This window comes from Lysinimonas soli, assembly GCF_042655435.1.
Classification (GTDB): domain Bacteria; phylum Actinomycetota; class Actinomycetes; order Actinomycetales; family Microbacteriaceae; genus Lysinimonas; species Lysinimonas soli.
On the sequence record NZ_JBHSMG010000006.1, the window covers coordinates 54,556 to 100,464 of the forward strand.

Genomic DNA, 45,909 nt, shown 5'->3' on the forward strand with positions numbered 1-45,909 from the left:
CGCGCTCGTGTTCAGCTACGCGGTCTTCTTCATCGGTGCCGTGTTCGCCGTGCTGGGAGCCTCCTTCGCCCAGGACTGCTCGTCGTGCAACACGGGGCCCGCGACCGGAGGCCTCGTCGGCCTCGCCGCGGCCCTCGCCTTCGTGGCTCTGATCGGCACGATCGCGACGATCGTGCTCCAGGTGTTCCGCCGGCGCACCTGGTGGGTGGCGGCGGCGACCCTGCTGGTGGTCATCGTCGGCTGGATCGTCGGTTTCGCGGTCTTCGCGAGCGCCCTCAGCGGTGCCTGAGCCGTTCGACGGGCACCTCGCCGACCGCTACGGCCCCGACGTGCTCGCCTCGGCGCGGGCGGCGGCCGCCGCGCGGGTGACCCCGACGGTGGATGCCACCCCCGACCTCGTCGTCGAACTGGCGGGCAGCGGCTCGGCGCCCGGCTTCGTCGGCGCCGTCATCCGGGTCGAGAAGGGCACCGTGGAGCTCGAGGACCGCCGCGGCGCACGCCGGGTCTTCCCGCTCGGCGCCGGGTTCCTGGTCGACGGCCGGCCGGTCGTGCTGCGTGCCCCCGCGGCCGCCGCACCGCGTCCGGGGGAGCTTCGCACGGCATCCGGCTCGGTGGCCCCGACCTCGACGCGGGCGCGGGTCGCCCGCGCCCACCGGATCTTCGTGGAGGGCCGTCACGACGCCGAACTGGTCGAGAAGGTCTGGGGTACCGATCTGCGCGTCGAGGGCGTCGTCGTCGAGTACCTGGAGGGCATCGACCACCTCGCCGAGGTGCTTCGCGAGGTGCAGCCCGGCCCGGAGCGCCGCATCGGGGTGCTGGTCGACCACCTGGTGCCCGGATCCAAGGAGAGCAGGATCGCCGCGCAGGTGACCGGACCGCACGTGCTGGTCGTCGGGCATCCCTTCGTCGACGTCTGGCAGGCGGTGAAGCCGGCGCGGCTCGGCCTCGAGGCCTGGCCGGTGATTCCGCGCGAGGTGGAGTGGAAGCACGGCGTCTGCGCGGCTCTGGGCTGGTCTCATGACGAGCAGGCGGACATCGCGGCGGCCTGGCAGCGCATCCTGGCGACGGTGCGCGACTACCGCGACCTCGAGCCGTCGGTGCTCGGACGGGTGGAGGAGCTCATCGACTTCGTGACCGACTGACCGCGTCGGCACAGAGGCTAGGCTTTGGCTGACGCTGTTTCGAAGGAGTGTGCCGTGATCAGTGACGTTCTCGCCGAGGCGACGGAGAAGATGAACCGCGCCGTCGAGGTCGCCAAGGAGGACTTCGCGACCGTCCGCACCGGCCGCGCCAATCCCGCGCTCTTCCAGAAGATCCTCGTGGAGTACTACGGCACGCCGACGCCGCTCGCGCAGCTGGCGAGCCTGCAGAACCCCGAGGCGCGCACCCTCATCGTGACGCCGTACGACAAGACCGCCCTCAAAGAGATCGAGAAGGCGATCGTGAGCTTCCCGAACCTGGGCGCGACGCCGACCAACGACGGCACCCTGATCCGGGTCACGATGCCCGAGCTCACCGAGGAGCGTCGCAAGGAGTACGTCAAGATCGTCCGCGCCAAGGGCGAGGACGCCAAGGTCGCGATCCGCAACGTGCGCCGCAAGGCGAAGGACGATCTCGACGCGCTCAGCAAGGAGGTCGGCGAAGACGACATCTCGCGCGCCGAGAAGGAGCTCGACGCCCTGACCAAGTCCCACGTCGACGGCATCGACGACGCCTTGAAGCGCAAAGAAGCCGAACTGCTCGAGGTCTGATGGCGACGCCAGACCCGCCCGTGCCGGATCAGCCGACGCCCGAGCGGCCCGCCGGCTCCTCGGCCCGCAAGCACCCGCCGACCCGCGCCGACTTCGAGGCGAGGGCGCAGGAGGCCCGGGCCGACATCGAGGCCCGCGTCGAGGCCACCCGCGCGCAGTTCGATGCGACGCAGCAGAAGATCCGGGCGCGCACGGGCCGCAACCTGCTCGCGGCGATCGCCATCGGGGTCGCGCTCGGCGCGGTGTTCGTGGTCAGCCTCATCATCCTGAAGTGGCTGTTCATCTTCTTCGGCGCCGCTCTGGTCGGGTTCACGGTCTTCGAGCTCGCCAGCGCGCTGCGGCAGGCCGGCCGGGACGTGCCGCGGGTCGCCTCGACCGTCGTCGGCGTCGCCGTGGTGCCGATCGCCTTCTTCTTCCACGCACAGGGGCTCTGGCTCGCCACGCTGGCCGCGGTGCTGCTCATCTCGCTCTGGCGCCTGGTCGAACTGGCGCTGCGTCCCAGCCATCGAACCGGAGCCACGGCCGTACTGCTGGACCTGGGCGCCGGAGCGTTCATCCAGATCTACGTCACCTTCATGGCCGGCTTCTACCTGGTGCTGACCGGATCGGACGGCGGCGAGTGGTGGACGCTGGCCTCGATCGTCATCGTCGTCGCCACCGACACGGGCGCCTACGCGAGCGGTCTGCGCTTCGGTCGTCACAAGCTCGCGCCGAACATCAGCCCCGGAAAGACCTGGGAGGGCTTCGCCGGATCGATCCTGGTCGCGATCGTCGCCGGGGTGCTGCTCGCCGTGCTCATGCTGCACCAGCCGTGGTGGGTCGGGGTCGTCATGGGCGTCCTGCTGGCTCTGGTGGGCACAGCGGGCGATCTGACCGAGTCGCTCATCAAGCGCGACATCGGCGTCAAAGACATCTCGAGCTTCCTGCCGGGGCACGGCGGATTCCTCGATCGCCTGGACTCGATCCTGCCCTCGGCCGCCGTGGCGTACGCGATCTTCCTGATCGGTACCCACTAGCGCGCCGCCGCTCCTGCGGCGCGTCCGCTCCGCGACACGAGCGTGGTCGTGTCGCTGTGCTGGGCCCACTAGCACGCCGCCGCTCCTGCGGCGCGTCCGCTCCGCGACACGAGCGTGGTCGTGTCGCTGTGCTGGGCCCACTAGCACGCCGCCGCGCGCCGGGTCGGCGGGGACTCAGCATCGCCTCCGGTACCATGGCCCCGTGAGTTCGACCTTCCCGCACACCCGCAAGTCGCGCCTCGGTTACGACGTCGACGAGGTCGAGGAGTTCCTCGAAGACGCCCGACGCGCCTACACGGCCGAACGCAGCGACGCGACCCTCGTGAGCGCCGACACGATCCGCGACACCGCCTTCACGATGCGCAAGGGCGGCTACTCGCCGACTCACGTGGATGCCGCCCTCGAGCGCCTCGAAGACGCCTTCGCGGCCCGGGAACGCGATCGCGCCCTCGCCCAGGCGGGCGACCAGGTCTGGTACGCGCAGGCCAGAAGCGGCGCACAGGCGGTGCTCGATCGCATCGTCCGGCCGCGTGGCAAGCGGTTCCGTCGCGTGTCGATCTTCACCGTCGGCTACTCCGTGCGCGAGGTCGACGCCCTGACCGACCGGGTCGCCCAGTACTTCCAGAGCGGCAAGCCGCTCAGCATCGACGACGTGCGCACCTCGGCCTTCCGGGGCCAGCGCGGCGGATACCTCGAGGCCCAGGTCGACATCCTGCTCGACGCGGTGACCCGCGTCATGCTGGCGGTCCGATAGCGCGCTCGCGCTCGGAGGAGCGGCATCCCCGCCGGTTCCTCGTCGGGCCCGGGTAGACTCGTGCAACTGTGAGCGGCTATCGGCGTCGGGGGACGCAATATCGGCCATCGGCCGGTACAGCGGCGACCCAACGTCACGTCCGGCGGCCGGGGTCGCTGTCGGTCTTCGCCGCCCTCGCCAGCCTGGGTCTCGTGCTGGTCACTCTGGCGTCGCCCCATGTGCCCAGCCAGGCGGAGACGCTCGCGTCCGCACCCCACCGCAGCACCCAGAGCTACGCGGTCGGGGAGGATCTCGTCGCCGCGGTCAGCCGGGACGGCTACCACATCACCAAGCTCCCGACCGCCCGGCCGGTTCCGGCGGCGGGGATACCCGATCCGGGGACGGCGCAGGCCATCGCCCTCGAGATGGTCACTGCGCGCGGCTGGCCGTCGACGGAGTTCGACTGCCTGGTACTGCTCTGGAATCGCGAATCGCACTGGAACGTGTACTCCTCGAACGCCTCGTCGGGGGCCTACGGGATCCCGCAGGCGGTGCCCGGGAGCAAGATGGCGAGCGTCGGCGCCGACTGGGCCACCAATCCGGCCACGCAGATCACCTGGGGTCTCGGCTACATCCAGGGGCGGTACGGCACCCCGTGTGGCGCCTGGAACCACAGCCAGAGCTCCGGCTGGTACTGAGCCCGCACGGCACCCGGGTCTGAGCCGCCGCTGAGGAGGCCGCCTCGCACCTCTGGATAACCTGGGGTGTGGACTACTCGCTCGTCGCCGTCGGTGGAGTGGTCGTCGTGGTCGCGGCGGCCGCGTTCTCGAAGCGCCTCGGCATCGCGGCGCCGCTGCTGCTCGTGGTGATCGGCATCGGCTACAGCTACATCCCCGGTGTGCCGCAGATCCACGTCGATCCGCATGTGATCCTGGCCGGCGTTCTGCCGCCGCTGCTCTACGGTGCGGCCGTCAACGTGCCGCTGGTCGACTTCCGGCGAAATTTCGGCAGCATCACGGGGCTGTCGGTGCTGCTCGTGCTCGTCAGCGCGCTGGTGACCGGCTTCGTGCTCTTCGTCATCCTCGAGCGGCTCGACCTCGGTGCGGCGATCGCGCTCGGCGCCGTCATCAGCCCGACGGATGTCGTGGCGGCGACCGCGATCGGCAAGCGTCTTGGCCTGCCTCCTCGCCTGCTGTCGATCCTCGAGGGCGAGGGGCTGGTCAACGACGCGACGGCGCTCGTGCTGCTCAAGAGCGCGGTCGCGGCCATCGGTCTCACCGCGTCGAGCGGATTCAGCCCGTGGGGCTCGGTCGGCAGCTTCGCCTACTCGGTCGTGGTCGCCCTCGTCGTGGGGATCGTCGTCGGCTTCGTGACCGTGCTGATCCGGCGCCGGCTCAACGACCCTGTGCTCGACACGGCGATCTCGTTCGCCGTTCCGTTCATCGCGTTCCTTCCCGCCGAGGAACTGAAGGCCTCCGGCGTCATCGCCGTCGTCGCGGCGGGACTCTACTCGGGGCACTACGGGCCGCGCTTCCTCAGCCCGCAGTCCCGGTTCTCGGAGCGGTTCAACTGGCGCACCATCCAGTTCGTGCTCGAGAACGGGGTGTTCCTGCTCATGGGGGCGCAGCTGGCCGGCATCGTCGCCGACGTGCACGTCGAGGAGCTGTCGGCCGACAAGGCGGTCTATCTCGGCCTGCTGCTGGCCGCGATCCTGATCGTGCTGCGCTTCGTCTTCGTCTGGCCGTTGCTGGCCGTCGTCCGGCAGGGCGAGGCCCGCCAGGAACTGCGCGTCTCGCAGCTGACACTGCTCGTGGACCGCCTGCAGGGCGCGGCGATGGGCACGGCGCGTTGGGCGCGGCAGGTGGCGCGGGGGAGAGCGTCCGGCGGTCCCGGTGGCGCGAGCGATGCGCCGGGACGGCGTAGCCAGGAGCGCGCCGAGAAGCGCCGAGCCGGCTTCGTCCGTCAGGTCGAGCGCCGGCGGAACGACGTCGCACAACTCAAGTCCGAAGGCTTGAGTTGGCGGGGCGGCGTCGTGCTCGGCTGGGCCGGGATGCGCGGCGTGGTGACCCTGGCGGCCGCGCAGTCGCTGCCCACCTCCACGCCGTACTACGAGCAGCTCGTGCTGATCGCCTTCACGGTGGCGATCGTGACCCTGCTCCTGCAGGGCGGAACGCTTCCGCTCGTGATCCGGCTCGTGAAGATCCGCGGGGCGGATCGGGTCGCCGACCGGCACGAACTCGCGACCCTGCTCGACGAGATGAGCGCGGCGGGTCTCGAGGTGCTCGAGAGCCCGGACTTCGAGTTGCCCGGCGGCGGTTCGGTCGATCCGGAGATCGTGGAACGGGTGCGCAACGACACCCTGCTGGCGACCCAGTCCGCCTGGGAGCGCGCGGAGCACGCCGACGCCGATGACGGCATCCTGAAATCGCCCCATCAGCAGTACCGCGCCCTGCGCCACGAGGTGCTGGCGGCCGAGCGCGCCGTGCTGCTCGACGCCCGCTCGCGCGGCGCGTACGCCTCGCGCATCATGGAGCGGGCGCAGAGCCTGCTCGATCAGGAGGAGTCGCGGCTCGAGCAGCTCGACAGCGGCGGTCGCACCGAGTGAGGCCGGCGGCTCGCGCATAAGCTGGGAGCATGCCCCGCTCGAATCGTCCGCGCTCGTCGCGGTACGAGCCCGAGGCGGAGCCCCTTGACCTGGAGCGCGCGCTCATGGGCCGGCTGCGCACCGAGGTCAAGCGCGACGGCCTCTGGAACGTGCAGCCGCAGGCTGCGAGCTCGGCGGTCAAGGTGTACCTGTGCCCGGGCTGCGGTCTCGAGATCACCCCCGGAACCGCGCACCTGGTCGCCTGGCGCGCCGACGGGATCATGGGCGAGGCCGACGACCTCGCCGGGCGTCGGCACTGGCACTCGCACTGCTGGAAGATCCGCACATGATCGAGATCGCCGGCGGCGTCGAGCTTCCCGCCCGTCGTGAGAGCGTGCGCCTGCAGACGACCGATGGCCTGACCCTGGTGGGGGAGCTCGCGCTTCCGCTGGAGCGGGAGCCGGTGGCGACCCTGGTCTGTCTGCACCCGCTGCCGACGCACGGCGGCTTCATGGATTCGCACGTCATCCGCAAGGCCGCCGCGCGCCTGCCCGCCCTCGCCGACCTCGCGGTGCTGCGTTTCAACTTCCGCGGCGTGAGCTCGCCGCACGGCACCTCGCAGGGCGAGTTCGGCCACGGCATCGAGGAGCGGTACGATCTGGCCGCCGCGATGGAGTTCGTGGCGCAGCGCGCCCTGCCGGACCCCTGGCTGCTTGGCTGGTCGTTCGGCACCGAGGTCGCGCTCAAGTGGGGGCTGTCGCATCCGATCGTGGGGGCGATCCTGCTCTCACCGCCGCTTCATCGGGCGACCGCCGACGAGCTGGCCGCGTGGGCCGGCAGCGGCAAGCGGCTGGTGGCGGTCATCCCCGAGCTTGACGACTACCTGCGCCCCGCCGAAGCGCGCGAACGCTTCGCCGCCGTTCCCGAGGCGGAGGTCGTCGCCGTCGAAGGCGGCAGGCACCTCTGGGTCGGCGAGAAGCAGACCCGCCGCGTGCTCACCGAGATCGTCGAGCGCCTCAATCCCGAGGCCTTGCCGCTACCCACCGAATGGAACGGACCCCTGTCATGAAGTCGATCACCCCCACCGAATTCGTCGCCCTGGGCGCCGGCGCCGTGCTCGTGGACGTCCGAGAGCCCGACGAAGTGGCGACGGTCCGGGTGCCGGGGGCCCTCGTGCTGCCGATGAGCACCCTCGACCAGCACCTCGACGAGCTGCCCGACGGCTCCTTCTACGTCATGTGCCACGCCGGCGGCCGCAGCGCGCGGGTCGTCACGGCGCTCGAGCAGCAGGGCTACGACGCCGTCAACGTGCTCGGCGGCATCACCCAGTGGGAGCAGGAGGGCCTGCCCGTCGAGCGGTAGCTCGCGGGTCGCCAGGGCGGCGGCTAGAGCTCGTTCTGACGCGGGACGACGACCTGCTTGATGATCAGGAGCACGGCCGCCGCCACGGGGATGGCCACGAGCGCCCCGAGCACCCCCAGCAGAGTTCCGCCGGCCAGGGCGGCGATCACGACGACGACCCCCGGCACGCGCACGGCGCGGTTCATGATGTTGGGGCTGAGCACGTAGGCCTCGACCTGCATGTAGATCACGTAGTAGATGATCGGCAGGATCACGGTCGGCCAGCCGTTGAACAGCAGCACCAGCAGGGAGATGATCACCGACCCGGTGATGGTGCCCACGAGTGGCACGAGTGAGAAGAGGAAGGCGATGAACGCCAGCAGGGCGTAGTACTTCACGTTCACCCCGAACAGCAGCAGCACCGAGAAGAAGATGAAGCTCAGGATGCCGTTGCACAGTCCCAGCGCGCCCTGGCCGATGACGTACCGGCCCACCGACTTGCTGATCTGCTCGGCGATGTCGATGAACTTGTCCCGCTTGGTGGCGGGGACGAGCTGGTACAGCCCGCGTTTGATGCTCGACAGGGAGGCCACGAAGTACAGGGTCAGGATCAGCACGATGATGACCCCGAAGACACCCGTGGCGATCGTGAAGACGGTCGAGAACAGCCCGCCGGTGATGTTGCCGATGTTCTTGGTTAGGAAGTCCTGCACCTGGGTCAGGGCGTCGGAGAACTTCAGCCAGGGGATGCTGCCATCCCACCACTTCTGGATCGTGTTGTCCCTTTGGATTGCCTTGATCACATCGGGAACGCTCGAGATCAGGTTGTTGACCTGATCGATGATCACGGGGATGACGGCGAGCACCAGGCCGGCGAAGACGGCGAGGATCGCGACGAGCACGGTCACGATGGCCGCCCAGCGCGGGAACTTGTGGCGCTGCAGGAACGACACGGCCGGGTCGATGCCGAGGGCGAGGAACAGCGCTGCGCCCACGTAGGTGAGGATCGTGGCGAGGGTGCCGACCCCCGTGCCGATGGCGACGGCGACCAGCACACCGAGCCCGCCGAACAGGCCGACACGGAACGCGTTCTGGATCTTCACCGGCTGCTCGGCCTTTCGTCGTGGGCTGCTCCGAGGTTAGCGGAGGCCTTCGGCGGCCGGCGGGTGTCAGCTGGCGTGTTCGTGCTCGCGGCTCTGCTCGTCGATGTCGTCCGGGTGCTCGGGGTCGGCCGGCTCGGACTCCTGGGCCGGGGCGTCGGTCACCACCGAGGTGGCTCCGGTCAGCACGGGCTCGTCGGGTGCCGCGGTCGGGAAGCCGTGCTCGGACGAGACGCGCTCCGCCGAATCGAGCACGCCGCGGAGGTTCGCGATGTACCCAGCCACGGACTCGCGCTCGACGCGGATCTGCTCGAGACGCTGCTCGGCATCCTTGACGAGGGCCGTCGCCTTCTTCTCGGCCTCTTTCACGAGCGCCTTGGCGCGCTGCTCGGCGTTGCCGAGCACCTCCTTGGCGGTCGCCCGCGCCTGCTCGGTGAGCGACTTGGCCTCGGCTTTCGACGAGGTCTCGAGCTTCTCGGCCTCGGCGCGCTTCTCGGCGGCCCGCGCCGTCGCCTCGCTGAGCTGGGCCGCCGCCTCGTCGAGGTACTTCTGAGTGGATGCCGCGGCCTCCTGGTGCTTCGCCACGTACTCCTTCTCGGCCTCGTCGCGGCGGGCGGTGAGCTCGACCTCGAGGTCGGCGCGCGCCTGGGCCGCCGCGGCAGCGAGGGTGGTGGACTGCGTGTCGGTCTCGTGCGCGATGCGGGCGCGGTGGTTCTCGAGCTCGTGGGCGACCTCTTCGCGCTGGCGTGCCAGGTCGCGATCGTGATCGGCGCGCTCCTTCTCGAGCGTCGAGAGGTGTGCCGCCTTCGCCTGGGCGAGTTCGTTGTCGTGCGCGGCGCGCTGGCCGGTCAGCTCGGCGGCGAGCGATTCGCGTGCGCCGGCCTGTTCGGCCTCCCACGCGGTCCGGGCGCCGGTGATCTCGGCTTGGAGTGACTCGGTCGCCTTGGCGATCTCGGCCTCGAGCGCGATGCGCTTGGACTCGACCTCGGAGTCGATCGCGGTGCGCTTGGCCGCGACCTCCTGATCGATCTCGGTGCGCTTCGAGGTGATCTCGGCCTCGAGGGCCGAGCGATCCCTCGACATCTCGGCCTCGAAGGCGGAGCGCTGCGTCGAGATCTCGGCCTCGAGCGCCGAGCGCTGCGTGGTGATCTCGGCCTCGACCGCCGCGCGCTGCGTGGCGATCTCGGCCTCGAGGGCGGCCCGCTGCGAGGCGAGCTCGGCAGCCAGTTCGGCCTTCGCGGTCTTCGTCGTGGCCTCGCGCTCCGACTTCCACGCGGCGACCTTGGCGGCGTGCTCCGCGGTGGCCTGCTTGGTCTTGGCGTCGAGTTCGGCGCGCCCCCGCTCGGTGTCGGCATCGAGGGCGGCGTTCGCGGCGGCGGTGTCGCTCTCGAGCTGAGCACGGGCGTCCGCCGTCTCGCGCTCCAGGTTGGTGCGACCCTCTTCGAGGTCGTGCTCGAGCTCGGCCCGCCGACGGGTGTTCTCGGCGTCGAACTCGGCTCGGCCGCGCTCGATGTCCCGCGCGAGCTGGGCCGCCGCTTCGCGGGCTTCGGCGACCTCGCGCTGGGCCACGATCTTGAGCTCGGCGATCTCGCGCTCGGCCTCGGCGCGCAGCGCGGCGACCTCGCGCTTGCCGCCCGAGCGTGCTTCGGCGAGCTCGGTGGCGACCGCCCCACGGATGGCGGCGGCCTCGCGCAGCGCGTCATTGGTGACGGCCTCGGCTTCGGCGGCGGCGCGGGCCACCACCGACTCCGCCTCGTCGCGGGCGCCGCTCGTGATCTGCTCGACGTGGGCCTGGGCCTCGGTGATGAGCTTTTCGGCGTGCTCCGCCGCTTCTTCGCGGGCCCGCTGCACCTCGGCGGTGACGCTGGCGCGCAGCTTCTCGGCGTCGATGTCGGCCTGGCTGATGAGGCGGGTCGACTGCTCTTCGGCGATCCGGAGCGTGTTCTCGAGCTTGGTCCCGAGGCCGGAGTAGGTCGGGCTGCCGACCTCGTCGAGCTCGGCCTGAAGATCCTCGGCCACGGCATGGAGCCGCTTGAGCTCCTTGGCCTGCTCCGCCTTGTCGGCATTGGCCTTGATGAGGTCGCGCCGCAACTCGTTGACGGCCTGGTCGACTTCGTCCTTCTTGTATCCGCGCAATTCGGTGCCGAAGCCCGCGTCGTCTGCCGCCACAGTTCGCTCCTTGGAGTGGAAAGTTCGGTGAGTTATCGGCCCGGATTCGGGCGGGGGGAACCCTCCGAGTGTAGCCGCAGCACCATGAGCGCCGGGGCTCGAGTGCGGCCTTCGATTCAGCAGACTGTCAGGTTACTGTCAGGTCATCCCGCCGTCCGAGCCGGGGCATCCGGTAACCTGGTGTGTCTTTGTCTGCTGTCCCGACGTCCTAGCCCGTCGGGTTCCCGCATCCGGCCCTCGCGGCGGATCGGGCCGTGGGTTCGACCGTCGGTCGCTGCGGCAGCACAAGAAGAGGAGTTCACCCTTTGCGATTCGTGATTGCGATCGTGCTGTTCCTGCTGGCCTTCGTGTCCATCGGTTACGGCATCGCGCAGCGCACCATCCTGGCCGGCCCGGCCTCCTTCACGGCGAGTGTCACCACCGACGCGAGCACGCCCATCACGCTCATCGACGGCGCGACCCTCCACAGCTTCGAGGGAACCCAGGCGATCACCGTGTCGGGAGCCAAGAAGGTCTTCGTCGCCGACGGCCGCACGAGCGACGTGCTCGCCTGGGTCGGCAAGACCAGCTACACGAAGGTGACCTTCGACGCCGTGAAGCAGAAGCTCACGACGAAGCGCGTGCGCGGGGAGGCCGACACGGCGCCGTCGCCGGTCGGCTCGGACCTCTGGGACCAGGAGTTCAGCGGCACTGATCAGCTGATCCGTCGCGTGAACGTGCCGACCGACGCGACGGTCATCATCATGTCGGACGGCAAGAAGGCCGCCCCCGACCACATCGCGGTCACCTGGCCGCTCGACAACTCGGCCCCCTGGTCGGGCCCGCTGATCATCGGCGGCATCGGCGCGCTGCTGCTCGGCCTCGGCGCGTTCCTCTGGGCACTCGTGCACGCCCGTCGCCGCCGGGGGCCGCGCCGCCGTCAGCCCCGCCTGCCGCGCAATCCGAAGCCGCCGCAGCTCAAGCGCGGTCGCACCGGAACCCAGCCGGCCCTCACCGCGGGCGCCGCGCGCGGCCGGCGCCGCAACCTCGTCGCGGTCTCGCTCGTCCTCGGCAGCACCCTGGCCCTCAGCGGATGCTCGGTCTTCGGCTCGTCGGGGGGGTCGAGCAGCTCGGCAACCCCGACGTCGACCTCGACGGTGCCGGGCGGTGCCGGCCTGCAGCAGATCGCGGTCACCGCTCCGCAGCTCAAGCAGATCGTCGCGAACGTCGTGCAGACGGTGACCGCCGCCGACGCCAAGAGCGACGCGAAGCTGGCCGCGACCCGGCTCGACGGGCCCGCCCTGCAGCTGCGCGTGGCCAACTACGCGATCCGGGCCGCGGATTCGACTCAACCCGCCCTGCCCGCGATCCCGCAGGGCGAGTTGAAGGTCTCGCTGCCGCAGCAGAGCGACACCTGGCCCCGCGCGGTTCTCGCGGTCATCCAGCCCACCGACCCGAAGACGGCGCCCGTCGCGCTCATGCTCGTGCAGAAGGCTCCGCGCGACAACTACAAGGTCGAGTACCTGATGACGCTCGAGCTGGGAGTGCCCAAGGTGGCGCCGGCCACGGTCGGCGCCGCCCGGCTGCTCAACGACAACAAGCTGGGGATCCTCGCTCCCTCCGACCTGGCGGCGGCCTACGGCGACATCCTCATCAAGGGCGATGCCAGCACGTACAACGATCAGTTCTCGGCGACGGGCGACAAGCTGCGCACGGCGGTGGGGTACGCCCACAAGCAGGACCAGAAGTCGAAGCTGCCGAGCACGGCGACGGTCGCCTACAGCAACGGTCCGGGGCCGGGCGAGTCGATCGCCTTCGGCACCAATGACTCGGGCCAGATCGTCGCGGTGAACCTCGATGACACCGAGACGGTCACCCCCACCGAAGCCGGAGCCGCGATCAACCCGCAGGGCCAGGTCAAGCTGCTGTCGGGCAAGGCCCAGAGCGTCAAGGGCATCACGGCGACCTACGGCATGCAACTGCTGTTCTACGTGCCTCCCGTGAGCAAGTCGGGCGCCAAGATCCAGCTGTTGGGGTTCGGCCAGGGGCTCATCTCGGCGAGCGAGGTCCCGTGAGTCCCGTCGCCCGCCCGGCGGTGAGCGGGACGGTCCGCCGGATGGAAGACTTGTCGACGTGAGCAACGTTCCCGGTCCGAGTCTGCGCGGCGCCGTCGACCTGTCGTCTCTCGTCCGCCGTGCGAATGCCCCCCAACCGGCTCCCGGCGCACCGGGTGCCGCCGACGCGCCGGTTCCGGGCGCGAACGGGCTCGTCTTCGCGGTCACCGACGCGAGCTTCGAGAGCGTCATCGAGCTCTCGAGCCGCGTCCCGGTCATCGTCGAGTTCTACGCCCCCGGCATCGCGCCCGCCCTGGCTCCCATCGTCACGTCCTACCGGGGCAAGCTCGCGCTCGCCACGGTCGACGGCTCGGTGAACCCCCAGCTCGCCCAGGCGTTCCAGGTGCGCGAGGTGCCGGCCGTGGCGGCGATCATCGCGGGGCGTCCCGTCAACCTGTTCGTCGGCCTCCCGGCCGATGCCGAGGTGCGCCAGGTCTTCGACGAGCTGCTCGCGCTCGCGGCCCAGAACGGGGTCACCGGATCGCTTCCCGTCGAGGGGGATCACGGTGCGGATGCCGCAGATGGCCAGCCCGCCGAGCCGGTCGAAGAACCGCTTCCTCCGCACCACCAGGAGGCGTACGACGCGATCGCCGCGGGTGACTACGCCACCGCGGTCGCGGAGTACAAGCTCGCGATCGCTCAGAATCCGCGCGATGCCCTCGCGGTGGCCGGCCTCGCGCAGGCCTCGTTGCTGCAGCGACTCGTCGGCGCGGATGCCGCCGCGATCCGGTCGGCAGCGGCCGCAGCGCCCGCGGATGCCGAGGCCGCCCTCGCGGTCGCCGACCTCGACGTGAGCGGGGGTCATCTGGACGATGCATTCGACCGCCTGCTCGACCTGTTCCCGTCGCTGGACCAGAAGTCGAAGGACGCCGTGCGCGCCCGCCTGCTGGAGTACTTCGAGATCGCCGGGGCCGACGACCCGCGCGTGCTGACGGCGCGCCGTCGACTGACGAACCTGCTGTACTGAGCCGCCCGGTACGAGCCGAGCGGGCTCGGGCCCCGCTGAGGGGCTAGCGCTCGCCCTTCAGCCACACGGCCGCCAGCGGCGGCAGCGTGAGTTCGACGGAGGCGGGATGACCGCCCCACGGCTCGGCCACGGCCTCGACTCCGCCGAGGTTGCCCACTCCCGAGCCGCCGAAGTCGGTGGCATCCGAGTTCAGGATCTCGGCCCAGTGCCCGACGAAGGGCAGGCCGACCCGGTAGGGGCCGACCGGGTTGCCGCCGAAGTTGACGAGGCAGGCCAGCGCCTCGCCCGCGCGTGACCAGCGCACGAAGGCGACCACGTTGCGCTGCGGATCGTTGGCGAGCCACTCGAAGCCGGCGGGGGTGTTGTCCTGCTCCCAGAGCGCCGGCTGCTCGCGGTAGACCCGGTTGAGCTGCCCGACCAGGCGCTGCAGGCCCTGGTGCTCGGGGTGGTCGAGAATCCACCAGTCCAGCCCGCGCTGCTCGCTCCACTCGCTCGGCTGACCGAACTCGCTGCCCATGAACAGCAGCTGCTTGCCCGGATGCGCCCACATGAACGACAGGTACGCCCGCACGTTCGCGAGCTTCTGCCACTGGTCGCCCGGCATCTTGGCCAGCAGCGACCCCTTGCCGTGCACGACCTCGTCGTGGCTGATCGGCAGCAGGAAGCTCTCGCTGAAGGCGTAGAGAAAGCTGAAGGTGATGTCGTTGTGGTGGTCGGCACGCCACATCGGGTTCTCGTGCATGTACTGCAGCGAGTCGTGCATCCAGCCCATGTTCCACTTGAGCCCGAAGCCCAGGCCGCCGCCCTCGGTCGGGTGCGTGACCCCGCCCCATGAGGTCGACTCCTCGGCGATCATGACGATGCCCGGATTGCGCTTGTAGGCCGTCGCGTTCGCCTCCTGCAGGAACGAGATGGCCTCGAGGTTCTCCCGTCCGCCGAACCTGTTGGGCAGCCACTCGCCGTCTTTGCGCGAGTAGTCCAGGTAGAGCATGCTCGCCACGGCATCCACCCGCAGCCCGTCGATGTGGAACACCTCGAGCCAGTAGACCGCGTTGGCGACCAGGAAGTTGCGCACCTGAGAGTCGCCGAAGTTGAACACGAGCGTGCCCCAGTCGGGCTGCTCGCCGCGGCGCGGGTCGCTGTGCTCGTAGAGCGGCTGCCCGTCGAAGCGGGCGAGCGCCCACTCGTCTTTGGGGAAGTGCGCGGGCACCCAGTCGACGATCACGCCGATGCCGGCCCGATGCAGGCGGTCGACGAGGTAGCGGAAGTCGTCGGGATGCCCGAACCGGCTGGTCGGGGCGTAGTACCCGGTCACCTGGTAGCCCCACGAGCCGCCGAAGGGATGCTCGGCCACGGGAAGGAACTCCACGTGCGTGTACGCCAGCTCGCTCAGGTAGTCGATGAGCTGATCGGCCAGTTCGCGGTAGCCGAGCCCGGGGCGCCACGAGCCGATGTGCATCTCGTAGACGCTCATCGGCGAGTTGTGCGGATCGATCCGCGCGCGCGCCGACATCCACTCGGCGTCGCCCCAGGCGTAGCGGGTCTGACCGATGACGGAGGCCGTGGCCGGTGGCACTTCGGTGTACTGCGCCATCGGGTCGGCCCGGGTCACCCACACGCCGGCCTGCGTGAGCAGTTCGAACTTGTACGCGCTGCCGGGCTGCAACCCGGGGACGAACAGTTCCCAGACGCCGTTGTCGTCGAGCCGGCGCATGGCGTGCTGCACGCCGTCCCAGCGGTTGAAGTCGCCGACCACCCGAGCGGCGAGGGCGTGCGGGGCCCAGACCGAGAAGCCCGTCCCCTCGATCCCCTCGTGCGGGCGGTAGTGGCTGCCGAGCACGTCCCAGAGCTGCTCGTGACGGCCCTCGCCCCAGAGGTACAGGTCGACCTCACCGACGGTGGGCACGAAGCGGTACGGGTCGTCGGCCGTCCAACTCGGCGCACCCGCGTAGCTCGCCTCGAGCGCGTACGCCTGCCCGGCGCCCGGGGCGAATCCGTGCCACAGCCCGCGGGCGACGTGCTCGAGACGGATGCGGGTGCCGTCCGCCCGGATCGCCGTGACGCTCTCGGCGAGCGGTCGGATGGCCCGGATCACGAAGCCGCTCGCGCCATCCAGTTCGGCCGGATGCTGCCCCAGTGCGTCGTGCGGACGCGGATGCCGCCCCTCCACGAGCGCCGCCAGGTGGTCGGGGTGCAGGGCCGGCAGCCCGGAGTCGACGGGCGGCGTGGCCGGCGTGCGGTTCGCGGGCATCAGGCCTCCCCACGCGCGGGGGGTTCGGCGTGCCGGATCGACAGGATGTGCACGGGCTCGGCGAAGGCGTCCAGGCGCACGTAGTTCGACTCGCTCCAGTCCCACTCGGCGCCCGTGATCAGCTCCGTCACGACGAAGCGATCGCCCGGCTCGAGCCCGAAGCGGGTCAGGTCGAGGTGCACGATGGTCTCGCGCACCGAATGGGGGTCGACATTGGCCACGACGATGATGCTGTCGCTGACGCCGGAGGGCGCGAAGGCCCCGTCGAGGTGCTTGCCGTAGACGAGCACCGATTCGTCGTCGCTCCAGTGCACGCTGAGGTTGCGCAGCTGGGCGAGCGCGGGATGCTCGGCGCGGATCTCGTTGAGGCGGGTCAGGTACGGGGCCAGCGAGGTGCCCGCCTTGGCGATCCGCGCCCAGTCGCGCGACTTGTACTCGTACTTCTCGTTGTCGATGTTCTCTTCGCTGCCCGGCCGCGCGACGTCTTCGAACAGCTCGTAGCCGGTGTAGACCCCCCAGCTCGGCGACGCGGTCGCGGCGAGAGCGGCCCGGATCTTGTAGGCGGGTGGCCCGCCGAACTGCAGGAACTCGGTGAGGATGTCGGGCGTGTTCACGAACAGGTTCGGGTGCAGGTAGTCCGCCGACGGCCCCGCGATCTCCTGGAAGAACTCCTCGAGCTCGGGTTTCGTGTTGCGCCAGGTGAAGTAGGTGTAGGACTGCTGGAATCCGGCGCCGGCCAGCGAGTGCAGCATGGGCGGGCGGGTGAAGGCCTCGGCGAGGAACACCACGTCCGGATGACTCTCGTTGACGACCCCGAGCAGCCACTCCCAGAAGGCCAGCGGCTTCGTGTGCGGATTGTCGACCCGGAAGATCCTGATGCCCTTGGCGATCCAGAACTCCACGATCCGCAGCACCTCCGCGCGGATCCCTTCGGGATCGTTGTCGAAGTTCAGCGGGTAGATGTCCTGGTACTTCTTCGGCGGGTTCTCGGCGTAGGCGATCGAGCCGTCCGGCCGCCGCGTGAACCACTCGGGATGCTCGGTCACCCAGGGGTGGTCGGGAGAGCACTGCAGGGCCAGGTCGATCGCGACCTCGAGCCCGTTGCGGGCAGCCACCCCCAGGAAGTAGCGGAAGTCGGCCCAGCCGCCGAGCTCAGGATGCAGCGCGTCGTGGCCGCCCTCGGCCGCCCCGATCGCCCAGGGGCTGCCGGGGTCGCGCGGGCCGGCTTCGGTCGAGTTGTTTGGCCCCTTGCGGAAGGTGCGCCCGATGGGGTGAACGGGCGGCAGGTACACGACGTCGAAGCCCATCGCCGCCACCCCGGGCAGTCGGCGGGATGCGGTGCGGAAGGTACCGCTGATCCAGGTGCCGTCCTTGGCGCGCTTCGCGCCCTCCGAGCGCGGGAAGAACTCGTACCAGGCGCCGACCGCGGCGCGGGCCCGCTCGACGCGCAGCTCGAGCGACTCGGACTCGGTGACGAGCGACTCGACCGGCTGCGCGGCGATCGCAGCGGTCAGCCGCGGATCGTGCGCGAGCTTGAGACGGGCGGCGGGGGTGAGGTGCGTGTCCGCGAAGGCGGCGCGAGCCTCGCCGAAGATCTTGCCGCGGTGCCCCTCGAGCAGCTGCACGGCGCCCGCGAAGACGAGTTCGACATCCTGGCCCGCGGCGATCTTGATCTCGGCGGTGTGCAGCCAGCTGGCCCAGTCGTCGCTCGCCGCGCGCACCCGCCAGGGCCACCGGCCCGTGCGATCCAGCCGGACCTCGGCCCGCCACCGGTCGGTTCCGGGGGCGATCAGCGTCATCGGGTGCGTGGACTCCACGCCGTCGGGGTCGCTCAGCACGAGTTCGACGCGCAGCAGCCCGTGCCCCTCGCGGAACACGGTCGCCTCGAAGGGGACCACCTCGCCCGCATACCCGGTGGCCGGCCAGCGGTTCTCGGGCTGCTGGGGTGCCAGTTGACGGATCGGGATGCGGCCGATCCGCGCGGGGACGGTCGGCAGGATCGCCGATGCGGTCGCCGATCCCGGGGGACGGCCCGACGCGGGGTCGCTCGGGGAACGCGCGGCAGAGACGTTGGCGGGCATCACCTGACGGTACCGCGTCCGGCCGCGGCGTGGTGAGGACGCTTCGCGTGTCCCCCGGAATCGACGTCGAGGGCGCACCGAGTTGTACCCCGGGTACAAAACCGGAATTTGCAGGAAATGAGATACAAAAATGCTGATCAGAGCCGCGAATTGCGGATGAGAAAATCCCAATGACCGTGCCCTTTAGTGGGGGTGGTTTGCGGGTTGTCCACCCTAAGGAGGACACGTAGTGTCTTCGTCGGGGGAAGTTCCCTGTGCATGCCGAGCGCTCAGCCGAACGGTCTGCACTTCACCCGATTGGCACGCACGGAACCGTGCGAACCCGATATCTCTCTCGTCTCGAGGCAGTCACCTCGTGAGCGGCAGCATGCCCTCGCGCGCCTCGAGCCCCAGAACTCGACATCACTGCGATGCCGTGAAAGGAAACCCGAAATGAACAAGCTCACCAAGGGCGCCATCGCCACCGCGGCCGGCGTCATCCTGCTCATGGGCGGCGCGGGCACCCTCGCCTCGTGGAACAGCTCCGCGAGCGTCGGCTCGACCCAGACCATCAGCTCCGGCTCGCTCGGCGTCACCGCCGGCACGGCCGGGGTCTGGAAGTCCGGCAGTACCACGATCAACCCCTCGACCTTCAAGGTCGTCCCGGGTGACACCCTCACCTACACCCAGACCTTCAACCTGGCCGCCACCGGCGACAACCTGCTCTTCACGGTCGTCACCACGCCCGGCACGATCTCGGGTGCGACGACCGGTGCCGCCGATGTCGCCCTGGCGACCGCGCTGACCAAGAGCGCCACGTTCTCGATCAGCGGCGCCAACATCGCCGCGAGCACCACGAGCGGAACGTACAAGGTCGCCTCGAACAGCGGGACCAGCACCGTGACCGTCGTGATGACCGTCCAGTTCCCGTACGCGTCGGACAACTCCTCGCAGCTGGGCAACGTCACCTTCGGTGCCGGTGCCGTCACGCTGACGCAGACCCAGACGCCGTAACCCGCTTCCCCGGGGGTCCGCCGTGTCCCACGCACGGCGGACCCCCGGGGGAACACCCTCGCCCCACCTGCCTTACCCGCCCCGCCCGCCTCACCCGCCCGCCTCACCCGCCCGCCCCACCCACGAAAGGTCGCAGACCATGAGCCAGGCACGCATCCTGCGCCGCACGGCCGTCGGTCTCCTGCGGGTGGGCCGGGCGATCCGAACCCGGTCGGCCTCTCGCGGCGTGATGCGCCTCTCGGTGCGCGCGGCGCTCGGCGCCACGGCCGCGCTCGCCACCGGCATCCTGGTCGCAGCCGGTCTGGCCGGGGGCAGCTACGCCTTCCTCAACTCGCGCGCGACGACCCCCGTCATCACGATCACCAGCGGCAACCTGGCCCTCACCGTCAAGTACGGCACCGGCACGGCCGGGACGGTCGCCGCGATCCCCACCACCGCCTGGGCGACCATGCTCCCCGGCGATGTGGTCGGGCAGCAGCTCACGATCGCGAGCACCGGCTCGGCCTCGTCGACCCTGACTGCGCGCCTCGCCGCGACGACCGCGCCGTTCGAGATCCGGATCGCGTCGGGCACCTGCCCGGCGACCGTGATCAGCGGCGCGGCGCTCACCACCACGGCGGCGGCCGCCGGGACCCTCGCGGGCGGTGCGAGTTCGACGGTCTGCGTGCAGGCGACCCTGCCCGCATCGGCCGCCGCGTCGGCCGCGGGCGCCTCGACGGCGTTCTCGCTCATCCTCGACTCGACCCAGGTGCCCAACTGATGCCGCGCCGTCTCGCTCGCTTGCTGCCGAACCCGGGAACCGTCCGCGGCAAGCTCGGCATCGCCGCCTTCCTCGTCGCCTTCTTCGTCCTGGCCGGCAGCACGGCGGGTTACGCCTACTGGGTCACGAGCGTCTCGGCCACCTCGACGGTGGGAGCCGCGACGCTCAGCCTGAGCACCTCGAACTTCACCTCGGTCGGCTACACCTTCGGCAACGATGCCCTCGTCACCACCGGCAGCGTCACGGTCGCGAACACCACCACGACCAGCAGCACCCGGTCGGGTGCGGTCACGCTCACTTTCGGCCCGGCCGCGACCGCGACCCTCGCCGGCAAGGTGACGGCGTCGGTGTGGTCGACCACCTCGGCCGCCAATTGCACGGCGACCACGACGGTTCCGGGTGGCGCCACGACCGCGCTGTGGTCGGCCTCGCCCGCGGTCTCGACGACTCTCGCACCGGGGGCCAGCGCGGTCTACTGCATCCGCAGTTCGGTCGCCTCGCGCGAGACGCTCGCCACCTCGGGCGGCAGCATGACCTTCAGCCCCAAGATCACGGCGACGATCACCGTCGGCTCGTTCACCGGCTCGACCTCGGCGACGACGACCCAGTCGTCGCAGTACGTCTACCCCGCGGCGACGCCCGACACGACGCACTGGATGTGGATCCGGCCGAATTTCTCGAACGCGAGCTACGACTACTGCGCCGACGTCTCCGGCGCCGGCAGCACGACGGGCACGATCGTCATCTCCTACGACTGCAAGACCTCGGGTGCGGCGAACCAGCAGTGGGACCTCAGCCCCAGCGGGGTCACGGGCTACTTCACGATCGCGCCGCGCAACGCGTCGGGACTGCGCATCGACGACAACAGCTCGACCGCATCCGGTGCCGCCGTCACGGTCAACACCGCGGGCACGGCCTCGACCGCCACGAATCAGCAGTGGCAGCTGCAGACCGTCTCGCCGGGCGTCTACGAGATCGTGAGCGCCTACTCGGGCATGTGCCTGACCTCGATGAGCGGCACGGGCGAGAACCTCGGCGGCATGACCCAGGCGCCGTGCGCCGGCACCGTCTACCAGCAGTTCCTCCTGTCGCAGGCGTTCCAGAGCTTCAGCTGCTCGACCGGGCTCGGCTCATGGACCTGGTCATGGACGTCGGCGGCGACCGGCCCGTACCACGTGCTCGTGACGCACGGCGGCACCACGAGCGAGGTGGTCACCACCGCGACGACGGCCTCGGGCGCGACGCTCGCCTTCTCGACGGTCAGCAGCTACGGCCTCGGCACCTTCAGCGTGAGCTTCGTCGACGGCAACGGGACGCTCGTCGGCACCGGGACCATCACGGCGAACTTCCTCAACCTCGGCAACGGCTGCACGGCCAACGACCTGCAGTGATCGCCATGGGAACGCAGACCATCCACCGGGCACCGCGCCACCGGGCACCGCGTATCGCGGTCGCCCTGACGACGGCCGCGCTCGCCTCGGCCGCGCTGTTCGCGGGACCGGATGCGGCGCGAGCCGACTCGCCCTCCGTGCAGTTCAGTGCGGACGGCATCCACTGGGCGTCCGACTACAGCGGGCAGCTGTTCGCCGGGGTGCTGATGGTCCCCGGGAGCATCGCGACCCGCTCGGTATACGTTCGCAACGCGGCGACCGGGTCGGGACTGCTGCGCGTGACGCTCTCCCGGGTGGCGACGGATGACCTCGCCCTGGCCGACGCGACGAGCATCACGACCTCGAGCGATGCCCGGCCCGGCGCTCCGGTTCCCCTGTCGGCCGCGCAGCCCTGCGCCGCGCTCGCCGACGGTCAACTCGTCGGCTCGGGAGCCGCCGTGCGACTCGACAACGCCATCGCGGTCTCATCGCTGGATGGCACGGCCGGCCAGTCGGGCTGGGTCGCCTTCGAGCTCAGGGTCACCTTCCGCAGCACCGACAGCGCCGCGCCGGCGCCGGCCGACTGCCCGAGCGACGGCGCATCGGTCGGGGGACTGCCCGCCCCGCGCGACTCGTCGACGGGCCCGACCCCCTACCACCGCACGGCGCGCGGATGGGCGGCGGGCAGCGGATCCGTCTCGATACCGCAGGCACCCGTCACCACGGGTCACGCCCAGCCGCCCCGCGACGTGGGGTTCCTCGTCGCCAACACCGAGCGCTTCTTCCAGGAGTACACCGTCGAGTTCTGGATCGCGATGTGGGTGCTCGGCACCCTGCTCTTCCTGCTCGTGCGCCGTCGCCGAGCAGCCCGCGACACACCCGAAACGAAGCTACGACAGATCGGAATGGATCGATGAACGACATCTCACCTCGCGCCGCCGCCCCGGCGAAGCGAAAGGGCGCGCTGCACTACGTCGGCGTCGGACTGAGCCTGGGCCTGATGGGCCTGGTCGCGCTGATCGCCGTGCTGGTGATCGCGCTGCCCATGGTCAGCCACGCCACGCCGTACACCGTGCTGACCAGCTCGATGACGCCGAGCTACCCGGCCGGAACGCTCGTCGTCGTGAAGTCGGTCGACGTGCATCAGATCCGGCTCGGCGACGTCATGACCTATCAGATCAAGTCGGGCCAGCCCGAGGTCGTCACCCATCGGGTCATCCGGATCATCGAGCCGACCACCCCCGGCGGCGAGCCGAGCTTCATCACGAAGGGCGATGCCAACTCGCTGCCCGACTCACCCGCGGTGAAGCCCGTGCAGGTGCGCGGCGTCGTCTGGTACGCCGTTCCCTACATCGGCTGGGTCAACAACGTCGTCAACGGCGGTCTGCGCAACGTGATCGTGCCCCTCGTGGCGGGCGTGCTGTTCCTCTACGCGGGGTTCATGATCGCCTCGGGTCTCGTCGAGGCGCGCCGCCGGAGGGCCGCGCGCACCTCCGCCGCGGCGTCGGTGGTGTCGGATGCCCCGGCGACCTCGGTACCGGTTGTGACCGCGGCGAGGGCCGAGGAATCGGTCGAGGAGGACCTCCACGACGAGGCGCGCGAACTCGTGGGGTCCCTGCGGTCGTAGCCCCCCTGCGCGACCTCGTAGGGTGGGCAGGTGAAGGCCATCCGACGATTCACCGTCCGTACCGTCCTGCCCGACAACCTCTCCGCGCTCGATGAGCTCGCCAGCAACCTGCGCTGGTCGTGGCATCAGCCCACGCTCGAGCTGTTCCGCGACATCGCCCCCGAGACCTGGGACGAACAGGGCAAGGACCCGATCGGCCTGCTCGGCGAGATCGCGGCATCCCGGCTCGCCGAATTGTCCGCCGACGAGGCGTTCGTGGGCCGCGCGAACGCGTTGCGCGACGAGCTGCGCGACTACTTGAGCGCGCCGCGCTGGTTCCAGTCGCTCGAGGGGGAGGTGCCCGGCACGATCGCCTACTTCTCACCCGAGTTCGGCATCGCCGCGGCGCTACCTCAGTACTCGGGCGGGCTCGGGATCCTCGCGGGCGATCACCTCAAGACCGCCTCCGACCTCGGCGTGCCGATCGTGGGCGTCGGCCTCTTCTACCGCGCCGGCTACTTCCGTCAGTCGATCTCGCGCGACGGATGGCAGGAGGAGAGCTACCCGGTGCTCGATCCCGACGGTCTTCCGATGCGGGTGCTGCGGTATCCGGACGGGTCGGCGGCCCACGTCGTGCTCGCCCTGCCCGAGGGCCGCGCTCTGCACGCGCGGATCTGGCAGCTGGCCGTCGGGCGCGTCACCCTGCTGCTGCTGGACACCGACGTTCAGGAGAACGGCGAAGAACTGCGCGGGGTCACGGACCGGCTCTACGGCGGTGGCGGCGAGCACCGCCTGCTGCAGGAGCTGCTTCTCGGAATCGGCGGTGCTCGGGCCGTGAAGACCTACACCTCGCTCGCCGGAATCCCGGCGCCGCAGGTCTTCCACACCAACGAGGGCCACGCCGGATTCCTCGGGCTGGAGCGGGTCAGCGACCTGATCGGCAACGGACTGACCTTCGACGAGGCGCTCCAGGCCGTGCGCGCCGGCACGGTCTTCACGACCCACACGCCGGTTCCCGCGGGCATCGACCGCTTCGAGGCCTCGCTCGTGCGGCGCTACTTCTCGACCGAGCTGCTGCCGGGGGTCGACGTCGACGACGTGCTCGCCCTGGGTGCCGAACCCGATGGGATGAACGCCGGCGCCCCCGACGCGTTCAACATGGCGGTCATGGGCCTGCGCCTCGCCCAGCGCGCCAACGGCGTCTCGAAACTGCACGGCGACGTGAGCCGCCACATGTTCGGGGCGCTCTGGCCGGGATTCGACGCGGATGACGTGCCGATCGGCTCCATCACCAACGGGGTGCACGCCCCCACCTGGGTCGATCCGACGGTCTCGGCGGTCGCGGCCTCGCGGCTGGGCACCTCGGACACCACGGTGGCCGACTGGGCATCCGCCGCCGTGAGCGATGCCGAGCTGTGGGCCATGCGGGGTCGTCTGCGGTCGCAGCTCGTCGCGGATGCCCGGCGCCGTACCTCGGCGGCGTGGGCGGAGGAGAACCCCGGAGTGGGCGACCCCAGCTGGTTCGGCAGCCTGCTCGACCCGCAGATCCTCACGATCGGGTTCGCCCGACGGGTTCCCACCTACAAGCGGCTGACGCTCATGCTGCACGACCCGCAGCGACTGCGGGCGCTGCTGACGCATCCGGAGCGGCCGGTGCAGATCGTCATCGCCGGCAAGTCGCATCCGGCCGACGACGAGGGCAAGCGGCTGATCCAGCGGCTCGTCGAGTTCTCGCAGGAGGTCGACGTGCGCGAGCGCATCCACTTCCTGCCGAACTACGACATCGGCATGGCCCAGCTGCTCTACCCCGGCACCGACGTCTGGCTGAACAACCCGCTGCGGCCCCTCGAGGCCTGCGGGACCTCGGGGATGAAGGCCGCGCTGAACGGCTCGCTCAACCTGTCGATCCTCGACGGCTGGTGGAACGAGTACTACGACGAGGAGGACGGCTGGGCGATCCCCTCGGCCGACAGCGCCGGCGACGGGGCGGAGCGCGACGCGCTCGAGGCGGCGTCGATGTACGACCTCATCGAGCACCAGATCGCGCCGACCTTCTACGACCGAGGGGCCGACGGTGTGCCGACCCGATGGGTCGCGCACATCCGGCACACCCTCGCGACGCTGTCGCCGGAGCTCTCGGCGACCCGCATGGTGCGCGAGTACGTCGAGCAGCTGTACCTGCCCGCGGCGGCCGCCGAGCGGGCCATCAGCGCGAAGTCGTACCAGCCGGCCCGCGAACTGGCGGCCTGGAAGGCGCGCGTCGTCGCGGCCTGGCCCGGGGTGCACGTGACGCACGTCGAGTCCGGGGGAGTGGACGCGGTGCCGCAGGTCGGGGAGCAGCTGCAGGTGCGCGCCTTCGTGCAGCTGGGCGGCCTGAGCCCTGACGACCTGGCGGTCGAGCTGGTCTACGGTCGCGCTCGCGACGGCGACGAGCTGGCCGAGGTGCGCACGATCGAACTGGAGCTGGACAGCGTGGATGCCGTGAGCTCCCCGGCGGCTCTTGCCACCTATGCGGGCACCGTGGCCCTCGACCGCTCGGGGAGCTTCGGCTACACCGTGCGGGTCGTCCCGCGGCATGCACTGCTCGCCTCGCCGGCCGAGCTCGGGCTGACCGCGGTGGCGTAGCCGCCGTCGGGTAGCCGGCCGTCGCGTCGCCGGCGGGGCGTCAGCCCGTCGCGATCGCGGCGATCGTCGCCTCGGTCGCCCGCACCAGATCGGCCGGGGCGAGCTCGATGTCGAATCCGCGGCGCCCGCCGCTGACGAAGACGGTGTCCCAGAGCTCGACGGTCTCGTCGAGCACGGTCGGGTGCCGGGTCTTCTGCCCGATCGGGCTGATCCCGCCGACGACGTATCCGGTGCGCCGCTCGGCGACCGCCGGATCCGCCATGACCGCCCTCTTGCCGGCCACCGCGGCGGCGAGCCCCTTGAGGTCGAGCTTGCCGGTCACCGGAACCACTCCGACCACGAGCCGGCCGTCGACCTCGGCCAGCAGGGTCTTGAACACGCGATCCGGCTCGACGCCGAGCGCCTGCGCGGCCTCGAGGCCGAAGCTGATCGCGGTCGGGTCGTGCGCATAGGCGTGCTCGACGAAGGGGATGCCGGCGGCGACCAGGGCGACGGTCGCGGGTGTTCCGCTCATGAGCCTCAGGCGTTGGTCGAGTAGCCGCCGCCGTCGAGCTGGGAGGCCCAGATCGACAACAGCACGATCCCCACGAAGAGGGCGATGGTCAGGAACGCGCAGATGAACCCGACCAGGATCCCCGCGATCGACAGGCCGCGACCGGTGGCGACCACGCCCTCGGCGGCGAGCTGCTTCGAGCGCTGCAATCCGACGATCGAGACGATGCCGCCGGCCAGGGTGTTGAGCAGGAACGGGAAGAGGATCCCGCTCATCGACAGGATGAACCCGACGAGCGCGGTCGTGTTGCGTGCGGTCGGCGCCGGGGCGTATGCGGGTGGACCGCCGGGCGCGGTGCCGAGGGTGTACCCGGGCGGTGCGGCGGGCGGGGCGCTCGCCGGCGCGGTCGCCCACGCCGGAGCCGGGGCCGGCGCAGCGGCGAAGTCGGGCGACGGCGGCGGAACCGGGGCGAACGCGGGTGCCGACGGCCGCCGATGCGGCGACCAGCTCGTCCCGTCCCACCAGCGGTCCTGACCGGCGAACTCGGGATCGGGGTACCAGCCGGCGACGGGAAGAGGATCGGACATGAGGAGATTTTAGTGGGCGCGACCGTGCCGAACGCGCCGCGCCTAGTGGGCGCGGAACAGCCGCATCGAGGTCGGCCCGACCTCGAGGTCCTCGCTCGGCACGTGCTCCGTCTCGACGCCGTGCAGGTCGTCGTGCGCGGAGTCCCAGAGCAGGGTGTATCCCGAGACGCCCTCGTGCTCCGGAAGGGTCACGGTGACGGTCGTCTCGAGCCCGTGCACCACGAGCAGGATGCGGTTGAACTCCTCGAACTCGGGGGTCGAGGCCGCCAGGAACTGCAGGGTGCGCTCGGCGGGGGAGTCCCAGTCCTCCTGCGACATCGACAGGCCCTGCTTGTTGTACCAGTCCATCTGGCTCGCGCTGGGCGTCGTCTCGCCGAAGCGCCCGTAGCGGACCGGGCGCAGGGCGGGATTCTCGCGGCGCAGCCGGATCAGCTGACGCACGACCGCCGCCAGCTCGCCCTGCCAGGGCTCGCGCTCCCAGCTGAGCCAGCTCAGCTCGTCGTCGTGGCAGTACGCGTTGTTGTTGCCGCGCTGGGTGCGGCCGAACTCGTCGCCCGCCGTCAGCATCGGGATGCCGGCGCTCAGCAGCAGGGTGCCGAGCAGGTTGCGCACGGCCTTGCGCCGCGTCGCGAGCACGACCGCATTCGGGGTGTCACCCTCCACGCCGTGGTTGAACGACTTGTTGTCGTTGGAGCCGTCGTGGTTGTTCTCGCCGTTGCCGATGTTGTGCTTGCGGTCGTACGACACGAGGTCGGCGGCCGTGAACCCGTCGTGCGCCGTGATGAAGTTGACGCTCGCGAGCGGGCCGCGCTCGAGTGAGAAGACGTGGTTCGATCCGGCCAGGCGGCGTGCCAGCGAGCCGATCCCCTCGCTGGGCAGGCCGGTGTCGCGGGCGGCCGCGATGTCGCGGAGCCAGAAGTTGCGCATCCGGTCGCGATAGCCGTCGTTCCACTCCGACCAGGGCTGCGGGAAGTTGCCGACCTGCCAGCCCCCCATCCCCACGTCCCAGGGCTCGGCGATGAGTTTGACGCCCTCGAGCTGCGGGTCGGCGGCGATCGCCGTGATGAGCGGATGCTGCGGATCGAACTCGGCCCCGGCATCCCTCGCCAGCGTGGCGGCCAGGTCGAAGCGGAAGCCGTCGACCTGCACCTCGTTCGCCCAGTAGCGCAGCGAGTCGAGCACGAGGCGCTGGGCGGCGGGCAGCGAGTAGTCGATCGTGTTGCCGCATCCGGTCGTGTCGAGGTAGCTGCCGTCCGGCAGATGACGGTAGTAGTGCGCGTCGTCGAGGCCGCGCAGCGAGCTGGTCGGGCCGCCGCGGCCCTCCTCGGCGGTGTGGTTGTAGACCACGTCGAGCACGACCTCGAGGCCCGCCTCGTGCAGCAGCCGCACCATGCCCTTGAACTCGCGCAGCACGGCGCCCGTTCCGCCGAACTGGGCGGCCCGGCTCGCGTAGCCGGCGTGCGGGGTGAAGAAGTTGAGCGTGTTGTAGCCCCAATAGTTGACGAGCCCCATTTTCTGCAGGCGCTGCTCGCTGACCGCCTGATGGATCGGCAGCAGCTCGATCGTCGTGACGCCGAGGTCTTTCAGGTACGCGATGGTCGACTCGTGGGCGAGGCCGGCGTAGGTTCCGCGCAGCTCTTCGGGCACCTCGGGGTTGAGCTTGGTGAGCCCCTTGACGTGCGCCTCGTAGATCACGGTGTGGTCGAGCGGGATGCCCGGCTTGCCGACTCCGCCCCAGTCGAACCAGCCGTCCTGCACGTAGCCGCGCCACTCGCCGTCGGGCGTGCGGGCCAGGCCCCGCGCGTAGGGGTCGAGCAGGTTGCGGCCGGGTTCGAAGGCGTGCATCGGACCGGTGGGCCCCTTGGCGCGGATCGCGTAGTAGGTGCCGGGTGACAGCGACCGCGTGGTCGCGCTCCAGACGTCGTACGCGTCCTTGCTGAGCGGGACGGTCTTCGAGACCCAGTTGGGGTCGCGGCCGTCGAAGATGCAGAGATCGATCGCGGTCGCGCTCGCGCTCCAGACCCGCAGCTCGCCGCCGCGGCTCGAGAGGTGCACCCCGAGGTTCCTCAGCGGGTCAGCGGGGGCCATGCGCTCTAGGTTAGGTCCTGCACGTGACGGCAATATTTCGGGAGGCGAGCGTGGCGATCTATCTGGATCACGCGGCGACCTCGCCGATGCGTCCCGAGGTGGTGGCCGCCTACACCGCGGCCCTGCCCCTGGTCGGCAACCCCTCGTCGATCCACGGGCAGGGGCAGGCCGCCCAGGAGCTGCTCGAACAGGGGCGCGACCGGGTCGCGGCCTCGCTCGGAGCCGACGGAGTCGAGGTCGTGCTGACCGCCGGGGGCACCGAGTCGGTGAACCTGGGGATCAAGGGGCTGTTCTGGGCCCGTGCCCCGCGTCGGCGCATCCTGGTCCCGCTCGCCGAGCACCACGCCACGATCGACTCGGTGGAGTGGCTCGCGGCACGGGAGGGCGCGGTGCTCGATTGGATCGAGGTCGACGAGCTCGGCCGCATCCGACTCGACGCCCTCGAAGCGGCCCTCGCGGTGGGCGGCGACGACGTCGCGCTGGTCACCGCGCTGTGGGCCAACAACGAGGTGGGGACCATCCAGCCCGTCGCCGAGATCGTCGCCGCCGCCGCGCGCTACGGGGTTCCCGTGCATCTGGACGCCATCGCCGCATACGGGCAACTGCCGATCGACTTCCACGCCGTCGGGGCGGCCGCGCTGAGCGTCTCGGCGCACAAGATCGGTGGACCGGTCGGAGTCGGTGCCCTGCTGCTCGCGCGCTCGGCGAGCATCGAGCCGCTGGTGCACGGCGGCAACCAGCAGCGCGCCCGCTCCGGAACGCAGGATGCCGCCGGCGCCTCGGCGTTCGGCGTCGCGGCCGAGCTGGCGACCGCGTGCCTGGTCGAGCATGCCGCCCACCTGGCCGAGCTGCGCGACCGGCTGGTGGACGGCATCCGGGCCTCGGTCGACGGCGCCGTGCTGCGCGGCGACCCCGACCCGGCCGGCCGGCTGCCGGGCAACGCGCACTTCACCTTCGCCGGGTGCGAGGGCGACTCGCTGCTGTTCCTGCTCGACGTCGCCGGCTTCTCGGTCTCGACCGGCTCGGCCTGCCAGGCGGGAGTGCCCGAGGCCTCGCACGTGCTGCTCGCGATGGGGGTGAGCGAGGCGGATGCCCGCGGCGCCCTGCGCTTCACCCTCGGCCCCGAGACCACGGCCGCCGAGGTCGATGCGCTGCTCGCGGTGCTGCCGGGGGTCGTCGAGCAGGCGCGCGGCGCGGGGCTCGCCGGGCGTTCGCCGACGCTCGGGCGCCAGTAGGGGCGGCGGCGCCCGCACCCGACGTCGCCCGACCTCGCCCGACGCGCCTCGCGTACCCTGGAACCCATGCGGGTACTTGCGGCGATGAGCGGCGGCGTCGACAGCGCCGTAGCCGCCGCGCGCGCGGTCGACGCCGGCCACGACGTCGTCGGGGTGCACCTCGCCCTGAACCGCAACCCGGGCACGCTGCGCACCGGAGCCCGTGGCTGCTGCACGATCGAGGATTCGATGGACGCGCGCCGCGCCGCGACCCGGCTCGGCATCCCGTTCTACGTCTGGGACTTCAGCGAGCGCTTCAAGGCCGACGTGATGGACGACTTCGTCGCCGAGTACGCCGCCGGCCGCACGCCCAACCCCTGCATGCGCTGCAACGAGCGCATCAAGTTCGCCGCCCTGCTCGAGAAGGCGCTCGCCCTCGGCTTCGACGCGGTCGCGACCGGCCACTACGCCGACATCGTCACGGTGACGGGCCGCGACGGCGCCGAGCACCGTGAGCTGCACCGCGCCGCCGACTGGGCCAAAGACCAGAGCTACGTGCTGGGTGTGCTGACCGGCGAGCAGCTCGCGCATGCCATGTTCCCGCTCGGGGCCACCCCGTCGAAGGCCGAGGTGAGAGCCGAGGCAGCGGCCCGCGGGCTGACGGTCGCGCAGAAGCCCGACAGCCACGACATCTGCTTCATCCCGGATGGCGACACCCGCGGCTTCCTGGCCGGCCGGGTCGGTGCCGTCGACGGCCCGATCGTCGACCGCGACGGGCGCCGCCTCGGCACCCACGCCGGAGCGGCCGCCTTCACGGTCGGGCAGCGCAAGGGGCTCAACATCGGCTTCCCGACGGACGATGGGCAGCCGCGCTTCGTGCTCGAGGTGCGCCCGGTGAGCAACGAGGTCGTCGTGGGGCCGCGCGAGGCGCTCGCGGTGACCGAGCTGGCCGGATCGCGGTACAGCTGGGCGGGTCTCGACCCGGTCGCGTCGGGCATCGCGGACGCCGCCGCCACCCCGTTCGCCTGCGAGGTGCAGGTGCGCGCCCACGCCGATCCGGTCGCGGCGACCGCCTCGCTGGTGGCCGGCGAACTCGTCATCTCGCTCGACGCCGCGCTGCTCGGCGTCGCCCCCGGCCAGACGGCGGTCCTCTACGTGGGTACCCGCGTGCTCGGCCAGTGCACGATCGATCGCACGGTCTCCGCCGTGCCGGCCCGCACCTAGCCGACCGGTCCCGGGCACGTCGCGCCGAGCGTCGCGCCAACCACCGCGCCAACCACCCCGCTAGTCCGCCCCGTCGGCGGCCGCGTCGATCGCCTCCTCGCACTCCTCGATCGCCTCCCGAGCCCAGCCCTGCTGCTCCTCGGTGCCGAACTCCTCGGCGTCGCGCAGGGCCTGCTCGAACTCCTGCAGGGCCGCGGTCAGTTCCCCGTCGCCGAACAGCGCCCACCCGCGGTTGTTGTGCAGCGAGACCCGCCAGCGCTGCGTGCGGCGGTCGGGCGCGGGATCCGCGTCGAGCACGGCGAGGGCCGCCGCGGTGTGGCGCTCCGACCGCGCGGCATCGGCGATGCCGAGCATGTGCAGGGCATCCACCCGCACGAATCCCGCCCAGGGTTGCGACCCGGCGGCCTCGGCGATCGCGGCCGCGTTCTCGAAGAACGCCACGGCCTCGTCGGGATGCCCTGCCGAGTTGCGCAGTCGCCCGCGCTCCAGCGCGACCCGGGCGCGGATCGCCGGAACGGGCGCGTCGACGTCCTCCAGCACGCGATCCGCCTCGTCGAAGCGCCCCTGCAAGCCCAGCGCCCGGGCGAGCTGGGTGCCGAGCACGGCGCGCGCGGTCTCGTCGTCGTCCGACCCCGAGCCGATGGCCGAGATCGCGCCCCGGAAGGCCGCTTCGCTCGCGATCGGATCGGTGAAATCCCAGAGCGCGTCCAACTGCTCCTGCGAAACGGTCATCCCCTCATCGTGGCCGATCCCGCGTCGGGGGTCGACCGTAAACTCGACCACATGGCGCGCGGGAGCAAGGCAGCGGACCCCATCGAACAGGTCCCCGAGACCACCGGCTCGGCGCTCGCCGCCGCCAAGGTCGAGGCCGACTCGCTGACCTCGCGCATCCTCGAGCTGCGCGAGGCGTACTACGAGCGCGACGCCCTGCTGGTCAGCGACGACGAATACGACCGCATGATGCGCCGGCTCGAAGAGCTCGAGCGCCTGTTCCCCGAGCTGCAGAGCCAGGACAGCCCCACCCAGACGGTCGGTGGCCGCGCCGAGACGACGCTCTTCGCCCCCGTGCGGCACGCCGAGCGGATGCTGAGCCTCGACAACGTCTTCAGCCGCGAGGAGTTCCTGGCGTGGGCCGCGAAGGTCGAGCGCGACGCCGGCCGCCGCGTCGACTACCTGTGCGAGCTCAAGATCGACGGGCTCGCCCTCAACCTGCGCTACGAGAACGGCGTGCTGGTGAGCGCGGCGACCCGCGGCGACGGGGTCGTCGGCGAAGACGTCACCGAGAACGTGCGGCTGATCGCGGCGATCCCGGCCCGGTTGGCCACGCCCACGCCGCCGCCGCTGGTCGAGGTGCGGGGTGAGGTGTTCTTCCCCGTGAAGGCCTTCGACGAGCTCAACGCCGCACAGGCGGCCGCGGGGGATCGGCTGTTCGCGAACGCGCGGAACGCGGCATCCGGATCGCTGCGTCAGAAAGAAGAGGGCAAGAGCGCCGACGCGCTGGCGCGCATGCACGACCGCATCCGTCGCCTGCAGCTGCTGGTGCACGGCATCGGCGCCTGGCCCGATCCGCGCGACGACGCCGGACAGCCGATCGCGAGCCAGTCGGCCACCTACGAGCTGCTGAGCAGCTGGGGTCTGCCGACCAGCCCGTACTACCGGGTCGTGCCGACCGCCGAGGCCGCCGCCGAGTTCATCGAGTACTACGGAGCCCACCGCGACGGGACCGCCGACGACCCGGTCTCGCACGAGATCGACGGCATCGTGGTCAAGGTCGACGAGCTGGCCCTGCACGAAGAGCTGGGCGCCACCAGCCGGGCGCCGCGCTGGGCGATCGCCTACAAGTACCCGCCCGAGCAGGTCAACACCAAGCTGCTCGACATCGTCGTCTCGATCGGCCGCACCGGCCGGGCCACCCCCTTCGCCGTGATGGAGAAGGTGCGGGTCGCGGGCAGCGAGGTGCGGCAGGCCACGCTGCACAACCAGGACGTCGTGAAGGCCAAGGGGGTGCTGATCGGCGACACCGTGGTGCTGCGCAAGGCCGGAGACGTGATCCCCGAGGTGCTCGGCCCGGTGGTCGAACTGCGTGACGGCACGGAACGCGAGTTCGTGATGCCCACCCGCTGTCCCGAGTGCGGAACGCTGCTGGCCCCCGCCAAAGAGGGCGACGTCGACCTGCGCTGCCCGAACGCCCGGGCCTGCCCGGCCCAGGTGCGCGGCCGGGTCGAGCACATCGCCGGCCGCGGCGCGCTCGACATCGAGGCGATCGGCGAGGTCGCAGCGGCGGCCCTGACCCAGCCGCTGTATCCTCCGACCCCGCCGCTGCCGACCGAGGCGGGTCTGTTCGAGCTGCGGCTGGAGGACATCTTCCCGATCGAGGTGGTCGTGCGCGATCACGAGACGGGCCTGGTCAAGCAGGTCGACGACGACGAGCCCGGGCGCCCCTTCACCACGCGCGACGGGGTGGTGCTGCGCGTGAAGGTCGACACCCCGTTCAAGCGCCAGCGCAAGAAGACGGGGGCGGCGGCCGACCCGGCGTTCGACCCGAGCCTGTCGGGCGCGGACTTCGCGGGGGATGCCGACTACGTCCCCTCGAAGACCGCGCACGAGGTGATCGCCAACATCGAGGCCTCGAAGCAGAAGGAGCTGTGGCGGTTCCTGGTCGCCCTGAGCATCCGGCACGTCGGGCCGGTCGCGGCGCGGGCGCTTGCGGGTTACTTCGGGTCGCTCGGCGCGATCCGTTCGGCCACCCGCGACGAACTGGCGGCGGTCGACGGGGTCGGAGGCATCATCGCGGATGCCGTGCTCGATTGGTTCGAGGTGGACTGGCATCGCGAGATCGTCGAGCGGTGGGCGGCGGCGGGGGTGCCGTGGTCGATTCCGGGGCACCCGGGGCCGGGCAACGCGGGCAGCGCCGAGGGGCCGCTCGCCGGGCTGACGGTGGTGGCGACGGGGTCGCTCGAGGGCTTCACGCGCGAGGGGGCGCTCGAGGCGATCATCCGCGCGGGGGGCAAGGCGGCATCCAGCGTCAGCAAGAAGACCGACTATGTCGCGGCCGGGCCGGGTGCCGGGTCGAAGCTGGCCAAGGCCGAGGAGCTCGGTGTGCGGATCATCGACGCGGCGCAGTTCGCGGCCCTGCTCGAGGGCGGACCGGCGGCGCTCGGCGACTGATCGGAGCCTCGGCGGCGGTCGGCTCGGTGCCGGTGCTGCGTCGCGATCGACGTCGCGATCGACATCGCGCTCGATATCGCGATCGACATCGCGCTCGATGTCGCGCTCAGGGGTCTGTTCGGCGTCCGGTCGGCATCCATTCGGGGGCGTCTCGGGAGCCATTCGGGACAGGCGACCGCCCTGTACCCCGCGCGGGGTACGAATACCCCCGCGCCGGTCGCATCCTGCGTATCGGGCAGCGCCGCCGTCGAGGTCCCGCAGCCGAGCGTGGCGGATCAGGGGTACACCTGGATGCCGGCGAAGGCCCTGATGACGGGGCTGCCGACACGCCAGGTCTACCCTCGAAGGCGTTACGTTGTCCCCCTTTCGGGTGACAATTGAGTTAAAACAGTGCCATTTTGAGTTTCCAACTCATTAAGTCCCCCATTTGGGGCGCATAACGACCTTAGAATGCGTTCGTGCAGCACTGAGCTTCGTCTGGGAGAGGTTCGGGGGCACGCTGGGCTAGGAGACAACCCGATTTGCTGGTGGACGTCACGGCAATTCTCTCCACCTCGTCGACACAGGGCACCGTCGACGAGGCCTTCAGCGTGTCTGCGTCGTGGCAGACCAGCATCGTGACGCCCGCCACGATGTCGCCCGAGCAGACGGCCTGGATGGCCGCCCTCGACAGCGTGTCCCGGGACTCCTCGGCCGCCACCCCGCCCGACCCGTTCATCGGACCGCAGCCGGTGACGGCGGCCGTCTCCCTTGAGCAGCTGCCGAAGCTGCGGGGCATTCAACTGCTCGACCAGTTGACCCTGCTGAGCGCCCCCCAGCTCAACGCGTTCGTCTCGAAGCACGCGGATGTCATCGCGGGTCTCCTCCAAACGCCTCCCTCCGCGAGCAAGGTCGCCGCGCTGTGGACGCAGACCTCGGCGGCACAGCACGCCGCCATGCTGTCGGGGGCGCCCGAGCTGGTCGGCGGGCTCGAGGGCTTTCCGTACTCGGCGCGCGACATGGCCAACCGGGTCAACCTGTCGACCGCCGAGCACGACATCCGCCAGCAGTTGAAAGCGGGGGTGGGCCGGGCCGCGAGCGACGAGCTGACCAAGCGACTGCACATGCTCGGCCAGGTGCGGAAGGCGCTCGACGTCGGCAGCTCCGGCAACCGGCGTGAGCTGGTGAGCCTCGACCCGACGGGGGAGGGCCGGGCCGTCATCGTGATCGGCAACGCCTCGACCGCGGACTACGTCGACTACCTGATCCCCGGGATGTTCTCGGACGTCGATACCCAGATCGTCGCGTTCGCCGACAGCTCCGACAACATCGCAACCGAGCAGCAGGCCTGGATCAAGCGGCTCAACCCCGGGGTGGCGTCCGACAAGCTGCCGACCGTGGCCACCTTCGCCTGGATCGGGTATCACACCCCGAACATCGTCAACGTGGCCTCGATGCAACTCGCGCGCGAGGGGCAGCAGTCGCTGACCGCGTCGATCGAGGGCCTGCGTGCCGAGCGCGCCGCCCGGGTCGTCGACGGCAAGCCCGGCGCGCAGCCCTATGTCGCGATCCTGGCGCACTCCTACGGCACGACCGCAGCCATGCTCTCGCTCGAGGAGGATGACGTCACGGTCGACGCTCTCGCGATCGTCGGTTCGCCCGGAAGCCCGGCGCGTTCGGTCAGCCAGCTCAAGGTCACCGGCGGAAACGTCTGGGTCGGTGCGGCACAGACCGACCCGGTGCCCCAGACCGGGATCTTCGGCAGCCAGCCGCTGTCGTCGTCGTTCGGGGCGCACCGCTTCGGGGTCGACGGGGCGACCGACCCGCTGACCGGCAAATCGATGCGTGATGCTCTCGGGCACAACGACTACTTCGTGACCGGCACCGAGTCGCTGCGCAACATGGTGCTGATCGGGATCGGTCGAGGCGACCTCGTGCTCGGTCAGGACGGCAAGTCGGCGCTGTCGATCGGCAAGGGGCGGGCTGTCGTCTCCTCGGGGCCCAGCGTCTGACGCGGTTCGCACTTGAGCCCGGGATGGAGGGCGGGCTGCTGGGTCGACGTGCGCTCTCCTAGACTGGAAAGCGCCGAGCGGCCTCAGCCGGGCGGCACCAGCCATCGCCCCACCGTTCCGCCGCAGCACCGCGCCGGGAACGCCCTCCTCACGTTCGGAGCCTCCGCCATGTCCGAGATCACGCCCGAGGTCGTGACCCATCTCGCGAGCCTCGCCCGCATCGCGCTCAGCGACGACGAGATCGCACGGCTCACCGGCGAGCTGGGTCACATCGTCGACTCGGTCGCGAAGGTCAGCGAGGTGGCGACGCCCGACGTCGTGGCCACCAGCCACCCGATCCCGCTCGGCACGGTGACCCGTCCCGACGTCCCGGGAGTCACACTGACGCCCGAGCAGGCGCTCTCGGGTGCCCCGGAACGCGACGGCGACCGCTTCAAGGTCTCGGCGATCCTGGGGGAGGAGCAGTGAGCGGGTCAACCGAGCTCATCCAGCTCTCCGCTGCAGAACTCGCGGCGAAGCTCGCGACGCGCGAGGTCTCGAGCGTCGAAGCCACCCAAGCGCACCTGGACCGCATCGCCGCCGTCGACGGCGACATCCACGCGTTCCTGCACCTCAACGTCGGTGCGCTCTCGACCGCCGCGCAGATCGACGCGGTCCGTGCAGCCGGAGGCGATGACGCCGCCGCCCTCTCGCCGTTGGCCGGTGTGCCCGTCGCGATCAAGGACGTGCTCTGCACGATCGACATGCCCTCGACCGCAGGGTCGCGCATCCTCGAAGGCTGGATTCCGCCCTACGACGCGACGGTCGTCGCCCGGATGCGCGCGGCCGGCCTGGTCCCGCTCGGCAAGACCAACATGGACGAGTTCGCGATGGGCTCGTCGACCGAGCACTCCGCGTACGGCAACACGCACAACCCCTGGGATCTGAGCCGGATCCCCGGCGGCTCCGGTGGAGGCTCGGCCGCCGCGGTGTCGGCGTTCGAGGCGCCGCTCGCGCTCGGCTCGGACACCGGCGGCAGCATCCGCCAGCCGGCCGCCGTGACCGGCTCGGTCGGCGTCAAGCCCACCTACGGTGGGGTGTCGCGCTACGGAGCGATCGCGCTGGCGTCGTCGCTCGACCAGGTCGGACCCGTGACGCGCACCGTGCTCGACGCCGGGCTGCTGCACGACGTGATCGGCGGGCACGACCCGCGCGACTCCACCAGCATCCCGGATGCCTGGCCCTCGTTCGCCGAGGCGGCGCGGCTCGGTCAGCGCGACGGTTCCGTTCGCGGGCTCAAGATCGGCGTGGTGCGTGAGCTCTCGCAGGAGGGCCAGGGCTTCCAGCCCGGCGTGCTGCAGCGGTTCCGCGAGTCACTCGCGCTGCTCGAGGCGCAGGGTGCCGAGATCGTCGAGGTCAGTGCGCCGAGCTTCGAGTACGCGATCGCGGCCTACTACCTGATCCTGCCGGCGGAGGCGTCGAGCAACCTTGCCAAGTTCGACTCGGTGCGGTTCGGGATGCGCGTGACGCCGATCGACCCGAAGACCGGGCTGCCCGGTGGCACGGTCGAGCAGGTGATGGCGGCGACCCGCGAGGCCGGGTTCGGCGACGAGGTGAAGCGTCGGGTCATCCTGGGCACCTATGCGTTGTCGGCCGGTTACTACGACGCCTACTACGGCAGTGCGCAGAAGGTGCGGACGCTGATCCAGCAGGACTTCGCGCGCGCCTTCTCGACGGCCGATGTGCTCGCGACACCCTCGGCGCCGACCACGGCGTTCAAGCTGGGCGAGAAGATCGACGATCCGCTGGCGATGTACCTGAACGACCTGACGACGATCCCGGCGAACCTGGCCGGGGTGCCGGGGATCTCGTTGCCGGCCGGTCTGGCTCCGGAGGACGGCTTGCCGGTCGGCATCCAGTTCATGGCGCCGGCCCGTGAGGACGCCCGGCTCTACACCGTGGGTGCGGCGCTCGAGCAGCTGCTGGTCGCGCAGTGGGGCGGTCCCTTGCTGACACAGGCGCCGACGCTGGGCTGAGGCGTTGGGCTGACACGTTGGGCTGATGCGTTGGGCTGATGCGTTGGGCTGACGCGCTGGGCCCGACGCGGGGTATCGGCCACGCGGCGCGTGAGGTGAGCGGGCGGCTCTACTTCTGAACCGGAGCCTCGGGGCGGCGTGGCGCGACCGTCAGCAACCCGGGCACGCTCATGCCGCTCAGCACGTGTTCCTCCCAGAGCCGGACGACCTCGTCGACCTGACCGGTGGCGATGGCGTCGCTCAGGGCATCCCGCAGGGTTACGTGGTTCTGAGCCAGCTGCCCGTCGGCGAAGTCGTGCTCGAATCCGCCCGCGATCAGCACCAGACGGATCTGGTCGGTGAGGTCGCCGAATCGCGAGCTCAGCCGCGGCATCCCCGCCAAGTCGACCACCGCGGCGTGGAAGGCGGCGTCGGCGGCAGCGAGCTCCACGTCATCGCCGGCCTGCCGGAGGCGCTCGATGGCGTCGTCCAGGGTGTCGAGGGGGCTGGAGTTCTTGACGATCATGCGCACCGCAAGCACTTCGTCAGCGGCGCGGAGGGCGGCCAGCTCCGGGACGTCCGCGACGGCGAGCCCCGAGATCCGGTAGGAGCGGTTGGTGGTCTTCTCGACCAGCCCGGACTGCTCGAGCAGACGCAGCGCCTCACGCACGGGGGAGCGGCTGATGCCCATCTGCTCGGCGAGAACCGAGTCGCGCAGGGGGTCGCCGGGCCGAAGCTCCCCGTTCAGGATCTGGCTGCGGATCTGCCGATGAGCCTGATCGACGAGCGACGCGGCACGGATCGGCTCGAACCCGCTCGCCGATGTCATAGCCATCCCTTAGTCATAGCCATCCCTCGATCGTAGCCGACTGAAGATTGTCGACAGTAGACAGAATGCAGTGCACGCTGATAGCGTCCTGCCCAACAGGTCCACGATGTGTGGACAGACATCTCTGAGCAAAGGAGCTCGCGTGTCCTCGACCACCCCCGCGACACCGCCGATCACGGCAGAAGGCCACTCGGCCGGACAGCCCACAGACGTGCCTCCCCCCAGCCCACCCCGCAAGCTGTCGGTGCGCACCACCGTCGCCGCCGGGTTCGGCACCGTGATCGAGTGGTACGACTATGGCCTCTACGGCATCGTCGCCGGTCTGGTGATCGCCCCGTTGTACTTTCCGCAGGCCACCGGTGCGGTGGGGCTGCTGGCGACCTTCGCCACCTTCGCCGTGGGCTTCGCAGCGCGTCCGATCGGCGGCATCGTGCTCGGCGCTCTCGCCGACCGCTGGGGTCGTCGCCCCGTGCTCATCCTGTCGATCGTGCTGATCGGCATCTCGACGACTCTCATCGGGCTGCTGCCACCGTTCGCGGTGATCGGCGTCTGGGCTCCCGCGCTGCTGGTCGTTCTGCGCATCACGCAGGGCTTCGGCGCCGGTGCCGAGTTGGCGGGCGCGATCACGATCCTCAACGAGAGCGCGATGCGCTCGCGCAAGGGCTACTTCTCGGCGTTCGCGATGTCCGCAGGGCTGGCGGGCAGCATCCTGTCCACCGTGCTGTTCACCATCATCAGCGCGAGTGTCAGTGCCGATGCGTTCAGTTCGTGGGGATGGCGCATCCCGTTCCTGCTGAGCGCGGTCCTGACCGTCATCGGGCTGCTGCTGCGTCGCGTCATGCCGGAGTCGCCCGAGTTCGAGCAGGTGCAGGAGGACCGGAAGAACGGTCTCGTGGCGCCCGCTCGTCGTAACCCGCTCGTCGCCGTCGGGCGGGCGATCAAAGCCAGCCCCCGCAACTGGATCGCCGGGTTCCTGTTGCCGTCGGGGCTCAACGTGACGGGCTTCGTGGCCCTCTCGTTCGGTATCTCGTACCTGACCAATCAGATCGGCCTGCAGCGTCCGCAGACTCTGACGGTGACCCTGGTCATGCTCGTGGTCGGGGCGCTGGTCTGCCTCCTCTTCGGTCGTCTTGCTGACCGGATCGGTGCCAAGAAGGTCATGTACATCGGCATCGTCGGCGGAATCGTGTTCGCCTATCCGTACTTCCTGCTGTTGGGGACGGGGAACTTCCCGGTCATCATCGTGGCGAGCGCTCTGATCTTCGCGTTCGCCTGGAGTGCCGGATCGGCTGCCCACACGGTGCTCATGCCCGCCCTGTTCAAGGCGGACTATCGTTCGGCCGGCCTGTTCTCGTCGCGTGAGCTGCAGGGAGCATTGATCGCCGGACCGGCGCCGTTGATCGCGACCGCCCTGGTGGCGGCGCTGGGCGGGCAACCGTGGCTCGTCGTGGCCTTGATCGTGGTGTCTCAGGTACTGAGCCTGATCGGGCTCGTGCTCGGACGCCCCTTCGTGTCGCAGTCCGAGATCGATGAGACTCCTGCGCTGCAGGGGGTGCGGGCGCGCTCGTAGTACTCGGCAGCCCGGGAGGCGAGGCCAGCCGGGCATTCGCACCAACCACCTGCGCATCCGCGCAGGCGACTGACAGGAAGTGAAGCATGCCGTTCCACCACCTTCGTTCACGCGTTCATGAGGGCGCGGTGATCGGGACCACGGTCGCGATCCCCTCGGCGATGGTCGTCGAGGCGCTCGGGGCATCTCCGTTCGCCGCGATCCTCATCGACGCGGAGCACACGCCGCTCTCGATCGACGGCTTGGAGCATCTGCTTCGAGCGGCGGATCTTGCGCCGATGGCCGCGCTCGTCCGCGTGCCCGAGGTCGGGTCGTACATCGCGCGCGTGCTCGACCTGGGCGCGGCGGGACTCGTCGTGCCTCGCATCGAGACGGCGGCGCAGGCAGCGGAGGTGGTGGAACGTGCGCGCTATGCGCCCGAGGGGCGCCGGGGCGCCGGTCCCGGGAGGGGGCAGGCGTACGGTGCCGAAATGGCGGGGTATGTCGCCGCGGCCAACGCCGAGATCCTGATCGCCATCCAGATCGAGACGGCGGCGGGCCATGCCGCGGCCGAGGAGATCCTTGCGGTGCCCGGCATCGATGCCGTGGTGATCGGACCATTCGATCTGGCGACCTCTCTCGGCACGACCGTCGGGTCGGCTCAGCACCGGGCTGCCGTGGCCGACATCTTCGCGGCGGCGGAACGTCACGGTGTCGCGAAGGGCGCTTTCGCCTTCGGAGTTCAGGATGTGGCCGACTATCTGACACTCGGGGCCACCCTGATCTTCGCCGGCATGGACATCTCATCGGTGATATCGGGGGCGCAGGCGACGTGGGACGAACTGGCGCCCTTGTTGGCGACGACGCCGGTCCTGTCGGGGAGGGCATCCGCCCTATCGCCATCGATGACGTCGACGCCATCGCCATCGCCGACGCCGACGCCATCGCCAACGCCGACGCCGTCGACGTCGACCTCGCCGTCGACCTCGCCGTCGTCTGCCACGTCGGGGACGGTGGCTCGATGAAGGTCGTCCTGACGAGCACCCTGATTCCGGTTGGCGCCGCCGACCTGGCGGTCTTCGATGGGCTGGGCGTCGACTTCGTGACGGTCGACGGCAACGATGGGCAGGCTCTGCTCGAGGGCACGCGCGACGCGGATGCGGTGATCGTGCTTGTGGAACACATCACCCGCGCCGTGATCGAGAACATGCTGCGCTGCCGCTCGATCACCCGTTTCGGCATCGGCGTCGACACCGTGGATGTGGAGTCGGCCACCGAGCATGGCATCTGGGTGACCAACGTGCCCGACGCCAACTTCCGCGAGGTCGCTGTTCACGCGATCGCCCTCGCGCTCGCCGTGTCGCGTCGGTTGCCGGCGCTGGATGATGGCGTGAGGCATCGTGGCTGGGCCTCGTCGTTCGCTCCGGGTGTGCACCGCCCCGACACCCAGGTGTTCGGGTTGCTGGGTCTTGGCCGAATCGGTCGCCGGGTCGCGGTGATGGCGAAGGCGATCGGCTACTCGGTGATCTGCTTCGATCCGATGATCACCTCCGCGGATGCCTCTTCGGTGGGGGCGGAGTTGGTGCCCCAGGGCGAGCTGCTCGCTCGGAGCGACGTGCTGTCGCTTCACGTTCCGTTGATCGATTCCACACGTAATGTCATCGACCGGGCGGCCCTGTCGGCGATGAAGGAGGGGGCGGTCCTCGTGAACGTCTCGCGCGGCGGGTTGATCGACGAGGAGGCCCTCGTGGATGCCCTCCGCAGCGGTCATCTCTTCGGGGCCGGTCTCGACGCGTTCGCGCATGAGCCGCTCGAGCCGGGGAGTGCGCTGCGGGAGCTGGACTCGGTGATCCTCACGCCTCACGCCGCGCACTGGAGCGAGGAGTCTTGGGATGAGACTCTCGCCAAGGTGCTCGCCGAGGCGGCGCGGGTCTTGCGTGGCCTGCCGCCGCGCTACCCCGTGAACCGGCCGCTCGAGCGCGCCTAGGGGGCGCCGGCTGCGCTCAGGGAGATGGTCCGGTGACCAGGTAGGCGCCGACACTAGGACACCGAGTCGATGAGCAGCCGACGCACGAGGCCCGTCTTGGGCGGGGCGAGGATCGGGGTCTGCGACGGGTCGAGGGATCGTGGCGGCACGAGGTGGTAGTCGGCGAGCTCGCGCGTGACACGCCATCCGTTGTCGTGGATCAGCAGGTGATGGTGCCGACAGAGGAGGATGCCGTCGGCGATGTCGGTCCGGCCCTGATCTCGGACCCACTCGTTGATGTGGTGGGCCTCGGTCCACGAGGGTGGGCGATCGCAGTCGGGGAACCGGCATCCACCGTCTCGGGCCGCCAACCCGATGCGCTGCCGCGGGGTGAATCGCCGCTGCTCGCGGCCGACGTTGACGACCTGGCCGGCGCTGTCGAAGTGGATCGGGACGGTGCCGCGATCGCAGATCTCGCGCTCGGCGGTGGCGATGCTCAATGGCGCGGTCTGGCCCTCGATGATGACGTGGCCTGCGCGCCGGGCGAGGTCGTGATCAGTCACCAGTACGCGCACGGCGGGGCGCTGGGCGCCGACCACCTCGGGCGCTGCGGTTGAGCCGATGCGGATCAGCTCGACGAAGGAGTCCACGGCGATCTGTTCGGTGGTGCGCTCGTCGCGAGCGAGTCGTTCGGCGCGGGCGATCTCGTCGGGGTCGACGAAGCGGGGCCCTCCACGGCGCGGTGAGGTGGCCGCGTCATAGGCGGACACCACGATCGCCGCCGATTCTGGGTCGAGGAGGCCGGAGAGCCGCGTCATCCCGTCGCCGACCGGCGTGAGGCGGAGGTAGCGCGCGTCGCGCAAGGCCCGCTCGCGGTCTTGAACGTGCTGCTCGTCGAGCTCCGCGCCGCATTCACGGGCGCGCGCGGCCAGCTTCTCGACTGTCAAGGCCGTCGCGTCGTGCACGAGGATCTCGGCTGCCGCGGCGATCGACTCCGTCGGAACCGACGCGTCGACCGAGCCGAGCCCGGCGCGGATGACGTCGGCGGCATCCAGGGTCAGGCGACCGTCGGCGACGGCTGAGCCGACGGCGTCGAGTGGTGTCGGCTCGGCCAGTGCCGACTCGACCAGGATCATTCCGACCCGCACCATCGTGTGCGCCTCACGCGCGCTCGCCCCGGTGACGTGCTGCACGAGCAGTTCGGGAGTGCGTGCACCGTGCCGCTGCGCAAGGCCTTCGCTGCCGAGTTCGCGGCGCGATCGGTGGGCGATCTCGGCCGCCACGGCCGCCGACGACGCATCGACGCGTCGGCGGATCTCGGCGAGGGAACGCTGAACGTCGAGCAGCTCGCGGTCGTCGAGCACGGCCACCGGGGGCACCGCGAAGGAGGCCGAGGGGTCGGCCAGCTTCGCGAACGCGGTGGGGAATGGCATGCATCGATTGTCTCAAGAATCGAAGATATGTTCTAGTGAATTTGATAACTCGTCAAAGTTCAGCCTGTGGAGGAGAGGACGAGAGGAGCGCGGACGGGACGAGGCGGACGGGAGGAGGCGGACGAGAGCAGCGCGGACGGGAGGAGCGCGGACGGGACGAGGCAGACGGGAGGAGCGCGGACGGGACGAGGCAGACGAGACGAGGCAGACGGGACGAGGCAGACGGGGCGAGGCGGGGCCCCCGCGCCATCCGTAGAATCGACGTATGGCCAAGCCCGCTCTCATGGACTACGACAAAGCGCTCGAACTCTTCGAGCCGGTGCTCGGCTTCGAGGTGCACGTCGAGCTCAGCACCGCGACGAAGATGTTCTCAGACGCCCCCAACCCGGCGGCCAAGCACGCCGACCAGAGCGTGGGGCCCAACACCCAGATCACCCCGGTCGACCTCGGCCTGCCCGGCGCACTCCCGGTCGTCAACGCCAAGGCCGTCGAATACGCGATCTCGCTCGGCCTCGCCCTGGGCTGTGAGATCGCTCCCAGCAGCCGCTTCGCGCGCAAGAACTACTTCTACCCCGACCTCGCCAAGGACTACCAGATCAGCCAGTTCGACGAGCCGATCGCCGGGGAGGGCAGCGTCGAGGTCGAGCTCAGCGACGGCAGCTTCTTCACCGTTCCGATCGAGCGCGCGCACATGGAGGAGGATGCCGGCAAGCTCACCCACGTCGGAGGCGCAACCGGCCGCATCCAGGGTGCCGAGTACTCGCTGGTGGACTACAACCGCGCCGGAGTCCCGCTGGTCGAGATCGTCACCAAGATGATCATGGGCGCCGAGCACCGCGCCCCCGAGGTGGCGAAGGCCTACGTGTCGACGATCCGCGACATCGTGCGCGCGCTCGACATCAGCGAGGCGCGCATGGAGCGCGGCAACCTGCGCTGCGACGCGAACGTGTCCCTGCGCCCGCGCACCGCCCCCGGCGAGCCGCCCGCCAAGCTCGGCACCCGCACCGAGACCAAGAACGTCAACTCCCTGCGCAGCGTTGAGCGCGCGGTGCGGTACGAGATCCAGCGTCAGGCGCAGATCCTCGCGGATGGGGGAACCATCACCCAAGAGACCCGCCACTGGCACGAGGACACGGGCACGACATCCCCGGGACGCGTCAAGAGCGACGCCGACGACTACCGCTACTTCCCCGAGCCAGACCTGCTGCCGATCGAGCCGAAGCCCGAGCTGATCGCCCGTCTCAAGGAGGCGCTGCCCGAGGCTCCCGCCGGCCGCCGTCGCCGGCTGCGCGAGGAGTGGGGCTTCACCGATCTGGAGTTCCAGGATGTCGTGAACTCCAACCTGCTCGTCGAGATCGCCGACACCGTGGCCGCGGGTGCGTCGCCGCAGGCCGCGCGCAAGTGGTGGACCGGCGAGATCGCCCGCCTCGCCAACGCCGCCGACGCCGAGCCGACGGCCCTGATCTCTCCGGATGACGTGGCCGAGATCGTCACGCTCGTCGAGAGCGGCGACCTCACCGACCGCCTCGCCCGCCAGGTGATCGAGGGCGTCATCGCCGGCGAGGGCACCCCCGGCGAGGTCGTCGCGAAGCGCGGACTCAAAGTGGTCTCGGATGACGGCGCGCTGATCGCCGCGATCGATGCGGCCCTCGCGCAGCAGCCCGACGTGCTCGAGAAGATCCGCGACGGCAAGGTGCAGGCCGCGGGAGCCGTGATCGGCGCCGTCATGAAGGCGATGGGCGGATCCGCGGATGCCGCCCGCGTGCGCGAGCTGGTGCTGGAGCGCGCGCAGGCGACCGAAGGCTAGCTAGCTGTAGTGCCCAGGGACGTTGTTTGATCTGGGTTTCGTGATGTGACGAGGACCTCCTCGGCAGAGTGGAGCTGCTACCACTTCGCTCTGACCCAAGGAGGTCCTCGTGTCTCACGGTAATGC

General features: G+C 70.5%; 38 protein-coding genes (1 of these 38 only partly in view). 28 read left to right on the plus strand and 10 right to left on the minus strand.

Features of this window, described 5'->3' with window-relative positions:
- The 10 genes from ACFPJ4_RS15220 to ACFPJ4_RS15265 form a co-directional block, all read left to right on the plus strand.
- Positions 1 to 289, plus strand: the 3' portion of a protein-coding gene (locus ACFPJ4_RS15220; RefSeq protein WP_386741330.1) for a hypothetical protein. Its footprint begins 80 nt before the window's first position; only the last 289 of its 369 coding nucleotides appear in the window; the start codon falls outside the window, past its left edge; it ends in the stop codon at positions 287 to 289.
- Positions 282 to 1,142 (plus strand): DUF3097 domain-containing protein, encoded by an 861-nt coding sequence (locus ACFPJ4_RS15225; RefSeq protein ID WP_386741331.1) that lies wholly within the window; start codon positions 282 to 284, stop codon positions 1,140 to 1,142. The genes ACFPJ4_RS15220 and ACFPJ4_RS15225 overlap by 8 nt, the downstream gene beginning before the upstream one ends.
- Before the next feature lie 54 nt (positions 1,143 to 1,196).
- Positions 1,197 to 1,751, plus strand: a complete 555-nt coding sequence (frr, locus tag ACFPJ4_RS15230) for a ribosome recycling factor (RefSeq protein WP_386741332.1) — start codon at positions 1,197 to 1,199, stop codon at positions 1,749 to 1,751.
- Positions 1,751 to 2,767: a CDP-archaeol synthase gene (locus ACFPJ4_RS15235; RefSeq protein WP_386741333.1), complete on the plus strand. Its 1,017-nt coding sequence runs from the start codon at positions 1,751 to 1,753 to the stop codon at positions 2,765 to 2,767. The genes frr and ACFPJ4_RS15235 overlap by 1 nt, the downstream gene beginning before the upstream one ends.
- Positions 2,768 to 2,969: 202 nt before the next feature.
- Positions 2,970 to 3,521 (plus strand): DivIVA domain-containing protein, encoded by a 552-nt coding sequence (locus ACFPJ4_RS15240; protein ID WP_386741334.1) that lies wholly within the window; start codon positions 2,970 to 2,972, stop codon positions 3,519 to 3,521.
- Positions 3,522 to 3,712: 191 nt separating this feature from the next.
- Positions 3,713 to 4,198 (plus strand): aggregation-promoting factor C-terminal-like domain-containing protein, encoded by a 486-nt coding sequence (locus tag ACFPJ4_RS15245; protein WP_386741335.1) that lies wholly within the window; start codon positions 3,713 to 3,715, stop codon positions 4,196 to 4,198.
- A gap of 68 nt (positions 4,199 to 4,266) precedes the next feature.
- The gene (locus ACFPJ4_RS15250) at positions 4,267 to 6,105 is read left to right on the plus strand and encodes a cation:proton antiporter (protein ID WP_386741336.1); all 1,839 of its coding nucleotides are present in this window, start codon (positions 4,267 to 4,269) and stop codon (positions 6,103 to 6,105) included.
- 29 nt (positions 6,106 to 6,134) lie between these two features.
- Positions 6,135 to 6,434, plus strand: a complete 300-nt coding sequence (locus ACFPJ4_RS15255) for a hypothetical protein (protein WP_386741337.1) — start codon at positions 6,135 to 6,137, stop codon at positions 6,432 to 6,434.
- Positions 6,431 to 7,153: an alpha/beta hydrolase gene (locus tag ACFPJ4_RS15260; RefSeq protein ID WP_386741338.1), complete on the plus strand. Its 723-nt coding sequence runs from the start codon at positions 6,431 to 6,433 to the stop codon at positions 7,151 to 7,153. The genes ACFPJ4_RS15255 and ACFPJ4_RS15260 overlap by 4 nt, the downstream gene beginning before the upstream one ends.
- Positions 7,150 to 7,446, plus strand: a complete 297-nt coding sequence (locus ACFPJ4_RS15265; RefSeq protein ID WP_386741339.1) for a rhodanese-like domain-containing protein — start codon at positions 7,150 to 7,152, stop codon at positions 7,444 to 7,446. The genes ACFPJ4_RS15260 and ACFPJ4_RS15265 overlap by 4 nt, the downstream gene beginning before the upstream one ends.
- 23 nt (positions 7,447 to 7,469) lie before the next feature.
- Here ACFPJ4_RS15265 and ACFPJ4_RS15270 read toward each other — a convergent pair whose 3' ends face one another.
- Entirely contained in the window at positions 7,470 to 8,528 is a 1,059-nt protein-coding gene (locus ACFPJ4_RS15270; RefSeq protein WP_386741340.1) for an AI-2E family transporter, read from the minus strand.
- A gap of 66 nt (positions 8,529 to 8,594) precedes the next feature.
- The gene (locus tag ACFPJ4_RS15275) at positions 8,595 to 10,694 is read right to left on the minus strand and encodes a hypothetical protein (RefSeq protein WP_386741341.1); all 2,100 of its coding nucleotides are present in this window, start codon (positions 10,692 to 10,694) and stop codon (positions 8,595 to 8,597) included.
- Positions 10,695 to 11,008: 314 nt separating this feature from the next.
- Between ACFPJ4_RS15275 and ACFPJ4_RS15280 the strand changes: the two genes are divergently transcribed.
- Both ACFPJ4_RS15280 and ACFPJ4_RS15285 read left to right on the plus strand, forming a co-directional pair.
- Positions 11,009 to 12,748: a DUF8094 domain-containing protein gene (locus tag ACFPJ4_RS15280; RefSeq protein WP_465262173.1), complete on the plus strand. Its 1,740-nt coding sequence runs from the start codon at positions 11,009 to 11,011 to the stop codon at positions 12,746 to 12,748.
- Positions 12,749 to 12,806: 58 nt separating this feature from the next.
- Positions 12,807 to 13,754, plus strand: coding sequence for a tetratricopeptide repeat protein (locus ACFPJ4_RS15285; protein ID WP_386741344.1), 948 nt, complete (start codon positions 12,807 to 12,809; stop codon positions 13,752 to 13,754).
- Between the two features lie 43 nt (positions 13,755 to 13,797).
- On the opposite strand, the gene glgB is transcribed toward ACFPJ4_RS15285, so the two are convergent.
- Both glgB and ACFPJ4_RS15295 read right to left on the minus strand, forming a co-directional pair.
- The gene (glgB, locus tag ACFPJ4_RS15290) at positions 13,798 to 16,005 is read right to left on the minus strand and encodes a 1,4-alpha-glucan branching protein GlgB (protein WP_386741346.1); all 2,208 of its coding nucleotides are present in this window, start codon (positions 16,003 to 16,005) and stop codon (positions 13,798 to 13,800) included.
- The gene (locus ACFPJ4_RS15295) at positions 16,005 to 18,086 is read right to left on the minus strand and encodes an alpha-1,4-glucan--maltose-1-phosphate maltosyltransferase (RefSeq protein ID WP_386741348.1); all 2,082 of its coding nucleotides are present in this window, start codon (positions 18,084 to 18,086) and stop codon (positions 16,005 to 16,007) included. The genes glgB and ACFPJ4_RS15295 overlap by 1 nt, the downstream gene beginning before the upstream one ends.
- 432 nt (positions 18,087 to 18,518) lie before the next feature.
- On the opposite strand from ACFPJ4_RS15295, the gene ACFPJ4_RS15300 reads away from it, so the two are divergent.
- The 6 genes from ACFPJ4_RS15300 to glgP all read left to right on the plus strand — a co-directional run bounded on the left by ACFPJ4_RS15300 (position 18,519) and on the right by glgP (position 25,440).
- The gene (locus ACFPJ4_RS15300) at positions 18,519 to 19,079 is read left to right on the plus strand and encodes an alternate-type signal peptide domain-containing protein (protein ID WP_386741350.1); all 561 of its coding nucleotides are present in this window, start codon (positions 18,519 to 18,521) and stop codon (positions 19,077 to 19,079) included.
- A gap of 139 nt (positions 19,080 to 19,218) precedes the next feature.
- Positions 19,219 to 19,839 (plus strand): hypothetical protein, encoded by a 621-nt coding sequence (locus ACFPJ4_RS15305; protein WP_386741351.1) that lies wholly within the window; start codon positions 19,219 to 19,221, stop codon positions 19,837 to 19,839.
- Positions 19,839 to 21,230 carry an RICIN domain-containing protein gene (locus ACFPJ4_RS15310; RefSeq protein WP_386741353.1) on the plus strand — a complete coding sequence of 464 codons (1,392 nt, stop codon included), beginning with the start codon at positions 19,839 to 19,841 and terminating at the stop codon, positions 21,228 to 21,230. Before ACFPJ4_RS15305 ends, ACFPJ4_RS15310 begins: the two co-directional genes overlap by 1 nt.
- A gap of 5 nt (positions 21,231 to 21,235) precedes the next feature.
- Positions 21,236 to 22,126 carry a hypothetical protein gene (locus ACFPJ4_RS15315; protein ID WP_386741355.1) on the plus strand — a complete coding sequence of 297 codons (891 nt, stop codon included), beginning with the start codon at positions 21,236 to 21,238 and terminating at the stop codon, positions 22,124 to 22,126.
- Positions 22,123 to 22,836 (plus strand): signal peptidase I, encoded by a 714-nt coding sequence (locus ACFPJ4_RS15320; RefSeq protein ID WP_386741356.1) that lies wholly within the window; start codon positions 22,123 to 22,125, stop codon positions 22,834 to 22,836. Before ACFPJ4_RS15315 ends, ACFPJ4_RS15320 begins: the two co-directional genes overlap by 4 nt.
- A gap of 30 nt (positions 22,837 to 22,866) precedes the next feature.
- On the plus strand, positions 22,867 to 25,440 hold the full coding sequence (gene glgP, locus ACFPJ4_RS15325) for an alpha-glucan family phosphorylase (RefSeq protein WP_386741357.1): 2,574 nt from the start codon (positions 22,867 to 22,869) through the stop codon (positions 25,438 to 25,440).
- 40 nt (positions 25,441 to 25,480) lie between these two features.
- Here glgP and ybaK read toward each other — a convergent pair whose 3' ends face one another.
- The 3 genes from ybaK to glgX are packed head-to-tail and all read right to left on the minus strand — an operon-like array spanning position 25,481 to position 28,608.
- On the minus strand, positions 25,481 to 25,954 hold the full coding sequence (gene ybaK, locus ACFPJ4_RS15330; protein WP_386741359.1) for a Cys-tRNA(Pro) deacylase: 474 nt from the start codon (positions 25,952 to 25,954) through the stop codon (positions 25,481 to 25,483).
- Between the two features lie 5 nt (positions 25,955 to 25,959).
- Positions 25,960 to 26,520, minus strand: a complete 561-nt coding sequence (locus ACFPJ4_RS15335) for a DUF2510 domain-containing protein (RefSeq protein WP_386741360.1) — start codon at positions 26,518 to 26,520, stop codon at positions 25,960 to 25,962.
- 42 nt (positions 26,521 to 26,562) lie between these two features.
- Positions 26,563 to 28,608: a glycogen debranching protein GlgX gene (gene glgX / locus ACFPJ4_RS15340; protein ID WP_386741361.1), complete on the minus strand. Its 2,046-nt coding sequence runs from the start codon at positions 28,606 to 28,608 to the stop codon at positions 26,563 to 26,565.
- Between the two features lie 50 nt (positions 28,609 to 28,658).
- Between glgX and ACFPJ4_RS15345 the strand changes: the two genes are divergently transcribed.
- Together ACFPJ4_RS15345 and mnmA are read left to right on the plus strand one after the other, a co-directional pair.
- A complete protein-coding gene (locus tag ACFPJ4_RS15345; protein WP_386741362.1) occupies positions 28,659 to 29,843 on the plus strand; it encodes a cysteine desulfurase family protein in 1,185 nt (394 codons plus the stop codon).
- A gap of 66 nt (positions 29,844 to 29,909) precedes the next feature.
- Complete coding sequence (mnmA, locus tag ACFPJ4_RS15350) at positions 29,910 to 31,046, plus strand: tRNA 2-thiouridine(34) synthase MnmA (protein WP_386741363.1); 1,137 nt, start codon at positions 29,910 to 29,912, stop codon at positions 31,044 to 31,046.
- Positions 31,047 to 31,106: 60 nt separating this feature from the next.
- Here mnmA and ACFPJ4_RS15355 read toward each other — a convergent pair whose 3' ends face one another.
- Positions 31,107 to 31,778, minus strand: a complete 672-nt coding sequence (locus tag ACFPJ4_RS15355; protein WP_386741364.1) for a hypothetical protein — start codon at positions 31,776 to 31,778, stop codon at positions 31,107 to 31,109.
- A gap of 51 nt (positions 31,779 to 31,829) precedes the next feature.
- Between ACFPJ4_RS15355 and ligA the strand changes: the two genes are divergently transcribed.
- From ligA to gatA, 4 genes are all read left to right on the plus strand, one after another.
- The gene (gene ligA / locus ACFPJ4_RS15360; RefSeq protein WP_386741365.1) at positions 31,830 to 34,214 is read left to right on the plus strand and encodes an NAD-dependent DNA ligase LigA; all 2,385 of its coding nucleotides are present in this window, start codon (positions 31,830 to 31,832) and stop codon (positions 34,212 to 34,214) included.
- Positions 34,215 to 34,741: 527 nt separating this feature from the next.
- On the plus strand, positions 34,742 to 36,205 hold the full coding sequence (locus tag ACFPJ4_RS15365) for an alpha/beta hydrolase (RefSeq protein ID WP_386741366.1): 1,464 nt from the start codon (positions 34,742 to 34,744) through the stop codon (positions 36,203 to 36,205).
- A gap of 168 nt (positions 36,206 to 36,373) precedes the next feature.
- Positions 36,374 to 36,673 carry an Asp-tRNA(Asn)/Glu-tRNA(Gln) amidotransferase subunit GatC gene (gene gatC / locus ACFPJ4_RS15370; protein ID WP_386741367.1) on the plus strand — a complete coding sequence of 100 codons (300 nt, stop codon included), beginning with the start codon at positions 36,374 to 36,376 and terminating at the stop codon, positions 36,671 to 36,673.
- Complete coding sequence (gene gatA / locus ACFPJ4_RS15375; protein WP_386741369.1) at positions 36,670 to 38,220, plus strand: Asp-tRNA(Asn)/Glu-tRNA(Gln) amidotransferase subunit GatA; 1,551 nt, start codon at positions 36,670 to 36,672, stop codon at positions 38,218 to 38,220. The genes gatC and gatA overlap by 4 nt, the downstream gene beginning before the upstream one ends.
- Before the next feature lie 109 nt (positions 38,221 to 38,329).
- Here gatA and ACFPJ4_RS15380 read toward each other — a convergent pair whose 3' ends face one another.
- Positions 38,330 to 39,028, minus strand: coding sequence for a GntR family transcriptional regulator (locus ACFPJ4_RS15380; RefSeq protein ID WP_386741370.1), 699 nt, complete (start codon positions 39,026 to 39,028; stop codon positions 38,330 to 38,332).
- Positions 39,029 to 39,170: 142 nt separating this feature from the next.
- Between ACFPJ4_RS15380 and ACFPJ4_RS15385 the strand changes: the two genes are divergently transcribed.
- From ACFPJ4_RS15385 to ACFPJ4_RS15395, 3 genes are all read left to right on the plus strand, one after another.
- Positions 39,171 to 40,598, plus strand: a complete 1,428-nt coding sequence (locus ACFPJ4_RS15385) for an MFS transporter (protein WP_386741372.1) — start codon at positions 39,171 to 39,173, stop codon at positions 40,596 to 40,598.
- A 128-nt stretch (positions 40,599 to 40,726) separates the two neighbouring features.
- Positions 40,727 to 41,602: an HpcH/HpaI aldolase family protein gene (locus tag ACFPJ4_RS15390; protein ID WP_386741374.1), complete on the plus strand. Its 876-nt coding sequence runs from the start codon at positions 40,727 to 40,729 to the stop codon at positions 41,600 to 41,602.
- Positions 41,599 to 42,564, plus strand: coding sequence for a C-terminal binding protein (locus ACFPJ4_RS15395; protein WP_386741378.1), 966 nt, complete (start codon positions 41,599 to 41,601; stop codon positions 42,562 to 42,564). The genes ACFPJ4_RS15390 and ACFPJ4_RS15395 overlap by 4 nt, the downstream gene beginning before the upstream one ends.
- Positions 42,565 to 42,617: 53 nt before the next feature.
- Here ACFPJ4_RS15395 and ACFPJ4_RS15400 read toward each other — a convergent pair whose 3' ends face one another.
- Positions 42,618 to 43,976 (minus strand): HNH endonuclease signature motif containing protein, encoded by a 1,359-nt coding sequence (locus ACFPJ4_RS15400; protein WP_386741375.1) that lies wholly within the window; start codon positions 43,974 to 43,976, stop codon positions 42,618 to 42,620.
- A gap of 265 nt (positions 43,977 to 44,241) precedes the next feature.
- On the opposite strand from ACFPJ4_RS15400, the gene gatB reads away from it, so the two are divergent.
- Positions 44,242 to 45,783, plus strand: coding sequence for an Asp-tRNA(Asn)/Glu-tRNA(Gln) amidotransferase subunit GatB (gene gatB / locus ACFPJ4_RS15405; protein ID WP_386741376.1), 1,542 nt, complete (start codon positions 44,242 to 44,244; stop codon positions 45,781 to 45,783).
- The last annotated feature ends 126 nt before the right edge of the window (positions 45,784 to 45,909 follow it).

Coding starts and splice junctions, on each gene's coding strand:
- ACFPJ4_RS15235 (WP_386741333.1), top strand. CDS start 1,751: ATGGCGACGCCAGACCCGCCCGTGCCGGATCAGCCGACGCCCGAGCGG.
- ACFPJ4_RS15255 (WP_386741337.1), top strand. CDS start 6,135: ATGCCCCGCTCGAATCGTCCGCGCTCGTCGCGGTACGAGCCCGAGGCG.
- ACFPJ4_RS15260 (WP_386741338.1), top strand. CDS start 6,431: ATGATCGAGATCGCCGGCGGCGTCGAGCTTCCCGCCCGTCGTGAGAGC.
- ACFPJ4_RS15265 (WP_386741339.1), top strand. CDS start 7,150: ATGAAGTCGATCACCCCCACCGAATTCGTCGCCCTGGGCGCCGGCGCC.
- glgB (WP_386741346.1), bottom strand. CDS start 16,005: ATGCCCGCGAACCGCACGCCGGCCACGCCGCCCGTCGACTCCGGGCTG.
- ACFPJ4_RS15295 (WP_386741348.1), bottom strand. CDS start 18,086: ATGCCCGCCAACGTCTCTGCCGCGCGTTCCCCGAGCGACCCCGCGTCG.
- ACFPJ4_RS15300 (WP_386741350.1), top strand. CDS start 18,519: ATGAACAAGCTCACCAAGGGCGCCATCGCCACCGCGGCCGGCGTCATC.
- ACFPJ4_RS15305 (WP_386741351.1), top strand. CDS start 19,219: ATGAGCCAGGCACGCATCCTGCGCCGCACGGCCGTCGGTCTCCTGCGG.
- ACFPJ4_RS15310 (WP_386741353.1), top strand. CDS start 19,839: ATGCCGCGCCGTCTCGCTCGCTTGCTGCCGAACCCGGGAACCGTCCGC.
- ACFPJ4_RS15315 (WP_386741355.1), top strand. CDS start 21,236: ATGGGAACGCAGACCATCCACCGGGCACCGCGCCACCGGGCACCGCGT.
- ACFPJ4_RS15320 (WP_386741356.1), top strand. CDS start 22,123: ATGAACGACATCTCACCTCGCGCCGCCGCCCCGGCGAAGCGAAAGGGC.
- ybaK (WP_386741359.1), bottom strand. CDS start 25,954: ATGAGCGGAACACCCGCGACCGTCGCCCTGGTCGCCGCCGGCATCCCC.
- ACFPJ4_RS15335 (WP_386741360.1), bottom strand. CDS start 26,520: ATGTCCGATCCTCTTCCCGTCGCCGGCTGGTACCCCGATCCCGAGTTC.
- glgX (WP_386741361.1), bottom strand. CDS start 28,608: ATGGCCCCCGCTGACCCGCTGAGGAACCTCGGGGTGCACCTCTCGAGC.
- mnmA (WP_386741363.1), top strand. CDS start 29,910: ATGCGGGTACTTGCGGCGATGAGCGGCGGCGTCGACAGCGCCGTAGCC.
- ACFPJ4_RS15355 (WP_386741364.1), bottom strand. CDS start 31,778: ATGACCGTTTCGCAGGAGCAGTTGGACGCGCTCTGGGATTTCACCGAT.
- ligA (WP_386741365.1), top strand. CDS start 31,830: ATGGCGCGCGGGAGCAAGGCAGCGGACCCCATCGAACAGGTCCCCGAG.
- gatC (WP_386741367.1), top strand. CDS start 36,374: ATGTCCGAGATCACGCCCGAGGTCGTGACCCATCTCGCGAGCCTCGCC.
- ACFPJ4_RS15380 (WP_386741370.1), bottom strand. CDS start 39,028: ATGACATCGGCGAGCGGGTTCGAGCCGATCCGTGCCGCGTCGCTCGTC.
- ACFPJ4_RS15395 (WP_386741378.1), top strand. CDS start 41,599: ATGAAGGTCGTCCTGACGAGCACCCTGATTCCGGTTGGCGCCGCCGAC.
- ACFPJ4_RS15400 (WP_386741375.1), bottom strand. CDS start 43,976: ATGCCATTCCCCACCGCGTTCGCGAAGCTGGCCGACCCCTCGGCCTCC.
- gatB (WP_386741376.1), top strand. CDS start 44,242: ATGGCCAAGCCCGCTCTCATGGACTACGACAAAGCGCTCGAACTCTTC.